The organism is Mesorhizobium sp. M8A.F.Ca.ET.181.01.1.1 (assembly GCF_004792025.1).
Taxonomy (GTDB): domain Bacteria; phylum Pseudomonadota; class Alphaproteobacteria; order Rhizobiales; family Rhizobiaceae; genus Mesorhizobium.
The window spans coordinates 331,413-389,083 of sequence record NZ_SRTV01000003.1 but is presented as its reverse complement, the minus strand read 5'-3'; the positions used below and the strand labels follow the sequence as shown (position 1 = coordinate 389,083).

Below are 57,671 nucleotides of genomic sequence, written 5' to 3'. Positions count from 1 at the left end.
CCGAATATTCCATGCGCGTCGGCGAGATCATGGTGCTGCTCGGTAACCGCGACATACCCGAAATCCCCGGCGAGGAGATTCGCGAGCCCGCCTTCGGCATGCGCGCCTATTCCGTCATGGAAACCTTCGCCGAGGATCTGAAGCGCGAGAACTTCACCTTCGCCGACAATATGTCGGTGCTGCTCACCCATCTCTCGGAAGTCATCCGCAACAACCTGCCGCAGCTGCTCTCCTACAAGGACATGAAGGCGTTGCTCGAACGCCAGGACCAGGAATACCGCAAGCTCGCCGACGAGATCTGCACCACCCACATCTCCTATCCCGGCCTTCAGGCGGTGCTGAAGCTTTTGCTGGCCGAACGCGTCTCGATCCGCAATCTGCATCTGATCATCGAGGCCATCGCCGAGATCGCGCCGCATGTGCGCCGCACCGAGCAGATCGTCGAACATGTGCGCATCCGAATGGCCCAGCAGATCTGCGGCGACCTCTCGGAAGGCGGCGTGCTCAAGGTGCTGCGCCTCGGCAACCGCTGGGATCTTGCCTTCCACCAGAGCCTCAAGCGCGACGCCAAGGGCGAGGTGCGCGAGTTCGACATCGATCCGCGCCAGTTGGAGGAGTTCGGGCAGGACGCCACCAAGGCGATCAAGAAACATCTGGAAGCCGGCGAGCGCTTCGTGCTGGTCACCGCGCCCGACGCTCGCCCCTATGTACGCATGATCATCGAACGCCTGTTCACCACGCTGCCGGTGCTCTCCCACGTCGAAATCGCCAAGGGCGTCGAGATCAGGGTGCTCGGGACCATATCGTGAGCGTTCTCTCGCAGGCCGTCGTCATCGCGGCGTTCCTCGCCTTCTGCCGCATCGGCGCCTGCTTCATGCTGATGCCGGGCCTGTCCAGCGCCCGCGTGCCCGTTCAGGTCAGGCTGTTCGTGGCGGTCGCCGCCACCGGCGGTCTGCTTGCCTTCCTGTGGGACAAGATCTTTCCCTTCGTCGATCCGCGTCCGCAGATCCTGGTGCCGATGATCATTTCGGAACTGCTGGTCGGCGGGCTGATCGGCGCCATGACCAGGCTCTACATGGAAGCGCTTCGCTTCATGGGCTCGGCCATCGCCATGCTGATCGGCTATGGCGGCTCCGGCGGGCCGGCGATCGAGGAGCCGGAGCCGCAGGCGGCGCTCGCCGCCATCATTTCGTTCTCGGCGCTGCTGATGCTGTTTGTCTTCGACTTCGACCACGAGATCGTCCGCGCCCTGGTGGCGTCCTACACGGTCGCACCGGTCAACGTCTTCTTCAACCCGCAGGCAGCGCTGGTCGACATCACCGACACCGTGTCGGACACGTTCTTCCTGGTCATCCGCCTCGGCAGCCCGTTCGTCGCCTACGCCATTCTCGTCAACCTGACCATCGGCTTCGTCAACAAGCTGACCCCGCAGATCCCTATCTATTTCATCTCCCAGCCCTTCGTCATCGCCGGCGGCATGCTGATCTTCTATTTCGCCGTCGGCACCATGCTGTCGCTGTTCGTCGACGGCTTCGTCGACCTCACACTGGCGAGGTGAAATGAGCACGCGCAAGGATCGTCTGAGGAAACTCGTCAAGGTGCAGGAACAGCTGAAAGCCCTGCACGAGACCCGCCACGCCACCTTCGTGGCCGCGGCAAACGCCGCCGAGACCGAGGCCCGAGAATTGATCGGCCATTTCGACCAGGACAATTCCCTGTCCGGCCTGTTTCCCGATCTCTATCATCGCCGCATCGCCCAGGCCGTCGTGCGTCAGGAAGAGAGCCTGGAAAGCGCCAGGCAGGAAGCCGGCCTCATCGCCGCGGCAAGCGCCCGCACCAACATGGTGGAGCGCGCCTACAAGGACGTGCGCAACCGCGACGAGCGCGAGAGATCAGACCGCGAGCGGCTGGACCTAATCGCGCAGAAGCGTGGCGAGGAGTAGCGTCGAACATCATGCTGGCCTACTCCAAGTTGACTGATTGATGGCACGACGTGAATGACCGTTTGCGCCGATGTCAGTAGCAGAGGGCGACTCCGCGATCGACCATAAACAGACCTACGGCGTCCGGACGCATAAGTTGCACAGAAATGGCTGCTGGGAACCCTAATGCTACCGGAACCAGGAGGGAACTGGCTGGTAGCCAAAAGACTCTCAATTTGCAGCTGCTTTACTTCCCGAGGCCACCCCTTTGAACACGGACAACGAATCTACTTGATCAAGCATTGAGCACATCTTGTTAGGAGAATCGAAATCAAAGCCCATACACTTCACATCAGCAGCACATGCCAATACGCAGTCAGCATATGTGCTGGTGATGTTCGAGTATGAATTGCCTACTACGACAGTGTTTTTGTAGAAAACGAGACTAGAGTATTGAACTTTGTTCGCCACGGCCTGCTTGACGGCCACAGCAGCATCGGGAGCTCTCACTAAGACCGATGCGTCTCCTTTCATGAAACATGCGGAGTGTTTCTTGTCATAGGTGATTGCCTGACACCGGTTGTCGCCCTCGCATTGGATTTGGCATTGCTCGAATGAGACATTCCAAACAGGCATGCTCGGGAGGTCGAAGCCCATTGCATCCCAGCCATCCTGAACAACGAGCTTCTGGGCTTCCTCGGCACGGCCAGGGGGCATATTATAGTCATTGCCGCTGAACGTCCTGTTGTCGAGCCACGCACATTTCGATGCGAGTTCCAGAGCCGATGCATCATTCAGGCCGATGGATGCAAGTGTAGCCAAGGGCGCCGCGGGCGCTTGGGGGCGATCAGTAGGGGAGGGTCGGTTTGCTAAGTCTACGTTTACATCGACGCCATTTACTATGCGACGTGTGTAGCACCATGCACGATCCCATGTCGGGTCGTTCTCGTCGCTAAAATGGTGGCCAGAAACCAATGACCAGTGCGAACCTCCCCAGTCTATTTCCCGCGTGAGGAACTTGTTGAAGTCTTCAGTCACGATGTCAGGTTTAGGAGCCGGCGGGGGCGAGGCAACCTCCGACCTAGGGGCTGGTTCAGGGATGGGAATCGTTGTCCGTTCCGTCTTGCCCTCCGAGACTGTCTCTTTGGGCGCAATGTTATCGGTTCCCTTATGATTCCGAATGGTATCTACGGTTGGTGAAAGTCTGAACTCACGCCCGAAAAATAACGCCGCTCCATAGCCGATGCCGACGGCGGCGACCGCTACTGCAGCCCCCGTCATCATCCTGCGGAAGGCATTTGCCCGTGCTATCTTGTCATAGGCAGCTGCCTCAGCCTGCAGAGTCGGGATAGCCGCCTGCTTCACGACTAAGTCAACGGCTCGCTCGAGAAGCTCCGTATTATGCCTGACCAGCACTGTTGCGACCACCTTTAGCGGCCACTTTGACGAGATCGACGACCTCTGGTGGCAAATCCTCGTTTAGCGCCTTTCGCAGGGCATCCGGATCGTCGGTGAGGATGGGTACATAGAGAATTTCCTTCACCACCTTTTCAACAGGAACCTCAACGCGTTTCTCGACCTCCCTGTCGACGGAAACTTCAAAGGGCACTTTGATCGTACGAACCCGGCGCCATCGCCACCGTAAGAGCAATCGTCGAACCAGACGCGACAGCGGGCTCTCAGTACGACTTTCGGCTTGTGCAGCGATACGCTGCAAACCAAGAGCCACCATGGCAGTGATTGGGCCGGCCAATCCTGCAATCACGGCGAGGGAGCCGAACCAGATTGCAGAGACTCTCCCCGCTTGAGGCTCACTCACTTCTTCCGGCTTTTCGCCGTACCAGCGGGCTGCGATTCGTCGAATCTGGTCTGTCCTGGCGAGCGGGATGCGCTTCTTCTCAAGTTCGCTCAACTGCTTTGCTATCTCGTCTCGCCGCGCTTGATTGGCAGCTAGGGTACTAGCTTTCGAAGCTTCCGCCGTCTGTGCTGCTGACAGTGTCTCCCTCGCCTGATCGAGCCGGCGCTCCCAATCTGCAGTTATTGCATCAAGCGTCTTCTCAAGGTCGCTTCGTCGGCTCTGGAGCACCTGTCTCTGGTCTGCCGTCATCTTTGGGCTTTCAAGCCTCAAACGGTCGAAATCGCTTCGAGTACCCGCGATCTCTTGATCGACAGCCGCGATTTGCGATTCATACTTTGCCTCGATCTTAGCGCGAGGATTGGCAAGTTTCCCAATCTCGTCCTCCCAGCGCTTTGCCGAAGCTGTGTCGCCAGTTTCTCGGGCGTCTCTAATCCGCTCCACGTAACTGTCTCGTTGCCTTTCAAACTCCTCTACTGCTTGCTGAACTCGACCATCTCGCTCGGCAACTAGGTCCACTCGTCTTTGCTCTTTCTCCCGGACCTGTTCTCGTGCTCTGGACGCTTCTGGCGTTAGAGCAGTCGTCGCTAGAAGTTCGGTGTCGACGTCTGCGATACGGCTTTGAATTTCCTTCCGAGCCTTATCGGCAAGCGCGCTGATCTCTTCCAGATCCGCTCTGGCTTTGGCGGCCTGATCTGCTTGCTTTGCGAACTCGTCTGCAGCGTCAAGCTTCGCATTCTCTCTGGTGAGCGAATCGATGCCGTCGGCGAGTTCTTCATATTGCAATTCGCGGAGCGTGCCAGCGCGCTCCAGCCCCAACAAAACTGTCTCAAAAGTGATGCCTGCTAGAAGTAGGAGAAACACCAAGATCACAGGCTTCCACAGCCAGGACACGCTATATAAAAGTGTGGCGATTGGAATCTTCGTTAGCTCAGCGATGGAAACGATAAAAAACGGGGCACTGGCGAGAATAAGGTCCATCGCCGTGGCAGATTGACTTGCTTCGAAAGCTTGAAAGCCCAAAACAAGGCCTGTGGCTAATCCAATAATCGACGCTATGATCTCTAATGCCCATGCGCCACGATATGTCCACTGGCCATAGCTGGCCAGCTTTTGGCTCATACTTGCGTGCATCAGGCGCCCCGTCTCCCCAATATCCCCAAGCCATATTGTCATCTTGAATGAGCAATTGCATCAAAAAACACCGTCGACGCGGCTAATATCCGTGAAATCGAGAAACACCGTTACTTTCCGAGATAGCTATCGGATGTGCAACCCGACAGCCGCAGGTGCAAGTACATGCCACGGGATCTGCCAAAGACAATCGAGTATACCCGTCCCGTGAAAATTCGGTTTGACATGCAATCGTTTAGCAAAGCGTTTCGCTTGCAACTCGGCCGCCATCCTGATCCAACCTGCCGTTTCATCAGCAGTCGCCGAGACCATTGGGCCTCGTCGCAGGAGCATTTGCGCCGAGGCTCACAGAATAGCCTTGTGACTGAACTTGATGGCCAATGATGCCGATGGCCTGGTTGGTGGTAGGCTGAGTACCCTCCGCGTGCTCGGCGTGCTAAACTGATGCGCGAAAGATGGCCATAAACAAAGCGCACTTCTGGCGGCCAAGCTTACCGATGTTCCGAACGCGGCCTAGCGGACACCGCAATGGCACCTTCTGGACAGATCGTTCTAGAAACTGGACCGCGTGCTTTCAGCCTAAAGGCGACACCAGAACGTCTGCTCGGGAAGCGCCACTCGTAGCGCGAAGCAAACAACCGAACCACACTCCAGCATCTCCTCACCCTCCGCAAGCCTGCCACAAGCTTGTTGAGGCATGGTCCTGGCTAAGGAAACCCGGCAAAAGGCGGACTTTCTTGGCGATTTCTCCACCCAGCGACATCGTGATGGATGTCGCCCGAGCTGCCGATCCGATGGATATCGAGGCTGCCCGCGCCGCGCTGACCAAGCGCGCCGGCGGCGTCGCCGGCACGTTTTCGGTCGACACCGCGGCTTCTGTCGATGCCGGATCGATCCTGTCACGCGCGACGGCCGACAAGGCCGCCGCCACGGCCGATCCTGCCAAGAAGTTCAAGAAGTTCGAGGCGATGGTCTTGCAGACCTTCATCCAGAACATGCTGCCCAAGGACACCGAGGGCGTCTACGGCACGGGTCTCGCCGGCGACATGTGGAAATCGCAGCTCGCCGAGCGCGTCGCCGACGTCATGGCCGATCGCGGCGGCATCGGCATCGCCAAGTCGCTGCTCGCCGACCACTACATGGACGGCAAGCGCAAGGTGCCGATCGGCCCGGTCTCGAATGGACCGGAAAAGACCGAAATCGACACGCAAACCCGTCTGTCCACCTCGCTCGTCCAGGAATTGCAGCGCAAGGCCGCCAGGTCGATGACCGGCGACGAGACAACCATAAAAACAGACATCAAGATCTAGACTGGGAAACACCATGGCCGACTCTTCCGAATTCACCGCCAACCTGCCAGCACGAGCGACCGCGCCGGACACACCGGCCCCGTTCGCTCGGCCTGGAAACCTTGCCGCCATCATCGGCCGCATCGAGGAGGTGGTCGAGGAAGAGACCGCCGGCATCCGCAGCGATACAAGCTATGACCTCAAGGCGTCGAACGCCCGCAAGAGCCGTTATCTCTACGAGCTCACCCGCGCCATGAAGGGCGGTAGCGAGGCCGAATTCCTCGAGCAGCATCGCGAGGGCCTGACCCGGCTGCGCCAGAAGCTGGCGAAGAACGAGGCCGCCATCCTGGCCCATCTGAGCGCCGTCAACGAGGTCGCCGGCCTGCTGCGCAGCGCCATCCAGCGCGCCGAGACCGACGGCACCTACTCCGCCGGCGAATTCGGCAGGCCGAAAGGGTAGAGCGCGGCGATGCCGGGCCCGGGTTCAAAATGATCAAGGTCATCGCCATAGCGGTCTGGATCTGCGCCGCCACGCTCGGCGCGGTGTTCTATTCGTTCCAGGCCGCCGGCGAACGCGGCGTCGGCGAGAAACCCAAGCCGATGCTGGGTGGGCTGGACTACGTCAAGACCGACGTCATTTCGGTGCCGCTGATCCACAATTCAAAGATCGACGGCTACTTCCTGGCCAAGCTCGTCTATACCGTCGAGCCGGAGCAGATAAAGAAGCTGTCGATCCCGGCCGAGGCGCTGATTACAGACGAGGTCTACAGCTATCTCTACGCCCATCCCCAGATCGACTTCACCAAGAAGGCGACGGTCGACCTCGATGCCTTTCGCGCCGCCATCCGCGACACGATCAACACACGTGTCGGCGCAACCCTGGTGCATGAGGTCCTGATCGATCAGGTCAATTTCCTGAGCAAGGATGAGATCCGCGACAACTGGCTGCGCCGGCGGCAGGATGCCAGCACCCCCGCGACCGAGACGCCTAAGCCGGTCAGCGCGCATTGAGCCATCGGCCGTCGGGCCGGCGCCAGCGGTCCCGATAGCAGTCGGCGCCGGGGCCGATGCCCGCAATTTGCGTTGACGTAAACGTCAATCCAAAGCTATATGCGGCAGCGATTGTAATCGCCTCAGAGGCATGGGCTTCGGCCGGACCGAAATGCCCTGCGCGACAGAATGCAACCAGACAGGAGAACAGCGTGAGCGTTCAGGAGATTGCCGAGAAGATCAAGTCGCGCGTGGCCAGCAGCGGGTTCGATCGTTCCGTGAAATTCGACACCGGCAGCGACGGCGTCATCGTCATCGACGGCGCAACCGTCTCGACCACGGACGCCCCTGCCGACTGCACCATCAAGCTCTCGCTCGACGATCTGGATTCGCTGATCGCGGGAGACCTGAATCCGACCATGGCCTTCATGACCGGCAAGATAAAGGTCGAAGGCGACATGACCGTCGCCATGGCGCTGAGCCAGTTGATCGGCTGAACGGACGTAGCCGCCAGAGGCGGCTTTGAGATGACAAAACGCCGCCTTTTCAGGCGGCGTTTTGTTTTGAAGGGCAGTCGCGCTTAAGCCTCGCGCGCCAGGATCGGCGCCTGTGCCTTAAGCTTGCGGCCGGACGCCTTCAGCGTGCCCTCGGCGCCATCAAGCCCGCCCTCCACCAGTTCCAGCGCCAGCAGGCGGTGCCGCTCGTAAGGTCCCGGCATGGCGAGCGCGCCCGTCCTGGCGGCCGAAAAGCCGAAGCGGCCATAGTAGGGCTCGTCGCCGACCAGCAGGATCGCCGCATGGCCGAGGCGCGCGGCTTCCGCGATGGCATGCCGCATCAGCGCCGAACCGATGCCGGCACTCTTGAGCGAGGGGTCGACGGCGAGCGGGCCAAGCAGCAGCGCCGACGAACCGCCCTCGCCCAAGGTGACATCCCATAGCCGCACCGTGCCGGCCACGCCGCCCGAGGCATCGCGCGCGACGAAGGCAAGACCCTCCGAGGGCCGACGGCCACGCCGCAGCTTTTCCGACGATTTGGTCTTGCGCTTCGGCCCCATGGCGCGATCGAGCAAGGCTTCGCGCGCCGCCACGTCGGCAACGGTTTCGGCGACCACGGCGAAGGCCGGCGCATGAGCTACGATTTCAACTGACATTTCCATTTCCGCGATCCCTTCACGAGCGGAGATCTGTTCCACAGGCGAGCCCAAGCGGGCGACGGGCGCCCACCTGGGATGATCTGATCGGTTCTTTCGAACCGTCAGATCACGTAGGATCGGAGAGGCTCGAAGCCGTTGAAGGCGACCGCCGAATAGGTGGTCGTGTAGGCGCCGGTGCCTTCGATCAGCACCTCGTCGCCGATGGTCAGCGACAAAGGCAGCGGATACGGCGTCTTCTCGTACATCACGTCGGCCGAATCGCAGGTCGGGCCGGCGAGCACGCAAGGCGCGGTCTCGGTGCCGTCATGCGCGGTGACGATCGGGTAGCGGATCGCCTCGTCCATCGTCTCGGCTAGGCCGCCGAACTTGCCAATGTCGAGGAACACCCAGCGTACATTGTCGTTGTCGGCCTTCTTCGAGATCAGCACGACTTCCGACTTGATGACGCCGGCATTGCCGACCATGCCGCGGCCCGGCTCGATGATCGTCTCGGGAATGGCGTTGCCGAAATGCTTGCGCAGCGCCGAGAAGATCGCCTGGCCATAGGCCTGCGCCGCCGGCACGTCACGCAAATAGCGGGTCGGGAAGCCGCCGCCCATATTGACCATCTTGAGCACGATGCCTTCCTCGGCGAGCGTCGCGAACACCTTCTTGGCGTCGGCCAGCGCACGGTCCCATGCGGTCAGGTCGGTCTGCTGCGAGCCGACATGGAACGACACGCCATAGGCGTCGAGGCCGAGGCCCTTGGCATGGCGCAGCACATCGACGGCCATGGCCGGCACGCAGCCGAACTTGCGCGACAGCGGCCATTCGGCGCCTTCGCCATCGGTCAAAACGCGGCAGAAGACGCGTGCGCCGGGAGCGACGCGGGCGATCTTCTCGACCTCCTCGACGCAATCGACCGCGAACAGCTTGATGCCGAGCTGGTAGGCGCGTGCGATGTCACGCTCCTTCTTGATGGTGTTGCCGAAGGAGATGCGGTCCGCCGGCGCACCGGCGTCCATCGCCATCTCGACTTCGGCAACGGAAGCGGTGTCGAAGGACGAGCCCATCGCAGCAAGCAGGCGCAGGATTTCCGGCGCCGGGTTTGCTTTCACCGCATAGTAGATCTTGGAATCGGGCAGCGCCTTCTCGAAGGCGCGGAAATTGTCGCGCACGACATCGAGGTCGACGACGAGGCAGGGGCCGGACGGACGTCGGGTGGCGAGGAAGTCGAGAATGCGCTGGGTGGCCATCGGGTTTCTCCATCGCGCCTTTCGGCGCGCACAAGGGTGCGGGCGCGGGCTGTCGGCCTCGCGAACACGCGGTCAAACAAAGGCGGGACGGAAAATCCATGGAACCAGCCGGTGGAGACCCCGGAACCATGAAACGCCGTCTCGCGGCGATGAACCTTGGCCTTGCCCGGCTTCGGTTCGCTTTGTCTGCCTTGGCTTGGATTGGGAGAACCCCGTTCCGCACTGCCGGCAATGAAGGTGTGCCTCTTCAGTAACCCCGGTCTTTGGACAACCGGCAGAGAACCAGAAAGGCCCGCACCGTCGTTGCTTCAAGGTGTCCTCGGTCTGGCGGTTGGCCGCTAAACCGACTGGAGGGGTTGGCTCCAGTTACCTTACCGATTTCCCTCACCATTCGAGGATCGGCGGACACCCACAGGCACGTGCGACTTTGGGCAAGCGCGATATAAGAGCGAAGTATTTCACAATCAATAAAAATCGTATCCCAGGTTGTAAAATTTCTGGCATCGAACAATGTTGGCGCAACCGTATCCGGATATCGAACGATGACAGGCACACACGGCCCCTTCAACGCCTTTCTCGATCTCCGCCAGATGCCGGTGGCGCATGCCGAGCTTGGGCCGCTGGCCGGGCTGCGGCTGGCGGTCAAGGACATTTACGACGTCGCCGGCTACCGCACCGGTTGCGGCAATTTGCAGAAATTCGCCGGAGGCCACGCCGCTTCGCGCACGGCAGGCGCCGTGCAGATGATTCTCGACGCGGGCGCGCGTTTCGTCGGCAAGACCCAGACCGACGAACTCGCCTTCGCTCTGTTCGGCCAGAACGCGCATTTTCCGTTTCCGGTGAACCCGGCGGCTCTCGACCGCGTCACCGGCGGTTCGTCTTCGGGGTCGGCCGCGGCGGTGGCGGGCAGGCTGGCCGACATCGCAACGGGGTCCGACACAGGTGGTTCGATCCGCGCGCCGGCGAGTTTCTGCGGGCTGATTGGCCTCCGCACCACGCATGGCCGCATTTCCCTCGACGGCACCATGCAGTTGGCGCCGAGTTTCGACACGTTCGGCTGGTTCGCCGACGACATCGAAACCTACGAGACCGTCGGCAAGCTGCTGCTTGGCCGCGATCCGCATCAACATTCCCTGGATCGGCCGCTGACGCTCGGCTGGCTGGACGAAATGATCGCCCGGCCGGCGCTCGCCGAATTTGCAGGAATGAAGGCGCTGGCGAGCGCGGTGTTCGGTACGCCGGCGACGCCGATGTCGCGCTTCAGCTCTTCTCCGGATGAACTCTACTGGTGCTTTCGCCGGCTGCAGGCCAGGGAGGCCTGGACGGTGCATGGCGAATGGATCACCAGCGGCGAGCGCGACCTTGGGCCTGGGGTCGAGGAGCGGTTCGGCTTCGGCCGTGCCGTGGACGACCGGACGGCACAGGCCGAAAAAGTGCGCCGGCTGACCTTTCGCGGTGAATTGAGCGCCCTGCTCGGCAAGGACGGTTTTCTTATTCTGCCGACGGTGCCGGGTCCGGCGCCTTATGTCGACAGCACACCCGAGCAGTTCCAGGCCTATCGCGAGCGCGCCTTGCACCTTCTGTGCCTGGCCGGGCTCTCCGGCTTTCCCCAAATCACCTTGCCGATCGGCTCGGTTGCCGGCGCACCGTTTGGACTTTCGCTGCTTGGCCCTTCCGGCAGCGACATTGCCCTGATACGGCTCGGCCGAAAACTTCTAATGCATGTCGCGCAAAAGTGACCTCGGTTTTGCGACGACGACATGCATCAAACAACACTCAAAGCGCGTCGCGTGAATTCGTTTCGACGCGACGCGCTTTGGACGCAGCACAAAGGGCCTGAATAATGGACACACTGACCCGCATGCGCGCCTTCATCGACGTCGTCGAGGCCGAGGGCTTTTCGGCGGCGGCGCGCAAGATCGGCCGCTCCAAGGCGCTGCTGTCGAAATATGTGCGCGAGCTGGAGGACGAACTCGGCGCGCTGCTCTTGAACCGCACGACGCGCCAGTTCTCGATGACGGAGGCCGGCCACACCTACTACCGTCGCGCCTCCGAGATCGTGCGCGAAGTCGACAGCCTGGCCGACGCCGTGCGCGAGTCCTCCGGCGATGTGCGCGGCCGCATCAAGCTGTCGGCGCCACGCACCTTCGCCGACGCGCCGATCGGCCAGTCGCTGATCGACTTTGCCAAGCAGTATCCCGACATCGTGCTCGACATCCAGCTCGACGACCGCTTCGTCGATCTCGTCGAGGAAGGCTTCGACCTCGCGGTGCGCATCTCGCGGCTGGAGAATTCGTCGCTGATCGCAAGGCGCCTGGCGCCGTTCTCGATCAAGCTCTGCGGTTCTCCCGAACTGATCGCCAAGCATGGCATGCCGACACGGCCGCAGGATCTCAGCCACATGCCCTGCATCGTCGACACCAATGGCCGCGGACTGAACAACTGGCCGTTCAAGGGCGACAATGGCGATCCGGTGAGCATTGCCGTGTCGGGCCCGATCGAGGTCAACAGCCCGATGGCGGCGCGCGCCGCGGCCCTGTCGGGTCTTGGATTTTGCATCCTGCCGGATTTCATCGCCGCGCCTGACCTCAAGAGCGGCCAATTGGTGGCGGTGCTCGACGACCGCATCCTATCGGGCGGCGGCATCTTCGCCGTCTACCCGCATCGCCGCTATCTGCCGGCGAAGGTGCGCGTTTTCGTCGACTTCCTGGTGCAGTGGTTCAGGACGCGTGAGAGCGCCTGACCTGCCTCAGGCCTCGAGGCGCGTCGCGCCGCGATGCGCTTTGAGTTCTCGTTGCGTGCGTGCCGTTGTCCCTGAACCGCCGCGCACTTTTGGGTGACATGCGCCGACAGTCCCAATTTCGCCCCCTTTCTGGTAACCTTCGGCAACTCTTTCCGAAAGCCAAAGGAATCGCGACCGCGAATGTATTTGAAACGGCACGCAATCACGCTGGCTTCGGCCTTGGCGGCGACTTTCGCCGCGACGGGACCGGCCGAGGTGCATCCGCACGTCTTCGCCGAGGCACGCCTCGACGTGATCCTGGCCCCGGATCACCAAAGTGTGAAAGCGCTGCGCCATCTCTGGCGCTTCGACGATCTGTTTTCGAGTACGGTGATGATGGAGTTCGACAAGAACTCCGACCTGAAGCTTGACGACAAGGAGCTGAAGGAGGTCGCCGACACGGTCCACGCCTCGCTAGCCGAGTTCAATTACTTCCAGCTCGTCACGCAGGACGGCAAGGACGTGGCGATGACGCCGCCGCCCCACCTGATGGCCAATTTCGACAACGACCAGTTGATCATCCTGTTCGAGTCCGAGCCGAAGGCGCCGATCAAGCTGACCGGCAAGATCGACATCGGCGTCTATGATCCGACGTTCTACACCGCGATCGACTTCACCGAGGATTCCAACATCACGGTCGAGGGCCTGCCCTCGAACTGTGCCAGCAAGGTGGTCCGTCCTGATCCGGACGAAGCGATCAAGGAAAACCAGAAGACCCTGACGGATGCCTTCTTCAACGATCCGACAGGCACCGACATGAGCAAGATCTTCGCCACCAAGCTCGAACTGACCTGTCAGCCAGAAGGATGAACCCGGTGACGAAACCGTCCCTGCGTTTGGCATTCGGCCTGTTGGCCATCGCTTTTGCCACGATGCATTTCGCCAATGCCGCGCACGCCCAGAGTTCGCTCGGCATCGGCGTCAATGATGGCATGGCGCCCAGCACCGGTCCGTTCGCCCACATCCTGATGTGGATCAACCTCAGGCAGCAGGAATTCTATCGCGCGCTGGCGACGGCCATGAAGGCGATGCGCCAGGACAATAGCAAGCTCTGGGTGCTCATCGGCCTGTCCTTCGCCTATGGCATTTTCCACGCCGCCGGCCCCGGTCACGGCAAGGCGGTGATCTCCTCCTACATGGTGGCCAACGAAGTGGCGCTGAAGCGCGGCATCCTGTTGTCCTTCGTCTCGGCGCTGCTGCAGGGCCTGACGGCGATCCTGGTGATGCTGCTTGCCTATTTCGTCCTGCGCGGCACCACCATCTCGATGACCGATGCGGCCTGGTTCATGGAGATCACGAGCTTTGCCCTGGTCACACTCTTTGGCGCCTGGCTTCTGTGGCGCAAGCTCGGCCCCGCCGTCCTGCGCCTGTTTGGCAAGGGGCCGGCCTACAGCCTGTCGGCGGCCCATGCCGGGCATTCTCATGGGGCTCATGCCCGTGCTGGCCACTCGCATGCAGGCCATTCGCACGCCCCCGGCCATTCCCATGCTGCTCATTCGCACGCACTGCACGCGCATGACCATCACGACCATGCGCATGGCCATACGCACGACCATCACGACCACGGCGCGCATGACCATCATCACGACCATGGCGCGCACCATCATGCGCATCACGATCACGTAGCCGGCGAGGTCTGCGAAACCTGCGGCCACTCCCATGCGCCCGATCCGGCAATGCTGTCCGGCGACCGCTTCGACTGGCGCACCGCGTGGTCGGCGGTGGCGGCCGTCGGCATCCGCCCCTGCTCCGGTGCGTTGATCGTACTCAGCTTCGCGCTGCTCAACGGGCTATGGCTCGGCGGCTTGCTGTCGGTGCTGGCGATGTCGATCGGCACCGCCATTACTGTCTCGGCCCTGGCCACGATGGCCGTGACCGCCAAGAACTGGGCGGTCTATTTCGCCGGCGACGGCCGCATGGGCAACCGTATTCACTCGATCGTCGAGATCGGCGGCGCGGCCTTCGTGTTCCTGTTCGGATTGCTGCTGCTGTCGGCGAGCCTGACGGGCAGCGTCTAGACCCCAACCATTCCGTTGGAATGGGATGATCGGCACCGCGCGCTACTAACCGGGAATTTTGCCGCCGAGCTCATCCTCGATATGAGCACGGATGATCTCGTCGAAGCTCGCCTCGGCGACAAAGCCAAGCTCGCGTGAACGGCGCGCCTCGAACCGGGTCGGCCAGCCCTTGACGATCGCCCAGATCGTCTCGTCGGGCACCTCGCGGATCAGGCTTGCCGTCTTCGATCCGGCGATGCGTTCCAGCGCCTCGATCTGCTCGCCGACGCTGACGGCGACGCCCGGCATCGTCAGGTTGCGGCGCAGCCCGACGGCGGCACCGTCGATGCCAGCCGCATGGATCAGGAAATTCACCGCCGAGCGCGGGCTGGCATGGGTATGCACGACCGAGCGCGGCACCGGCAGGATCGCCTCCTGCCCGCTCAGCGGCTCGCGGATGATACCGGAGAAGAAGCCCGAGGCCGCCTTGTTCGGCTTGCCCGGCCGCACGCAGATCGTCGGCAGCCGGATGCCGATCCCGTCGAAGAAGCCGCGCCTGGAGTAGTCGGCGAGCAGCGCTTCGCTCATCTGCTTCTGGGTGCCGTAGGAGGTCAGCGGCGTCGGGTGGAATTCATCGGGTATGACATCCGGGAACGGCGCGCCGAACACCGCGATCGACGAGGTGAAGACGACGCGCGGCGCGAAGCCGCCCAGGCGGATGGCGTCGAACAGCGCGCGCGTGCCGTCGAGGTTGACGCGGTAGCCGAGGTCGAAATTCGCTTCCGCCTCACCCGACACGACGCCGGCGAGATGGAAGACGACATCGGGACGCGACGCAACCAGCCTTTCCGCGGCACCTGCTTCGGCGAGGTCGCCCGTGTGCAGTGCGACGCTGACGCCGTCCATGGCCGACGCCTGGGGCGGAACGATGTCGTGCAGATCGAGCGCGGTGATCTTCTCGCCCCGCAGCGTGCCGTCCTTGGCCAGCCGGGCGATGAGCTTGCGGCCGACCATGCCCGCGGCGCCAGTGATCAGAATGCGCATGTCCGATATCCCTTACTTGTCCCGATTTTTGCGCTGGGTGCGCGCGCGCAGCCAGAACACCAAGAAAAACGCCAGCACGAAGACGGTGCCGAAGATACCTGCCAGCACGGTCGAAAACCTGCCGAGCGCCAACATCATGGTCGGCAGGTAGAAGGCTGCGATGCCGAACACAAGCATGATCCAGACCGCCGCGATGGCCGCATTGCGCGTGTCACGGTCCATCATGCCGCACCGGAGCGGGGGGCGTTCATCGGGCTGAGTTTCAAAGCTGGAGAACTCCTGAGGCAGGTCCGATCGAAGGTCATCGATCGGACCTAGTGATAGTGACCGTGATGCGCAGCCGCATCGTGCCCATGCTGATGCTCATGATCGTGGTCGTCACCATCGTCGGCGCACTGGCCGAATTCCGGTTCCACGGTGGCATGGCTGATGCCGTGTTCGCTGGCAAGGCGCTTCTTGATGGCGCTGACGGCCTGATGCGCATCGACGCCCTCGTTGAGGCACGCATGCAGCGTCGCCATGCTGCTTGTCCCGTCGATCGACCAGATATGCATATGGTGCACTTCGCGCACGCCCTGGACCGTTGCCTGGATGTCCCCGGCGATCAGGTCGCGGTCGAGGCGTGGCGGTACGCCTTCGAGCAGGACGTGGGCGGCGGCACGCATCAGCGACCAGGCGGTGGACAGGATCAGCAACGAGACCAGCACGGACAGGATCGGGTCGATCGGCGTCCAGCCGGTCGCCAGGATGACCAGTGCCGCCACGATCGCGGCGGCCGAGCCGAGCAGATCGCCAAGCACATGCAGGATGGCACCGCGCATGTTGAGGTTGTCTCGATCGCCGCCATGCAGCACCAGGAAGGAGCCTATGTTGACCAACAGGCCAAGGATCGCCACCACCAGCATCGGTCCACCCAGCACCGGCGCCGGTGTCTGCAGGCGATCCCAAGCCTCGTAGACGATCCACAGCGCGATGACGAAGATGGCGATGCCGTTGGTGTAGGCCACCAGCGTCTTGACCCGGCCGAAACCGTAGGTGAGCTGGCCGGTCGCCGGGCGGCTTGCCAGATGAAAGGCATACCAGGCCAGGCCGAGCGCGATGGCGTCGGCGAGCATGTGGCCGGCATCGGCCAGCAGCGCCAGTGACCCCGTAAACAGACCGCCGAGCGCCTCGGCGACCATGAAGCCGGCGGTAAGGCAGGCCGCGATCAGGACGCGCTTCTTGTCGGTCGAGCCATGCACATGGCCGGCGCCATGGTCATGCCCGCCGTGATCCTGCCCGCCGTGATCGTGGGTATGCGACAAATGGCAAACTCCCGTTAGGCGCCGAATTCCGCGCGAAAATCCTCGAGCCGCCTCTTCTGCTGGCCGTCGCCATCGAAATTGGCCGGATCGAGCCAAGCTTCATAAGCCTTGCGCAGAGCCGGCCATTCCTTGTCGATGACCGAATACCACGCGGTGTCGCGGTTTTCACCCTTGACGATGAGATGCTGGCGGAAAATGCCCTCGAACTTGAAGCCGAACCGTTCCGCCGCTCGCTTCGACGGCTCGTTGCGGTTGTTGCACTTCCATTCGTAACGGCGATAGCCGAGTTCGTCGAAGATGTATTTCATGAACAGGAACTGGGCTTCCGTCGCCGCCGGCTTGCGCGAGATGAGCGGTCCCCAATAGATATTGCCGATCTCGATGACGCCATAGGTCGGATCGATGCGCATCAGCGTCTGGCGTCCCGCGATCTTGCCGCTGGCCTTGTCGATGACGGCGAAGAACAGCGGATCCTCGCTCGCCTCCACCTTATCCAGCCATGGCTGGAAGGCAGCGCGGGTTTCCGGCGGATAGTCGGGCAACCAGGCAAAGCGGCCACCGACGTCGGATACGGACGAGGCTTCGTAGAGACCGTCGCCGTGCTTCGCGGCGTTCAGCGGCTCGAGCCTGACGGTCCGTCCCTCCAGCACCTTGCGCTCGGGCCGAGGACGTGGCTGCCAGTTTTCAAGATTTTCCGTCACCAGAATCTCCAATCCGTTGACTTTTGCGAGCGGACGCTCACAAAAACGCTGCCGCAGTGTAAGAACCACAGGGACGGGAAAAATGCTCCACACGATTTCGGCCTTCGACCGTCTCGGCGAGGAAAATGCATTCGCGGTGCTGGCGCGAGCAACGGCACTTGCCCAACAGGGCCGCGACATCGTCAACCTCGGCATCGGCCAGCCAGATTTCAAGACGCCGCAGCACATCGTCGAGGCGGCGATCAAGGCACTGCGTGACGGTCACCATGGCTACACGCCGGCCAACGGCCTCTTGGCAACGCGCGAGGCGGTGGTGCGCCGCACGCTGACCACCACCGGCGTCGAGGTCTCGCCCGAGGCGGTGATGATCATGCCCGGCGGCAAGCCGACCATGTTCGCCGCCATCCTGATGTTTGGCGAACCGGGCGCCGAGATCCTCTATCCCGACCCCGGCTTTCCCATCTACCGCTCGATGATCGAATTCACCGGTGCGACCCCCATTCCCGTGCCGATGCGCGAGGAGAACGGCTTCGCCTTCTCGGCGCAAGAGACGCTGGCGCTGATCACCTCGAAGACCAGGCTGTTGATCCTCAACTCGCCGGCCAATCCGACCGGTGGCGTCACGCCCCGGGCCGAGATCGAAAAACTGGTAAAGGGGCTGGAGAAGCACCCCGGTGTCGCGATCCTCTCCGACGAGATCTACGACGTCATGACCTATGACGGCGAGACGCATTGTTCGTTGCTCGGCTTTCCCGAGATCCGCGACAGGCTGATCGTGCTCAACGGCTGGTCGAAGACCTGGGCGATGACCGGCTGGCGCATGGGCTGGTCGATCTGGCCGAACGGCGACAAGGGCGCCCATCTCTACGACAAGGTGCGCAAGCTGGCGGTCAACTGCTGGTCCTGCGTCAACGCGCCGAGCCAGTTCGCCGGCATCGCGGCCATTGACGGTCCGCAGGACGATGTCGACAAGATGATGCGCGCCTTCGACAACCGCCGGAAGATCGTGGTCGAAGGCCTGAATGCCTTGCCAAACATCTCCTGCATCACGCCCAAGGGCGCCTTCTATGCCTTCCCCAACGTCTCGAAGACCGGCTGGAAGGCCAAGAAGCTCGCCTCGGCCCTGCTCGACGAGGCCGGTGTGGCGCTGATCGGCGGCCCCGATTTCGGCATTCTGGGCGAAGGCTATATCAGGCTGTCCTACGCCAACTCCGAGGAGAACATCCTGCGCGCGCTGGAGCGGATCGGGGCGTTCCTCGCCAAGTGAGCTTCAAAGCGGCCCGCTGCCCTTCCGGATTATTTGCGGCTGGCCGCCATGGCGGTGTCATGAGCCGTCGGGAGACGCGCGGTCAAGGCTGGGCGCAAATGCCGAGAACAGCTACGGTTTTGGCATCAAGATCCAACCGAGGTGCCCCTCAATGTTCTATGCAATCCTTGCCTATCACGTGGAAGAAGCGATCAAGGCGCTGACGCCGCAAGAGGATGCGGCACTGATGGCTGAGTTGCTGAAGATCAACACCCGGCTTCGTGACGAGGGCATCCTTGGACCGTCCGCGCGTTTGGGGGCGACACGGGATGCCTGCACCTTACGCGGCCCGGGCGACGGCGTGATCATCGACGGCCCTTTCGCCGAGACCAAGGAACAGTTGCTCGGCCTCTATGTCGTCGACTGCGCCACGAGGGACGCGGCCATCGCGATCGCCCGTGACCTTCGCAGTGTCAATCCCACCGCCGTCTACGAGATCAGGCCGATTCTACTCTTCAAGCCCGGCGTGCCGTTGGCGGGCAAATGAGCCGGCGGCGAAAGCCATGCCGGTGCCCGTCGTTCACCCACGCCCAACGAATGGCATCTTGGTCGCCATCACAGTCATGAACAGCACGTTGGCGTCGAGCGGCAGGCTGGCCATGTGCACCACCGCATCGGCGACGCGCTGGACATCCATCACCGCTTCGGCTGATATCGAGCCATTGGCCTGCGGCACGCCGACGGTCATCGGCTGTGCCATGTCGGTCAGCGCATTGCCGATGTCGATCTGGCCGCAGGCGATGTCATAGGGGCGGCCATCCAACGCCAGCGTCTTGGTCAACCCCGTAATCGCATGCTTGGTCGCCGTATAGGGCACGGAGCCCGGACGGGGCGCATAGGCCGATACCGAGCCGTTGTTGATGATGCGGCCGCCCATCGGCTTCTGCTTGCGCATGGCGCCGAAGGCGGCGCGCGCGCACAGGAACGAACCGGTGAGATTGACGCCGACAATATCGTTCCACACCTCGACCGGGATCTCGTCGATCGGTGTCGACTTGTATCCCATGCCGGCATTGTTGAAGAGCAGGTCGACACGGCCGAAAGCCTCCACCACCGTCTCGAACAGATCGTCGACTTCACCGGCCTTGCTGATGTCGCAGGCAACCGCCAATGCCTTGGCCTCGGTCGGGCCGATCTCGGCGATCGCGGCATCCAGCACCGGCTTGCGGCGCCCGCAGAACACCGTGTTCCAGCCAGCCTTGAGCAATGCCGTGGCGACGCTCTTGCCGATCCCGGTGCCAGCGCCGGTGACGATGGCGGTTTTTTGCTCGGTCATGGCAGATGTCCTCCGGCAGCGCCGCGCGTGCCTGTCTGATTGTCAGTGTTTTGGCTCAAGACAGGAAGGCATCGCAAATGACGGCGGCGATGGCAAGCGCGGCCACCGGGCGACGCGCTCGAAAGGTACGACCTGTTTTTCGGAGAAATCCCGGCAAGGGCCGACAAAAAGGGCGGTCATTGGCGACCGCCCTGATCTGAACCGGGCTTGGGAGGAGGAAAGCCGATCCGACTGTGTAAAATCATGCGCTTCCTGAGTTAACGAAAAGTTAACGTCGGAAAGGCCCCGCCTGTCCGTTTTGGCCTACCAGCGCGGGTTGGGCGAGGTCCCAGCCTTTGCCGCCGGCACCTTGGCCGCCGAAACCGTCGCCTCGACATGGTCGACCAGCGCGTCCGGCAGGCCAAGCCGGCCGGCGAGCAGGTCGAGATAACCGCGCTCGGCGCGCGTGTCGGGATCGATGGTGAGGCGCGACGCGGTATAGAGCTCGAGCTTCTGCGCGTCGGTGTGGGCGCCCGCCACCAGCGCGTCGAGGTCGAGCGGGCGCTCCAGCTCCGCCATCAGGAATTTTTCCGCATCGGTGCCGATGCCGGCGAGGCTGAGCTTGCCGGCGATCTTCTGGCGCTCCTCGTCGTCGACATGGCCGTCGGCCTTGGCCGCCGAGATCATCGCCCGCACCAGGGTCAGTGTGAACTCATCCTCGCCTTGCGGCGCCTGCGACGGGTGGAAGGCGGTGTCCTTGGGGGGCGGCAGCAATTCCGGCTCGCTGGCGGCGGGCGCCTGCTCCGGTGCGTTGCCGGCCTTGTAGTTCTGATAGGCCTTGTAGGCGAGGCCACCGATGGCGGCCAGGCCACCGAGCTTCACTGCGGCACCCGTCACCTGCCGGCCGGCACCCGTTCCAAGCAGCACGGCGGCCAGCGCACCGGCGGCCAGCGGATTGTCCTTGGCCATCTGCACGGCTTGCCCGGCCTTGTCGCGGACGGTGCCGCTGGTGCCGGGAACCTGCGAGCCGAGCAGATCGTCGAGAAGCTTCTTGGGATCGAACATCAATGCCTCCAGGATTTGCCCGGCCGAACGGGCGGGTTTCGAACGCCGAAGACGTAGGTCCCGAAGCTTGACATTGCAATGACAGGTGGCCGCTTTGCCCGGCCCGGCCCCTCATCAGGATCCGATGTGCGGTCCCCTGCCCCGGGCTTGCGCGAGCTCGACCTGCCGCTGGCGCTCCGCGTAACGCTTGCGGTCTTCATCCGAGCGGGCATCGAAGCAGTGCGGGCACGAAACCCCGGCGGCATGTTTCGGCGACATCAGGTCGCTCTCCGTCAGCGGATGGCGGCAAGCGCGGCACAATTCAGCACCGCCCTCCGCGAGGCCGTGCGACACCGAAACCCGCTCGTCGAAGACGAAGCATTCGCCCTGCCACAGGCTCTGTTCCGCCGGCACCTGCTCGAGATATTTGAGGATGCCGCCCTTGAGATGGAACACATCCTCGAAGCCGAGCGACTTCACATAGGCGGTCGCCTTTTCGCAGCGTATGCCGCCGGTGCAAAACATCGCCACCTTGCGGCCTGCGAGATCCGCCCGGTGCGCTTCCACCCAAGCCGGAAATTCGCGGAAGCTCGCCGTCGCCGGATCGACGGCGCCCTTGAAGGTGCCGATCGAGACTTCATAGGCGTTGCGCGTATCGATGACGATCGTGTCGGGCTGCGAGATCAGCGCATTCCAGTCGCCCGGCTCCACATAGGTGCCCGCGCTTGTCGCCGGGTCGATGGTCTCGACACCCATGGTGACGATCTCGCGCTTCAGCCGCACCTTCATGCGGTGGAACGGCATGGCCGCGGCGCTGCTGAACTTGACCTCGAGGCCCGACAGGCCGTCGATCGTTTCGATGTGCTCGATCAGCGCGGCGATCGCTTCATCGCTGCCGGCGACGGTACCGTTGATGCCCTCATGCGCCAGGAGCAGCGTGCCCTTGATGCCGCGTCCGCAGCAGAAGGCCGCAAGCGGCGCGCGCAACGCCTCGAAAGCGTCGAGCCGGGCAAAGCGGTAGAGCGCGGCGACGCGGACTGGCTGGGATGGCGCGGGCAGTGTTGTCATTGCCAGAGCAACTAGACGCTCGCGGAAGCCGATTCAAGGTGAAACGGGTTCGGGCCGCCTGTCATGGCCTTGTCGGGAAAGAACCTCTAAGCTCGGCGGCAACGCGTGACATCGCGCCGCGACCGGTTCCGTGGACAGGGCAATACCCGTCTGCTAATCGGTTGAAATTCGCCTCGATGCGGCCCTCGACAAGGAAAGACAGATGCCCAGCAAGACCGAGAAACTCCTGTCGCTCCTCAATGGCCAGCCGGTCATTCCGGTGTTGAAGATCGCCAATGTGGCGGATGCGGTGCCGCTGGCCCGTGCTCTGGCGCGTGGCGGCTTGCCGGCGATCGAGATCACGCTCAGGACCGCGGATGCGCTCGAAGCGATCCGTCGCGTGGCGGGCGAGGTCGAGGAAGCCATAGTCGGCGCCGGCACCATTCTGGACAGCAAGCAGTTCGACGAGGCGGCCGGTGCCGGTTCGCGCTTCATCGTCAGCCCAGGCATCACCCGCGAGCTTCTGGCGGCCGCCGCCGACAGCCAGGTTCCGTTGCTGCCCGGCGCCATCACGCCGGGCGAGATCATGGCGGCGCGCGAAGCTGGCCTGCGCTTCCTGAAATTCTTCCCGGCCGAACAGTCCGGCGGCATCGCTTCGCTCAAGGCTTTTGCCTCGCCGCTGGCCGACGTCAAATTCTGCCCGACCGGCGGCATCACCGGCAAGAACGCGGCCGACTATCTCAGCCTGTCCAATGTCATCTGCGTCGGCGGTTCGTGGGTGGCGCCCGACGACATGGTCAAGGCCGGCAAGTGGGACGAGATCGAAGCTCTCGCACGCGCTGCCAGCAAACTCGCGAAATAGCCTTTCCGGACGGCACGAAAAAACCCGGATGACTCGCGTCGACCGGGCTCTTTGACTGGCTGGAGCAATTCCAGGAAAAGTGCGTAGCCGTTTTCCCGGGAGAAGCGCGTAGCGCTTCCCCTTGGGAATTGCGTAAAAACAAAAAGTTAGAGCGGGTCAGAGATTCTATCAAACTCAGGGCCGCTCTAGACGCGGTTAGTTGCAGACCTTGACCGTCTCGGTCACCTTGCGATGGTGCCGCCAGTGCGTCACCATCCTGGTCCGGCAGTGCTTCTTCATGTGCATATGATTGTCGGCCTGACGACAACTGTCTCCGCCTGTGACGGAGCGAGCGCGGCCAATGCCGCCGCCAGTGCCAGAACTGACGCCAGTAGAATTTTTTTCATGAAGATCCCCAGGTTGGAACGGACCCACCTCAACCCGGAAACGGCTGGGCTGTTCCGGCTTCACGAGAAGTTCAGCCGATCCTGCAGGATCAAGGCGCCGCGCGTGTCGTGCCTAGCAAAAAGCCGCGCGGGTTGCCCGGCGCGGCTTCGGCAATATTGTGGCCTGTTCGCTACTTCGTCTGGAAGCGCGCGACCGACATGAACTTGACGGCATTGCCGGTAAAGCGGCTGGCGTCGGCCATCTGGTTGCTCGGCTGGAAGCCGGCCGTATAGACCTCGCTCGGCGGCGTATGCACGATGCTGTAGGCGTAGCCCGGCGCGGTCGTCGCGCTCGAAACGGTGGCGACGTTCTCGCCGCTGGTCAGCGCCCAGCGGGCGGCCTGCGGCGCCGCGGCCACAACCACGGCCCTGGGGCCAGGCTTCTGATCGCGGGCGGTGGCCCTGGCTTCCTTGCGGGTCGTCTTCACGCCGGCGCCGATCGCGGCGGCCGGGTCGGAACCGGCAGGTCGGGCGGCAACAGCCTGGCGCGGCGACGCCGCATCGACACCAGACGGATCGTTGAACGCCGAACGCGGTTCTTCGGACAACGAGGCCACCTGATATTCGTCGGCGGTGCCGACCTGGGCGTTGGCCTCGTCGAGCACGGCCTTGACGGCATCCGGCTTGGTCGGCTCGGGACGCGCTGTCGGCACCACGGAGAAGGCGTCCGTCGCGGTCTTGCCCTGGTCAGCCGTTTCGGCCAGCGCCATCAGCACATCCTTGCTGGGCGGCGGTGCGAGATCGGCCGGCAGCGAGCGCTCGGGGCGCCATGTCGGCAGTGGGATGTTGTTGAGGGCAACCTGCGCTGGATCGGCAGCCGCGGCTTCCGCGATCGCTGCCGGATCGGACTTGCCGAAAGGCATGTTCGCCGGTGCCTGCGCGGTCGCCACTGCCTGTTCGGTGGTGGCCGTGGCGTCCGCCATGGCGAAGGGAACATTCTCAGGTGGCTGTGCGCCCACATCGGCCTTCGGCCGCGGCGCGAAATCGGGCAGCGGGATTTCCTTGGCCGGCAGCGCCGCGATAATCGTCTCCGGCGTGTTCTTCTCCGGTTCCGGAGCCTGCTCGTCGGCAACCTGCGGAATCTCGGCGCGCTGGGCATTCTCGGGGGCGACGATGGCGATACCGGGCAGGTCGCTGCTCTTGGCGGTCGCGGCCGGCTTCAGATTTCCAGCCTTGGGCGCAGGCGCGGCCGAGGCGGTCTCCACGTCGGCACTGTCGTCGGCCTCGTCGGCGCCACCGCCGCCGAAGAAGGCCGCGAGGAATCCGCCGGATTTCTTGCCGCTGCCGCCAGCGCTGGCCATTTCGATATTCGGTGTGCCGGAACCCTTGCGCGACTTGTAGGAGGCGAGCGCCTGTTCATAGCCGGGCAGCGGCCGGCCGTCGCTCGGCACATGCAGCGTCTTGCCATTGGGGAACAGGCTGACCAGTTCCTGGCGGCTGATGCCGGGCCAGTGGCGCACATTGCCGACATCCATGTGGACGAATGGCGACCCGGAGGTCGGGTAATAGCCGACGCCGCCGCCCTGCATCTTGAGGCCGATGTTGCGCAGCTTCTTCAGCGGCACGCCGGGAATATAGAAATCCATCGCCTTGCCGAGCATATGCTGGCTCTTCTCGGCGACACCACGGCTGCGGCTGCGCAGCATCGAATTGGTCGACGGCGAACGGTAGCCGCAGACGACCTGGATATAGTCGGTGGCGCCGCTTTCGCGATACGCCTCCCAGACCAGATCCAGCAGACGCGGGTCCATCTTGGTCGGCTCGTTGCGGCGCCAATCGCGCAGGATGATGTTGATCTTCCTCAGGCCCTCGGGAACGTAGCGGCCATTGCGCTTGTAGACGATCTCGGCCTTCTCGTGCGTGTGGAGGTGGTAGAGCTTCAGCGAACGAACTTCGGCCTGGGCGCCCGTGGCGGCCGCGGCAACAAAACCAAATGCGACAATCACCGCCGCCAACCATCTCGGCCAGACGCTCAAATGATAGTGCCGCCCGTTTGTGAGTCGTTCGATTCTGTTCAAATCAAAAGGCCTTGCAGGCTGCCGTTTGTCCCCGGATTTGCCCAAACGGACGTGTCGTTTTCACATCCGAATATCGATCCTAATGGTTAATCATCGCTTATTGAAGCCAAAATGCGGTAACACCGTGGCGATATCCCGTCAAAAATTGTCCGCACGGTTTCTTGGTAAACCGCTGGTTTAGATCAGGATTCCGGCTTTGGCCGAACACGATCTGTTACCATTGGCCTCAATGCGTGAACAACACCCCATCGAGTGCCGCCTCCGACTCGCCATAGTCCGGGGAAGGCACTCTGTCAGCCCCTATAATGACGAGGGAAACTGGTCCCGGCCTTGCGGTTCAGGAAGCAAGCCTGTCGACGCGGCCGGTTTCCGGGTCGATGCCGTATTCCTTGAGCTTGCGGTAAAGCGTCGAGCGGCCGATGCCGAGCCGGCGGGCGACCTCGCTCATCTGGCCGTTGTAGTGATCGATGGCGAGCTTGATCATTTCGAGTTCGACATCGGCCAGCGCACGCACATTGCCGCGCTCGTCGAGCGCCCGCAGCGTGCCGAAGCGGGGCTGCGCCCCGGCCGGATGCACAGGTGCCGGAGCGGCCTCGTCGGGGACAACGTCTTCATCGCGCGGCGCCAGCGCGGGGGCAGCCCCGCTTGCTTCTAACGTGTCGTCCGCTTCGAGTTTGACGGTGCCTTCCACCTGCGCCCGGATCTGCGGAAAGTCATCCGCGCTCAACACATCGCCTTCGCACAGCACCGAGGCGCGGAAGACGGCGTTTTCGAGCTGCCGGATGTTGCCGGGCCAGTCATAGGCTTGCAGCACGCCAAGCGCCGCCGCCGAAATGCCCTTCAGCCGATGGCGCGGGTCGGCCGGCGCCACCTTTTCCATGAAATGCGTGACCAGATGGGGAATGTCGTCGCGGCGGTCGCGCAACGGCGGCACGAAAATCGGGTAGACGTTCAGCCGGTAGAACAGGTCCTCGCGGAACTTGCCGTCCTTGACCTGCTGCAGGAGGTTGCGGTGCGTCGCCGAAATCAGCCGGATGTCGACCTTGACGGTCGAGCGGCCGCCGACCGGATCGACCTCGCCCTCCTGGACGGCGCGCAGCAGCTTGACCTGCACGTCGAGCGGCAGGTCGCCGATCTCGTCGAGGAACAGCGTGCCCGTATGCGCCTCGACGAATTTGCCGGTGTGCTTGTCGGTGGCGCCGGTGAACGAGCCTTTCTCGTGTCCGAACAGGATGGATTCCACCAGATTGTCGGGAATGGCGCCGCAATTGACCGTAACGAAGGGTTTCGAGCGGCGGTCGCCGCTGCCCTGGATCGCACGCGCCACCAGCTCCTTGCCGACGCCGGATTCGCCCTCGATCAGGATCGGAATGTGGGAAGCCGCCGCTTTCTGGCCAAGGCGTATCACCCTGTCCATGGCCGGACTATGGGTGATCATGTCCCTGAAGGTCAGCAGCCCGCCGCGTTTGCGCGACGTGCGCTTGACCTCGCCCTCGATCGCTTCGACCTTGAGCGCATTGGAGATCGAGGCCTGCAGCCTGTCGGGCGAAGCCGGCTTGACGACGAAATCGAAAGCGCCGTGGCGCATCGCCGAAACCACGGTTTCGATGCCGCCCTGCGCTGTCTGCACGATGACCGGTACGCTGATGTCGCGCTCGCGCATCGCCTTCAGCACGCCGATGCCGTCGAGACCGGGCATGACAAGGTCGAGGATCACAACCGAGACATCGCGGGCGCCAGGCCCGTCGAGAACTTCGAGGCCGGCGGCACCGCCATCGGCGACGATCGCGGTATGGCCGAACCGCGTCACCGCCGCCTCGAGCAGCCGGCGCTGCACGGGATCGTCATCGACTATGAGTATGGAACCTGTCATGACTGTCTTGGTCTGCCCGCGCCCGAATTCCCCATGGATCATCTTGGCACAGGGTTCTAAATAAGGTTTCAAAAAACCCGGTGAACGAATTCCTTAGGATTTGACCGGCTTCTCCATTCCCGTTGAGTCTGGCTCCCTAATTCCGGCCACTTGATTCAAAGCGGCCAGTCGATTCAAACAAGGCCGGTTGATTCAAAGAAGGCCAGTTGATTCAAAGAAGGTATGTCGATGCGCATGATGTTTGATCGGCGGATTGCGGCGCCAGCGTCTGGTCAGGGCGCGGCCGGGCTTGGCGATCTGCCGGAATGGAATCTCGCCGACCTTTATGCCGGCATGGAGGCGCCGGAACTGAAGCGCGACATTGCCGAAGCGGCCGCCGACGCCATCGCATTCGAGGCCCGCTGGAAAGGCACGCTCGCCGCCGAGGCCGGGCGCGGCAGTGCCGGCCGACTGGGCGAGGCGCTGGTCGCCTACGAGACGCTCGAGGAACTGATCGGCCGCATCGTCTCCTATGCCGGCCTCGTCTATGCCGGCAACACCGCCGATCCGCAGCGCGCCAAGCTCTATGGCGACATCCAGGAGAAGATGACCGACGCCAGCGCGCATCTGCTGTTCTTCGCGCTCGAGCTGAACCTGATCGACGATGCGGCGATCGAAGGCGCGCTGGCCAGCGACCCCGCCTTTGCGCATTACCGCCCGTGGGTGCTCGATCTGCGCATGGACAAGCCCTATCAGCTCGAGGATCGCGTCGAGCAGCTTTTCCACGAAAAATCGATCACCGGACGCGGCGCCTGGAATCGCCTGTTCGACGAGACGATGACCGATCTTCGCTTCGATATCGACGGCGAGGAACTAACGCTGGAGCCGGCCCTCAACCGCCTGCAGGATGCCGACGGCGAGGTCCGTCGGCGCGCCTCGGAGGCGCTAGCCACCACCTTCCGCAAGAACCTGCGTACCTTCACGCTGATCACCAACACGCTTGCCAAGGACAAGGAAATTTCCGATCGCTGGCGGGGCTTCGAGGACATCGCCGATTCACGCCACCTCGCCAATCGCGTCGAACGCGGCGTGGTCGATGCGCTGGCCACCGCCGTGCGCGAGGCCTATCCGCGCCTGTCGCACCGCTACTACGCCATGAAGGCGCGCTGGCTCGGCATGGAGGTCATGAACCACTGGGACCGCAACGCGCCGCTGCCGGAGACGCCGCAGGCGGTGATCGGCTGGGACGAGGCCAGGAACACGGTGCTGTCGGCCTTGGCCGAGATCGCGCGCACCTTTTTCGACCGCAACTGGATCGACGCGCCGGTGCGCCCGGGCAAGTCACCCGGCGCCTTTGCCCACCCGACCGTGCCATCGGCTCACCCCTATGTGCTGCTCAACTACATGGGCAAGCCGCGCGACGTGATGACGCTGGCGCATGAACTCGGGCACGGCGTGCATCAGGTGCTGGCCGCCGGCCAAGGCGCGCTGATGGCCTCGACGCCGCTGACGCTGGCGGAGACGGCATCTGTCTTCGGCGAGATGCTGACCTTCCGTTCGCTGCTCGAGCGGACCACCGACCGGCGCGAGCGCAAGGCCATGCTCGCCCAGAAGGTCGAGGACATGATCAACACGGTGGTGCGCCAGATCGCCTTCTATGAATTCGAGCGCAAGGTGCATGCCGAGCGCCGCAACGGCGAACTGACATCCGACAGGCTCGGCCAGTTCTGGCTGGAGGTTCAGGCCGAAAGCCTGGGACCGGCGATCAAATTGCGCGAGGGCTACGAGGTATTCTGGACCTACATCCCTCATTTCATCCACTCGCCCTTCTACGTCTATGCCTATGCGTTCGGCGACTGCCTGGTGAACTCGCTCTATGCGGTCTACCAGAATGCCGAGCGCGGCTTTCAGGACAAGTATTTCGAGATGCTGCGTGCCGGCGGCACCAAGCATCATTCGCAGCTTCTGGCGCCATTCGGCCTCGACGCAACCGACCCCGCCTTCTGGCAGATCGGGCTCGGCGTGATCAGCGGCCTGATCGACGAACTGGAAACGCTGGACGATTGAGACGCCTCTGGCCGGCCAAGAACAGTTTAGCCGGAATGCATGTTTGGGCCTCGCTATTCTTGCCTTAAATATTTGTTCTTTAAGAACTCTCCACGGACGTTTTCCCATAGCTTTCCGCAAGCTCTATGGTAGCTTTCCTTTAAGCTCAGCCGGAGCGCATGCGGATCGGCGAGGGAAAGTCTCCGCCAGCCGTGCGCTCAGGCGAACGCGACAAGGCCGTTGGCCATGGGCAAGCAAAGCCGATCGCCGACAGCTCGAACCGAAGCCGGCTGTTCCGTGTATCAGCGGAACCATCATCGAGTAGTCCCTCGCCGAAGGTCATGACCCCGCGGCAGACGGATCTGACTGGAGAGAGACAATGGGCACTTTTTTCTACGTGGTCCTGGCGTTCCTGGTAGGCGTGTTGGTCGGCTGGTTCATCTGGGGGCGTCTGCGCGGAGAACTCGACAGCCTGCGCGGCGACCTCGATCGCACCCGCAGCGAGCGCGACAAGCTGCGCGCCGACAGCGACCGCCTGACCGGCGAACTCAATGCATGCGGCAACACCCGCTCCGACCTCGAGCGCCAGCTGCGCGAAGCACAGGCCTCGTCGGGCGCCGGCGGAGCAAAGGCGTCAAGTCAGCCACCGGCAGCCCTGATGTCGACGCCTGCCGTTGGTAAATCCGCTCCGGCGACAGCCAAGCCAGCCGCGGCGAAGGCCGCGCCGGCAAAAGCGGCGCCGAAGCCCGCCGCGGCCAAATCCGCAACCGCTTCGGCACCGGCGGCCAAGGCACCGGCGGCCAAAGCTCCGGCGGCCAAGGCTCCGGCGAAGACCTCGGCCGCGCCCAAGGCAGCGCCCGCCGCCAAAAAAACGGCACCGGCAGCTGCCAAGCCGGCGTCGGGCAAGCCCGACAATCTGCGCCGGCTGATCGGCATTGGCCCGGTCAACGAAAAGCTGCTCAAGGCGCAAGGCGTCACCACCTTCGCCCAGATCGCCGCCTGGACATCCGCCGACATCAAGCGGATCGAGGACGTGATGAACTTCGACGGCCGCATCGCGCGCGAACGCTGGATCGAGCAGGCCAAGCTGCTTGCCGCCGGCAACGAGGCCGAATTCGCCAAGCAGTTTCCGACGGCCGGAACCGCCAGCAACACCTGAGCGGTGGATCCAGGGATCATGTGAGCGGCGGCGCCAAGGGCGCCGCCGCTTTCTTTTTTGCCGGCAAGGTTCGATCCGGCAAAGGTCGGCTTTGAGGGACAGGGTGCCGTTCCCTCGATTGCGCGCGCACGCCCCCCCATATAGAGCGATCGTCGGCTACATCGATCCCGGTTCCCATGTCCCTGCCCGCCGCAATTTTCCGCAACGACGAAAGCGCGCGCCAGCTCGTTTTCGAGCGGCCGGCCGATATCATCGTCGCGCATCAGGCCAAGGACTTTACGGCGGCGTTGCAAGCGGCGCAGGCCGCGCACCACGCCGGCAAATGGCTGGCCGGCTATTTCTCCTATGAGGCCGGTTACCTGCTCGAGCCGAAACTCGTTCCCCTGCTGCCGGGCCGGCGCCGAGCCCCGCTGGTCTGCCTCGGGGTCTTCGATGCTCCTGATGAAGAAGCCGTGCCGCCGCCAAGCCCGCCCACCAATGGCCCGATCTTCGATGCAAGGGCGACGTGGTCGTTCGAGGATTACGAGAAGCGGTTCTCGCGGCTGCACCGGCACATCAGGCAAGGCGATTGCTACCAGGGCAACCTCACCTTTCCGGTGCACGCGCAATGGTCGGGCGATCCGCTCGCCGCCTTCGACGCGCTGACCGAACGCCAGCCTGTGAAATATGGCGCGCTGATCGCGCTCGGCGATCCCATCGTTCTGTCGCGCTCGCCCGAACTGTTCTTCGAGATCGATGCGGCGGGGAGGATCGAGACGCATCCGATGAAAGGTACCGCACCGCGCGGCGCAACCAGGGACGAGGACGAGCGGCAGAAGAATTTCCTGCGTAACGACGAGAAGAACCAGGCCGAAAACCGGATGATCGTCGACCTGCTGCGCAACGACATATCGCTGATCAGCGAGGTCGGCACGCTGGAGGTGCCGGAATTGTTCCGCATCGAGACCTACCCGACCGTCCACCAGATGGTGAGCGACGTCAGGGCCAAGCTGCTGCCCGGCCTCGGCATACGCCAGATCTTCGCGGCGCTGTTTCCCTGCGGCTCGATCACCGGCGCACCGAAGATCCGCGCCATGGAGATCCTGCACGATCTGGAGGGCACGCCCCGCGACGTCTATTGCGGCGCCATCGGCTGGATCGCACCTGGCGGCACGATGCGCTTTTCCGTGGCGATCCGTACCATCTCGCTCTTTGCCAGCGGCGAGGCCATCTACAATGTCGGCGGCGGCATCGTCTTCGATTCGGTCGCGGAAGAGGAGTACCAGGAGTGTCTGCTCAAAGCCCGCTTCGCGACGGGGACACCGCCGGTTTCGAGCTGATCGAGACCATGCGCTGGGAACCCGCCTCGGGTTTCCTGCGCCTCGATCGCCATCTTGCGCGCCTTTATGGCTCGGCGGTGGAGCTGGGCTTCAGCTATGATCCGCAAAAGGTCGGCGAGGCCCTGAGCGGCGCGGTCAACCGATCGCCCATCGCCATGCGCACGCGGCTCGCTCTGTCGCGCAATGGCGAGACCAACGCCTCTGCGCAACCCTATGAACCCCTTGCCGCCGACAAGGTGTGGACGCTGCGGCTGGCACGGACGAGGCTCGATTCGAGCAACATGCTGCTGCGCCACAAAACCAGCCGGCGGCAGCTCTACACCAATGCCCGCTCCGAATATCTCATCACCCAGGCCGATGAGGTGCTGCTCGCCAATGAGCGCGGCGAGATCTGCGAAGGCACGATCACCAATGTCTTCGCCGATTTCGGCGACGGCATCCTGGCGACGCCCCGACTCGATTGCGGCCTGCTGCCTGGCGTATTGCGAGCCGTGCTTCTGGATGAAGGCCGCGCCAGTGAAGCGATCTACAGCTTGGATGACCTGAAATCCGCCAAGGCGCTGTTCGTCGGCAATTCGCTGCGCGGACTGATCCCGGCAAGACTGATCTGAGGCATGACGTCCCTACCCGCCCACACGCCCTATGATGGCTCGTCGAAACTCTTCACCATCGGGCTGAAGCCGCTCGACCCCGCGAACTGGATCGAGGTCGACGGTCACCTGCTACCCTATCTCGCCGAGAAGCGCCGGCTCTATGCCGAGATCCCCGAGCGGGTTTTCGTCGAGGAGGACGGCACGCGCGCCGCCCAGCAGGAGGTGCTCGAATTGCTCGGCGCCTACCTGCCGGAAAGATTCCCCGATATCCACCGGCGCGGCGACGCGGGCGTTGCGGTCGTGGGCGTGACGAGCCATCCCGCCATCTCTTCCAGCCTCGCCGGCGCGCCCTTGGTCGCGGCCTCGCTGCTTGTCCAGGAAGACCTCATCCTCATGCGCCGCGACGACAGCGGCTGGCGTCTGGCCGCGGGTTCGCTGTGCTTCCCCTCGTCCTGGGCGCTCACCGAAAAATTCGGTAAGCCGCTGCAGCAGATCCACGAGCCGGTGCCGGGCTTCGGCCCGGGCACAAGGCCGGCCGACCTCATCAACCGGATGTTCGATGGCCTGCAGGGCCAGGCGGTCGAGCGTTACAATTGGTCGATCCAGTCAGGGGACGCGCTCTACCATCCGCTGTCCAATGTCGAGCGCATCGACCGCGCTACCAGCCGGCCGACACGTTTCCCCGACGGTGACGTCAAGGCGCACGCCTTCATTCGGGTGGAGCGCCAGACGCTGCGCAAACTGCCCGCCTCGCGCGATATCCTGTTCACCATCCGCATCCATCTCGACCCGCTCGCCGTGCTGGCGCGGCACCCGGACCGGGCGACGCTGGCGGCGTCCTTCGCCGCCCAACTCGAAGCGCTCGATATCGCCCAGCTCGACTACAAGGGCCTGACATCGGATCGCGATCGGCTGATCGCTGTCCTTAACCACATGGCCAAGGACGCGTAGTCGCGGGTTGGCGCTTTTCGCTGGTTTATGACAATGATCTGTGATGTAGCGCATGGCCGTTGGGCGAAAATGCCCGGCTTTTGCACGGGGTTGCTCGGCTTTTGCACGGAGTTGCCCGGCTTTGCACGCAGTTGAAGGAGTGCTCGATAAAATGGCGAATGAAAACTGGCCCGTTTACGGTGAGATTACCGGCCCCGTGGTGATGATCGGCTTTGGCTCGATCGGACGCGGAACGCTGCCGCTCATCGAACGCCATTTCAAGTTCGACAAGTCGCGCATGACGGTCCTCGACCCGCGCGATACCGATCGCAAGCTGCTCGACGAGCGCGGCATCGCCTTCGTCCAGGAAGCGGTAACCGAGAAGAACTACAGGAAGCTTTTGACGCCGCTTCTGACGAATGGCGCAGGCCAAGGCTTTTGCGTCAACCTGTCGGTCGACACCGGCTCGGTGGACCTGATGCGGCTCTGCCGCAAGCTCGGCGTGCTTTACATCGACACCGTCGTCGAGCCCTGGCTTGGCTTCTATTTCGACGCCAAGGCCGACAATGCCAGCCGCACCAACTATGCGCTGCGCGAAGCTCTGATCAAGGAAAAGCACGACAAGCCCGGCGGCGCGACGGCAATCTCCACCTGCGGCGCCAACCCCGGCATGGTGTCCTGGTTCGTCAAGCAGGCGCTGGTCAATTTGGCCACCGATCTCGGCATGGAATTCTCCGAGCCCGCGCAGGACGACCGGGAGGGCTGGGCGAAACTCATGAAGAAGGCCGGCGTCAAGGGCATCCACATCGCCGAGCGCGACACCCAGCGCACCAAGAAGCCCAAGCCGATGGATGTGTTCTGGAACACCTGGTCTGTCGAGGGCTTCATCTCCGAAGGATTGCAGCCGGCCGAGCTCGGCTGGGGCACGCACGAGACCTGGATGCCGAAGAACGGCAAGAAGCACAAGCACGGCTCCAAGGCCGCGATCTACCTGGAGCAACCGGGCGCCAACACGCGCGTGCGCTCCTGGTGCCCGACGCCGGGCCCGCAGTATGGCCTGCTGGTGACGCACAATGAGGCGATCTCGATCGCCGATTTCTTCACCGTGCGCTCCAAGAAGGGCAAGGTTCAATACCGCCCGACCTGCCACTACGCCTACCATCCCTGCAACGATGCGATGCTGTCGCTGGACGAGATGTTCGGTGCCGCCGGCAAGCCGCAGCCGGTGCACCATGTGCTGGACGAGAACGAACTGGTCGACGGTGTCGACGAACTCGGCGTCCTGCTCTACGGCCACGACAAGAATGCCTACTGGTACGGTTCGCAGCTGTCGCTCGCCGAGGCGCGCAAGCTGGCCCCCTATCAGAACGCCACCGGCATGCAGGTCACCTCGGCGGTTCTGGCCGGCATGGTCTGGGCGCTGGAAAATCCGGCCGCCGGCATCGTCGAGGCCGACGAGATGGACTACAAGCGCTGCCTCGACGTGCAGTCGCCCTATCTCGGACCGGTCAAGGGCTATTATACCGACTGGACGCCGCTCGACAGGCGCCCGGGCCTCTTCCCGGAGGACCTCGACCGCAGCGACCCGTGGCAATTCCGCAACATCCTCGTCCGATAGCATCGCGCGGACCCTATGCCATTGCCTTGCAATCGCCCGGAAATCGGGCGATTGAAGGGATGCGGCCTGGAGTGGCGAGTGCGTCCCGTTGGACGCATAAGCACACCCCAGCACTTTGGACGTTCGCGTCGCGCTTTCCAGAAATCGGCCCGATTTTTGGACCCGACGCGTTTGGAGAGGATTTTATATGACTATTGCGCGCAAAGTTCTTTCTATGGGCGTGGCGGGCGCCGTTGTCTCGATGCTCGCTGCCTGTACCACCAGCGGCCCCGGCGAGCCGCCGATGGCAACCACGCCGAAAGGCGTCGAGGGGTCCTGGATCGATGCCAAGGGCACCGGCCTGTCGACCTTCAACGGCGGCAAGTTCACGACCGTCGCTACCGACACCGGCCAGAAGCTGGCCGATGGCAGCTACACGATGACCGGCGCCACTTCGGTGCAGATCAACGGCACCTCGCTGATCCGCCAGACCGGCGTCAGCTTCAACTGCCTGCTGGTGTCGACCAGCCAGCTCAACTGCACCAGTTCGGGCGGCCAGAATTTCGTGCTGACGCGACGCACCTGAACCCCGCGAACATCCGCTTGCTCAAGGACGGCGGCCATTGGCCGCCGTTCTTTTTATGCCGGCAAAGCTCACCTGGATTTCTGCTTGCGTCGGCCAGAACGCGATGGGAACATGATCGAAACGCTGGCTGTTATATCCAGTCAAGCAAGGGCGTTAGACGCCTCGGATCAGCCTGCCGGGAGACGAAGATGAAGAAGCTTGCCGCCATTGCCGCCCTTTCCGCGTCGACGCTTGGCCTGTCGGCCGGCGTATCCTTTGCCGACTACACACTGAACATCCTGCACATCAATGACTGGCACAGCCGCATCGAAGGCAACAACAAATATGAATCGACCTGCTCGGCCGAGGAGGAGACCAAGGGTGAGTGCATCGGCGGCGCCGGTCGGCTGATCACCGCGATCGCCCAGGAACGCAAGAAGCTGGAAGGCCAGAACGTGCTGTTGCTCAGCGCCGGCGACAATTTCCAGGGTTCGCTGTTCTACACCACCTACAAGGGCAAGGTCGAAGGCGAGTTCCTCAACGACATGAAGTTCGACGCCATGGCGCTCGGCAACCATGAATTCGACGATGGCGAAACGGCGTTGGCGCCGTTCCTCGACATGATCAAGTTCCCCGTGCTCGGCGCCAACGTCAAGGCCAACGCCCAGTCCAAGCTCGGCGACCGCGTCAAGCCGTCGATCGTCGTCGAGGTCGGCGGCCAGAAGATCGGCATCATCGGCGCCGTCACCAACGACACGCCCGAACTCGCCTCCCCCGGCCCCAACATCACCATCGAGGACGACGTGAAGTCGATCACGGCGGAGGTCGACAAGCTCAAGGGCGAAGGCGTCAACAAGATCATCGCCGTGACCCATATCGGCTATAACAGGGAGCGCGACGTCATTGCCAAGATTCCCGGCATCGATGTCGTCGTCGGCGGCCACAGCCACACGCTTCTTTCCAACACCGACCCGAAGGCGGCTGGACCCTACCCGACGATGGTCGACAACCCCGGCGGCTACAAGGTGCCTGTGGTGCAGGCGGCGTCCTATTCGAAATATCTCGGCGAGTTCAAGGTCGTGTTTGACGACAATGGCGTCGTCAAATCGGCGAGCGGCGACCCGATCCATCTCGACAAGTCGATCACGCCCGATCCCGCGGTGCTCGCCCGCATCAAGGAGCTGGGCGCGCCGATCGAGGCCTTGAAGAACAAGGAAGTGGCCGAGACCACCGACGTGATCGACGGCAGCCGTGAGAACTGCCGCGCCAAGGAATGCGCGATGGGCAACCTCGTCTCCGACGCCATCCTCGACCGCGTCAAGGGACAGGGCGTCGAGATCGTCATCTCCAACGGTGGCGGCCTGCGCGCCTCGATCGACAAGGGCACCGTCACCATGGGTGAGGTGCTGACCGTGCTGCCGTTCCAGAACACGCTGGCGACCTTCCAGATTTCCGGCAAGGACCTGGTCGCCGGGCTCGAAGGCGGGCTCAGCCAGATCGAGGACGGCGCCGGCCGCTTCCCGCAGGTGGCGGGCCTCAAATATTCCTTCGACAGGTCGGTCGCGCCCAATGCCGGCCGCGTCAAGTCGGTGGAAGTGATGGAAAACGGCGCCTGGACGCCGATCAATCCCGACAAGGATTATCTGGTCGCCACCAACAACTATGTCCGCCAGGGCGGCGACGGCTACAAGGTCTTCGCCGAAAAGGCCAAGAACGCTTATGATTACGGCCCCGGTCTCGAACAGGTGGTTGCCGACTATCTCGGCGCCCACCGGCCCTATACGCCGAAGCTCGACGGCCGCATCACCGAGATCGCGGCGACGGTCGCGGCGGCGCCTGCCGCCGAGCCGGCAAAGCCTGCCGAACCAGCAAAGCCCGCGACGCCGGCACCGGCCGCGCCCGCCAAACCGGCTGAACCGGCAAAGCCCGCCGATGTCGCACCGGCGATGCCTGAACTGCCCGCCAACTCAGGCGATATCGCCAACACGCCGCCAGCCATATCGACGGAAAACGCGCCTCCCCCGCCGGCCCCGCCGACACCTGCCGAACCGGCAAAGCCTGCCGAGGCCGCCCCAGCCCCGGCGGCACCCGCGCCCGCCGAGCCGGCAAAGCCCGCTGAAGCCGCGCCGGCCACCGGCAGCCATGTCATCGTTACGGGCGACACCTACTGGGAGCTGGCGAAGAAGGCCTATGGCGACGCGACCAAATGGAAACTCATCTATGAGGCGAACAAGGGGCAGAAGCCTCACCGGCTTCCGATTGGCGACACGCTGACCATCCCGCCGAAATAGCCTTCGCTTCGAAGCCTGGAATACACCACCCGCCCGGGAAACCGGGCGGGTGTCGCTTTTTAAGGCTAAGGTGCGGCCAGACGCAGCATTGAAAGCCTGCGCAAGATGGTTAGGTTCGCGCCATCCGGAGAACCCTTATGACGCTTTCTTCCTCGATAGATGCCGACGCCGCAAAGGCGGTTGGCCCGCTGCCGCCAGGCCATCCACCGGTCAGGACGGGCAAGGTTGGCGTCATGCTGGTCAATCTCGGTACGCCCGACGGCACCGATTTCAAGCCGATGTGGCGTTATCTCAGGGAATTCCTGTCCGATCCGCGCGTCATCGAGCTCAACAAGGCGATCTGGTATCCAATCCTCTACGGCCTGGTGCTGACGTCGCGGCCGAAAAAGTCCGGCGCCAACTACGCCAGGATCTGGAACCGGGAGAAAAACGAGTCGCCGCTGCGCACCTATACCCGCGCGCAAGGCGAAAAACTGGCCGCGGCGCTGCGCGACCTGCCCAACGTCACCGTCGACTGGGCGATGCGCTACGGCAATCCGTCGACGGCAAGCGTGGCTGAGCGGCTGGTCGCGCAAGGTTGCGACCGCATCCTGTCGCTTCCGCTCTACCCGCAATATTCGGCCACCACCACCGCAACCGCCAACGACCAGCTGTTTCGCGCGCTGATGAAGATGCGCCGCGCGCCGGCGATCCGTAGCGTGCCGCCCTACTATGACGAGCCGGTCTACATCGAGGCGCTGGCAGCTTCTATAGAGCAACATCTGGCAACGCTGGATTTCGAGCCGGAGGTGGTCATCACCTCCTATCACGGCATCCCGAAACCCTATTTCGAGAAGGGCGATCCCTATCATTGCCACTGCCTCAAGACGACGCGGCTGCTGCGCGAACGGCTGGGCTGGGGCGAGAACAAGCTGATCACCACCTTCCAGTCGCGCTTCGGCGCGCAGGAATGGCTGCAGCCCTACACCGACAAGACGGTGGAGAAACTGGCCAAGGACGGCGTCAAGTCGATCGCCATCGTCAATCCCGGCTTTTCCGTCGACTGCATCGAGACGCTGGACGAGATCGGCCGCGAAGCTGCCGAGACCTTCCATCATGCGGGTGGCGAAAAATTCGCCCATATTCCTTGCCTCAACGACAGTCCGGAAGGCATGGCGGTGATCGAAGCGATGGTACGGCGCGAGCTGTCCGGCTGGGCCTGAAGCCGGAACCACCGCCACTCCGGGGCGTTGAGGCGCACCTTCCGGAGACGTGGATGCCGCGCAAACTCGACCTCAGAACCGGCCAGCCCGTCTGGTCGGCCTATCGCGCGCCCACGGTGCCGACCGACAGTCTGACCCGGGACGTCAAGACCGATGTGCTGATCATCGGCATGGGGATCAGCGGCGCCATGATGGCCGAGGCGCTGACAGCAGACGGTCACTCCGTGGCGTGCATCGACCGCCGCGGACCGCTGAAAGGCTCGACGGCGGCAACCACGGCGCTGGTGCAGTTCGAAATCGACCAGCCGCTTTCAATTCTGTCGAGAATGATTGGCAAGGCCGAGGCACGGCAGGCCTGGCGACGCTCGCGGCTGGCCGTTTCCAATCTCGCCGCCCGCGTCACCGAACTCGGCATCACCTGCGGCATGAGCCGAACCCAATCGCTCTATCTGGCCGGCACCGCGCTCGGCCCCTCGGAACTGCGTGAGGAGGCCGAAGCGCGCCGGCAAGCTGGCATCGCCGCGACCTACTTGACCCCTCGGCCGCTCGCCGAGGCGTTCGGCATCGACCGCGATGGCGCCATCCTCAGCCATGGCAACATCGCGCTCGACCCGCGCAAGCTGACAGCAGGACTGCTGCTCGAGGCGCTCGGGCGCAAGGCTCGTCTCTACATGCCCGTCGAAGCGACGGCGATCAAGGACAGTGCCGACGAGGTGGTCGTGGCAACCAGGGACGGCCCCACCATTACGGCGCGGCATGTCGTCCTGGCCACCGGTTACGAACTGGTCGACATCGTGCCGGCGGCGGCCCACCAGATCATCTCGACCTGGGCGATCGCGACGCGCCCACAGCCACGAAAGCTCTGGCCGGGTGCGACGTTCATCTGGGAGGCGTCGGATCCCTACCTCTATGTCAGGGCGACCACCGACGGCCGGGTCGTATGCGGCGGTGAGGACGAGGATTTCGTCGACGAGACACAGCGAGACGAACTCATCCCCGACAAGAGCGAACGGATTGCCGAAAAGCTTGGCAGGCTGTTGCCGCATCTCGACACCAGGCCCGAATTTGCCTGGACCGGCTCCTTCGGCACGACGACCACTGGCCTCCCTTGCATCGGCGCCATTCCCAGGCATCCGCGCATCCATGCCGTGATGGGTTATGGCGGCAACGGCATCACCTTCTCGCGCATCGCTGCCGAGATCGTTCCGGCCTCGATCCGCGGGCTTGAAGACACGGATGCAAGCCTGTTTGCCTTCAACCGCTGAGTGTATACTCGCAAACAATCCCTCATCACCTAATTGTAACGTTGCTGAAACACACTTAAGTCTTTGGTGAAGTCGGCTGCGTGGGAATGGCTCGCGCGGCCTGCCTCTGAGGGAGAACCAAATGGATTTCAGTGGTTTCGATATTGCGGTCGTTGTTCTGGTCGCGCTTGTCGTGCTGGTGCTGTTCAAGGGCATCAAAACAATTCCGCAGGGATACAACTATACCGTCGAACGCTTTGGTCGTTACACCAAGACACTGAGCCCCGGCCTCAACCTCATCACACCATTCGTTGACCGCATCGGCGCCAAGATGAACATGATGGAACAGGTGCTCGACGTTCCGAGCCAGGAGATCATCACCCGCGACAACGCCATCGTCGGCGTCGACGGCATCGCTTTCTACCAGATCCTCAACGCGGCACAGGCCGCCTATCAGGTTGCCGGCCTGCAGAACGCCATCCTCAACCTGACGATGACCAACATCCGTACTGTAATGGGCTCGATGGACCTCGATGAGCTGTTGTCCAACCGCGACGCCATCAACGAGCGCCTGCTGCGCGTCGTCGACGAAGCGGCGCATCCGTGGGGCATCAAGATCACCCGCGTCGAGATCAAGGACATCAACCCGCCGGCGAACCTGATCGAATCGATGGGCCGCCAGATGACCGCCGAGCGCAACAAGCGCGCGCAAATCCTGGCCGCCGAAGGCCTCAAACAGTCGCAGATCCTCGAAGCCGAGGGCCGCAAGGAAGCCGCCTTCCGCGACGCCGAGGCGCGCGAACGCTCCGCCGAAGCCGAAGCCCGCGCCACCCAGGTGGTGTCGGAAGCGATTTCCAAGGGCGACGTGCAAGCGCTGAACTACTTCGTCGCCCAGAAATACACCGAGGCCTTGACCAGGATCGGTTCGGCCACCAACAGCAAGGTCGTGCTGATGCCCCTGGAAGCCTCCTCGCTGATCGGCACGCTCGGCGGTATCGGCGAGATCGCCAAGGAAGTCTTCCGCAGCGAAGGCACGACCGGTGCGCAAAGGCAGGCAGCGCGTCCGCCTGTCGTCAGGCCCTCCGAAAACTGAGATAGGCCACGCTCATGATCGACCGCATCGTTTCTGAACTCGGCCCGTGGAACTGGATGGTTCTGGGCTTCGTGCTGCTGGTTGTAGAGGTCATCGCGCCGGGTTTCTTCATGCTTTGGATCGGCATCGCCGCCCTGATCGTCGGCGCGGTGTCGCTGCTGATCTGGGATGCCGCCATCTGGACATGGCAGGTCCAGGTGCTGCTGTTCCTCGTGCTGTCGCTGGTTTCAGCCTTTGTCGGCAAGAAACTCATGGGCGGACGCGACCAGCCGACCGACCAGCCCCTGCTCAACCGCCGTGGTGCGCAGATGATCGGCAGGATGGCGACACTTGCCGAACCGATCCGCGACGGCCGTGGCCGCATCAAGCTCGGCGACACGCTGTGGCGCGTTTCCGGCCCGGACCTGCCCGCCGGCACCCAAGTCCGCGTCACCGCCGCCGCCGACACCGATCTGGAATTGACGGTGGAGCAGGTCTGAATTTCAGCTCGCCATTACCTGAATGCCGCCGACGCGCAGGTGTGCTGAGATTCAGGTCAGGGCGAGTCGAAAATGGCTGATGCCGAGAACCGGAGCGGAGCGTACTTTTCGTACGCGAGCTCAGTTCTACTGCGACGCAGTAGAACGGGGAAGCCCAGGAATCAGCCATTTGCAGGCCGACCTCACCTGAATATCAGCGCACCTCAGGCTGCGCCGATGCGCAGCAGGTCGTGAAAATGCACCACGCCCAGCGGCATGTTGTTCCTGGTCACCACCAGTGCGCCGATATTGTGCTCGTTGAGCAGCGCGATGGCCGTACCTGCTAGCGTCTGCGGGTCGACCGTCTTGGGTGTGCGGGTCATCACCTCGTCGACGATGACATCGGCCAGGTTACGGTGCAGGTTGCGCGCCACATCGCCGTCGGTGATGATCCCGGCCAATTCGCCATTCGCGTCGACGATCAGGACGCAGCCGACCTTCTTCTGCGACAACGTCATCACCGCTTCCGGCATCTTGGTGCCGACGACGGCCAGCGGCATCTGGTCGCCGACCCGCATGATCTCGGAGACCATGGTCAGGTTGGCGCCAAGCTGGCCGCCGGGATGGAAGGTGCGAAAATGGTCCGGCGTGAAGCCGCGCGCCTCGAGCAGCGCGATCGCCAGCGCGTCGCCGACGACCAGCTGCAGCAGCGTCGATGTTGTCGGCGCCAGGCCATGCGGGCAGGCCTCGGGGGTGCGTGGCAACAAAAGCACGACGTCGGCCGCGCGCGCCAGCGCCGACGTCTCGCCAGAGGTGACGGCGATGAGCGGAATGGAAAACCGCCGGGAATAGGCGACGATACCCATCATCTCCTTGCTCTCGCCCGACCACGAGATTGCGATGATGGCATCGTCCTTGGCGATCATGCCGAGATCACCATGATTGGCCTCGGCGGGATGGACGAAGAAGGCAGGCGTGCCGGTGGAGGCCAGCGTCGCCGCGATCTTCGAACCGATATGGCCGCTTTTGCCGACACCGGTGACGATGAGCCGGCCCTCGATCTTCGAGATCATGTCGACGGCATGGGCAAAGGGTGCCGCCAGTCCGTTCTCGAGCGCCTCGGCAAGGGCCGCGATCCCGGCCTGCTCGGTTGCCACCGTTCTCAGCGCCGATTCGATCGACGCTTGCCTGTCCAGGGGCTTCTTATCGAGAGGTCTCGCATGCATGGCTGATGCGATTAGCGCTTTGCCGCCCGCCTGTCCAACAGAAATGGCCTTCCGCATGACGGCCGAATGTGCGCGGTAATTTGGGACAACGACAAGGATCAAAACGGAAGGCACGACGCGGACCCGCATTGTCGCCCGCGGAAATCGCGTTTGAACCGGGGACGCGCGCGGCCTCAACCCTCCGTTAACCATCCCCATTTACGGTTCGGTAAGTATGGCGCGCATGCGCCGCGCGAGCAGTGGTGGCGATGTCCGGGGTCCAGCCAGAAAAATCGAGAGGACGACGGGGCAACGCGGTCTGCGCCTTGCTGCTGGCGACCAGCGTCCTTGCCTTGCTGCGTCCTGCGCCACTCCAGGCCCAGGAAACGGAACTGCGTGGAGAAGTGTCGGAATCGGCGATCCTGTCCGACCAGCAGCGCAAGGCAAGAAACCTTGTTCTTGCCCAGCAAGCGGCGGCCAATGCTGCCGCGCAGGACGATACGTCGGCGCGCACCTATCTGCCGGCCAGCGCCGGTGCCGTGCCTGACGATACCGACGCCGCGAACTCGACCACGAGCGTCTTCGACCCGCCCCAGGCCAGCGACGATATCTCCGCCGACACACCGACGCCGCCCAAGCCGCGCCGCACTTCGGCCGCCAGGCAGAACGCGGCCGACAAGGCAAAGGACAAGGCTGCCGACAAGTCCAAGAAGAAAAAGGGCACCACGGCGGCTACGGATCCAACCACCACCGCCACGGCGACCACCACGGCGAGGACCGACGATACTGACAACACCGCGACGGACCAGGAAGCGGCCAACCGCCGTGCACTCACCATCGACAGTGTGGATAGGCAGAAACTCGACGCCGGCGCCGAGCGCACCGCTGCGATCGAAGGCCAGAACAAGAAGCCCGAGGACGATCCGTTCGCCGCCACCGGTGTCAAATGGGGCTCCTTCGTCATCCGGCCGACCATCGAACAGGGGCTGACGGCGACGACGAACGGCGATTCGAGCAGTGCCGGCACGTCGGCGCTGCTGTCCGAGACGGCGCTGCGCTTTACCGCCGCTTCCGACTGGCGCGAAAACTCCGCGACCATCGACGGCTATGGCAATTTCCGCGAAACCGTGTCGGGCTACCCGGTTCACGATGCGCAGGGCCGCATCGAAGGCCAACTCAATGTCGACCTCGACAAGGAATTGCGCGCCATCGCCAAGCTCGGCTACGAAGCCGTGCCGGAATCGGCGTCTTCGCCCGATGCCATTGCCGGCGTCAGCACCCAGCCGCTGCGGCAGACGATCGATGGCAGCATCGGCGTCGAGAAGGCCGTCGGCAAGATGCAGTACACGTTGACCGGGGCGGTCTCACACGACTTCTACGGTGACGCCAAGCTCGCCGACGGCACCTCGCTGTCGCAGAAGGATCAAGACAACACGCTCTACACGGCAACCTTGCGCACCGGCTACGAGATTTCCCCGGCGCTCACGCCCTTCACCGAAATCGAGGTCGGCCGCCGGGCCTATGACCAGCGCATCGACGATGAAGGCTTCGAGCGCTCCTCGACGCGCCTCGGCGCCCGCGCGGGCCTGCAAGTCGACATGGGCGAGAAGCTGTCGGGTGAATTCTCGGCCGGCTGGCTCAGGGAAGCGATCGACGACAAAAGCCTTGAAGCGATTTCGGGTGCCACCGTCGATGCCGATCTAAAATGGTCGCCCGAACGCGGCAGCACGATCGGCCTGACTGGCAAGACCACTGTCGAGACCACGACCACATCAGGCGAAAGCGGCGATATCCTCTACTCCGGACGCCTGACGGGCGAACGCGTGATCCGATCCAATCTCACCGCGAATGCGGCACTGGGCCTGGACTGGCGCGACTATGTCGGCATCGACGGCCATGACAGGATCTTGAGCGCCGAGGCCGGCCTGACCTGGTGGCTGAACCGCTATGCCGGCCTCACCACCCGCGTAAGAACCGAAAAGCTGACCAGCAACCTGCCCGGCCGCGACTACACCGCCAACAGCATCTACCTCGGCATGAAAGTGCAGCGCTGAACGCGTATGCACTTCGTCATCCTGGGGCGTAGCAAGGAGCGAAGCGACCCGGCGCAGACCCCAGGATCCATGCAGCGACTTATGGGTCGCCTCTGCGGTGATAGGCCTGGAGCATCTCTCTGGCTCCTGCTTCGCCGAGGATGACGAAAGTATGGGGCTTAAAACGCTGCTCCGCGCCGTTCTGATGGCTTCATCTCGTCGAGAAGCGTGCGGATCACGCCGGCCATGCTCTGGTTCATGTCGTTGCGCCACAGCGCGAAGGCGACATTGGCCTCGACAAAACCTTCCGGCGAGCCGCAATCGAAGGTGCGGCCCTGATAATGATAGCCGTAGAAGGCTTGCTGCTTTTCCAGCTTCAGCATCGCGTCGGTGAGCTGGATTTCGTTGCCGGCGCCCTTCTCCTGGCCTTCGAGAATTTTGAAGATCTCCGGCTGCAGGATGTAGCGGCCGTTGATGTAGAGGTTGGAGGGCGCTGTGCCGGTCTTCGGCTTTTCCACCATCTCGGTGATGCGGAAGCCGTGATGGGTGTCTTCGCCGCGGCCGACAATGCCGTATTTGTGAGCCTCCGCCGGGTCGCATTCCTGCACGGCGATGATGTTGTTGCCGGTTTCCTCGTAGAGTTCGACCATCGCCTTCGTGCAGCTCTTCTCCGACTGCATGATCATGTCGGGCAACAACAGCGCGAACGGCTCGTCGCCGACCAGTTCGCGCGCGCACCAGACAGCATGGCCGAGACCCATCGGCACCTGCTGGCGGGTGAAGCTGGTCTGGCCCGGCGCCGGCTGCAGCCGCTGCAGGCGGGCAAGCTGCTCGTCCTTGCCGCGCTGTGCCAGCGTGTCATAGAGCTCGAACTGGATATCGAAATGGTCCTCGATGACCGCCTTGTTGCGGCCGGTGACGAAGATGAAATGCTCGATGCCCGCCTCGCGCGCCTCATCGACGACATACTGGATGACCGGCCTGTCGACGACGGTCAGCATTTCCTTGGGAACGGCCTTGGTGGCCGGGAGAAACCGGGTGCCGAGGCCGGCGACCGGGAAAACTGCCTTGCGAACTCTCTTCATGCTTCCAATTATCCGTTTGCTGGCCGGCTCCGCAATCCCGTCTCGCGACATTTTCACGCCGGAATTGAAGATTACTGGAGCGGCTGAGGGAAACTTCCACCGGTTAAAGCATCGAGGTGTCTTTTCGTTCCAGGCGACGCCTATGGTAAACTAATTCCTAACCCGGTTCGGCGATGAATGGTCTTTCCTGAGACAAAGAAGGAGGAAAAGATGTCCGTTCGCAATGCCGCAAAACGTTTCAGCAGCGTCATGACGGCCGCAAGCCTCTCGCTCGCTTTGCTCATTCCCACCGGGCCGGCCTTCGCCGACGCCGGGTTCCGGCAATGGGTCGCCGGCTTCCGCGCCACCGCCGTGGCCGGCGGCGTTTCCGCCGCCGTCTACGACCAGGCCTTCCGGGGGATCAACGAGCCCGATCCGGTGGTGCTGGAAAAGGCCCGCACCCAGCCCGAATTCACCGCACCCGCCTGGGATTATTTCGACAACCGCGTCCATGACCAGTCCGTCGCCGTCGGGCAGCAGATGGCGAAAAAGTGGAAACCTTGGCTGGACAGGATCGAGGCGAGGTTCGGTGTCGACCGCTACGTGCTGTTGGCCATCTGGTCGATGGAATCGAACTATGGCGAGATCCTCAAGCGCGACGACATCATGCGCAATGTCGTCCGTTCGCTGGCGACTTTGGGATATGGCGACCCGAAACGTTCGAAATACGCCCGCACCCAGTTGGTCGCGGCGCTGAAGATCCTGCAGAGCGGCGACATCGACGAAAGCCACCTGATGGGCTCCTGGGCGGGTGCCATGGGCCAGACCCAGTTCATCCCGACCAGCTACCAGCATTATGCCGTCGACATGGACGGTAACGGCAAGCGCGACATCTGGAATTCCATTCCCGATGCGTTGGCGACATCGGCTAACCTGCTCAAGAAGAATGGCTGGCAGGCTGGCAAGACCTGGGGCTACGAAGTCACCTTGCCGGCAGGCAAATTGCCGGGCGGATCGAAGACGCTGGCGCAATGGCAGGCGCTCGGCGTCGCCAGGGCCAGCGGCAAACCGTTCAAGACCCTTACCGACAAGGCGACGCTGAAAGTGCCGGACGGCCGCGGCGGACCGGCCTTCCTGATGATCAGGAATTTCTCGGTCATCAAGGCCTACAACAATGCCGACAAATACGCGCTCGCTGTCGGTCTGCTTGCCGATGAGATCGCTGGCGGCAACGGCCTGGTGCAGGACTGGCAGCGACCTTTCACCAAGCTCAGCTTCGAGGAAAGGCAGGAGTTGCAGAAGCGACTTTCCCAGCATGGCCTTTATGATGGCAAATTCGACGGCAAGATCGGTGACGGCTCGAAGACGGCCATCATGGCTTATCAGGCGAAGGTTGGCTTGGCCCAGGATGGCTATCCGAGCTTGGAAGTGCTGAAATGGCTCAGGCAAAAATAAAACCTGGCGTAGTTGAGTAGGGAGGGGGCGATTGGTTTGGCCTGCGCGCATCGGGACGGTCGTTCGTCGCACGCCGGTGCTGATTCTGGCCTTCGCCGTGCTCGCCATCGCTGTGGCCGGCGCCGTCCACGCCCCAGCCATGGCGCAGGAGCAGCCGCAGCAGAGCCGCGGCTGGTCGTTGCGCGACCTTCTGTTTCCGCGCCGCAGCGAGCGGGTAGAGCCGCCACTGGACATCCAGAAGGCGATACCCAAGCCGAAGAAGAAACCTCGTGCGCCTCGCCCACCCGAGGAGCCTGCAACGCCCGTGGCCGAAAAAGCGCCGGACGCCCGCACCGTCCTTGTGGTCGGCGACTTCATGGCGGCGGGTCTGGCCGAGGGTCTGGACGAAGCCTTCGCCGAGAATACCGGCGTCAGGATCGTTGACCGCAGCAATGGCTCGTCAGGCTTCGTGCGCGATGATTTCTACAACTGGCCCGAACAGATCAAATCGCTGATCGAAACCGAAAAGCCCGCCGCGGTGGTCGTCATGCTAGGGTCTAACGACCGCCAGCAGATGAAGGTCGGGGACGTACGCGAGCAGCCTCGTTCCGAAAACTGGACCAAGGAGTACGAACACCGTACCGATGAGTTCGGCAAGGCAATCGCCACCGCCAAGGTGCCTTTCCTATGGGTGGGCATGCCGGCCTTCCGGGTGCCGAAGATGACCTCGGACATGCTGGCCTTCAACGACATCTACCACAAGGCGGCCGAAAGCCACGGCGGCGAATTCGTCGATGTCTGGGACGGTTTCGTCGACGAGAACGGGGCCTTCATTACCAGCGGCCCCGACATGAATGGCCAGCCCGTGCGGCTGCGCGCCGATGACGGCATCAACGTGTCCAAGGCAGGCAAGCGCAAACTCGCCTTCTACACCGAAAAGTCGCTGGTGAAGATCCTTGGACTGGCCGCGCCGGGAAGCGTGGCACCGACGGCGGCGCCGGCGGGCGCACCGGTCGAGGCGCCCGGTTCGGCCGCCGCCCCCATCGTCATCGATCGCACCCAACCCATGCTGCTCAGCGATCCCGCGCTCGACGGCGGCACCGAATTGCTCGGCGCCGCCCCACTGCCGAAGGCCGATCCAGCTCTTCCCGGGGAAAGGTTGGTGATCGAGGGCAAGGCGCCGGAAGCTTCGCCCGGACGCGCCGACGACTTTTCCTGGCCGCCGAAGGCAAGTCCGGCAGCCGCGGCCGCGGCCGCCGATACCACGACGGCGATTACCCCTTAACGCGGCAGGACGGTCGTCCCCATCAGCGCCTCGTCGATCGAGCGTGCCGCCTGGCGGCCTTCGCGGATCGCCCAGACGACCAGCGACTGGCCACGGCGCACGTCGCCCGCCGCGTAGAGCCGGTCGACGCTGGTCCTGTAGTCGCGGTCATTGGCCTCGACATTCCTGGAACGGCGGCTGTCGGTGGTGATCTTCATCTCACCCTCCAGTTCCGCCGCAACGCCTGCCGTCGCCGGTCCGGCAAAGCCGATGGCGATGAAGGCGAGATCGGCGCGGATGACGAATTCGGTGCCGGCGATCGGCTTGCGCTTCTCGTCGACCTCGCAGCATTTGACGCCCGTAAGCTGGCCTTCCTCGCCGATGAATTCGAGCGTCGCCACCTGGAATTCGCGCTCCGCGCCCTCGGCCTGCGAGGACGAGGTGCGCATCTTGGTTGCCCAGTAGGGCCAGACGGCGAGCTTGTCTTCCTTCTCGGGCGGCTGCGGGCGGATGTCGAGCTGGGTGACGCGCACGGCGCCCTGGCGGAAGGCGGTGCCGACGCAGTCGGAGGCGGTATCGCCACCACCGACGACAACGACATGCTGGCCACCGGCGATGATCGGATGCGACGGCCATGCCACGGACTGGATCGGCTCACCGCCGACGCGGCGGTTCTGCTGCACCAGATAGGGCATCGCGTCATGCACACCGCCGAGATCATCGCCGGGTATCCCGGCGGCGCGCGGCGTTTCCGAACCGCCGCAATAGAGCACGGCATCATGTTCTGCGAGGAGTTCAGCCACGGGCTTGTCGACGCCGACATTGACGCCACAGTGGAAGGTCACCCCCTCGCCCTGCATCTGTTCGATGCGCCGGTCGATATAGTGCTTCTCGATCTTGAAGTCGGGAATGCCGTAACGCATCAGCCCGCCTGGCCGGCTCTCTCGCTCATAGACATGCACGTCGTGGCCGGCGCGGCCGAGTTGCTGGGCGGCCGCCATGCCGGCCGGGCCGGACCCGATGATGGCGACCCGCTTGCCGGTCTTCCTTTCCGGCGGATAGGGCCTGATGTGGCCGGTCTCATAAGCCTTGTCCGCGATCGCCTGCTCCACCGTCTTGATGGCGACAGGAATGTCCTCGAGGTTCAGCGTGCAGGCTTCCTCGCAAGGTGCCGGACAGATGCGGCCGGTGAACTCCGGGAAGTTGTTGGTCGAGTGCAGGTTGCGGATCGCGTTGTCCCAGTCCCTGTTGTAGACGAGGTCGTTCCAGTCGGGGATCTGGTTGTGGATCGGGCAGCCGGTCGGCCCGTGGCAGAACGGAATGCCGCAATCCATGCAGCGCGCGGCCTGTTTCTCGACCTCCTTGTCCGACATCGGCAGCGTGAATTCGCGGAAATGCCGGATGCGGTCGGAGGCCGGCTGGTACTTGTGCACCTGCCGGTCGATTTCGAGAAAGCCTGTTACCTTGCCCATAGTCCAGTTCCTGCTGTCCAGATGGTGCGGTTTTCGCCGCACCCGTTAACCTCTTGAGGCAGCCATGGCAACCTTGAGCCCGAGGTCAAACTGTCGATGAAGGGGCCGGGAAGCCTGGGCTCCCCGGCAATTCTCAATAATCTATTCGGCCGCGACGCCCATGCGCATGCGTTCCATCTCGATCAGCGCGCGGCGGTATTCGACCGGCATGATCTTGCGGAATTTCGGCCGGAACGTCGCCCAGTCGTCGAGGATCTCGCGGCCGCGCACCGAACCCGTATAGTGCACGTGGTTCGAGATCAGCTGGTAGAGCCGTTCCTCGTCATGGCTGGTCATGTCGCCGGAGACGTCGACGCGGCCCTTGTGGTCGAGGTCGCCGCCATGGTGCAGCAGCTTTTCCATCAGGTCGTCTTCTTCCGGAACCGGCTCCAGCTCGACCATGGCCATGTTGCAGCGCTCGGCGAAATCGCCCGCCTCGTCCAGCACGTAGGCGACGCCGCCCGACATGCCGGCGGCGAAGTTGCGGCCGGTCTTGCCGATGACGACGACGACGCCGCCCGTCATGTATTCGCAGCCATGATCGCCGACGCCTTCGACGACGGCCGCCACGCCCGAATTGCGCACCGCGAAGCGCTCGCCGGCGACCCCGGCGAAATAGGCCTCGCCCTCGGTCGCGCCATAGAGCACCGTATTGCCGACGATGATGGAGTCGGCCGCGACGATCCTGGCTTCTTGCGGCGGCCGGATGACGATGCGGCCGCCCGACAGGCCCTTGCCGACATAGTCGTTGCCGGCACCGACCAACTCGAAGGAAACGCCGCGTGCCAGGAAGGCGCCGAAGGACTGGCCGGCGGTTCCGGTGAGCTTGACCTGGATCGTGTCCTCGCGCAGCCCCTTGTGCTTGAAGCGCTTGGCCACCTCACCCGACAGCATGGCGCCCGTGGAACGGTCGACATTGCGGATGTCCACCTCGATCTTGACCGGTTGCTTGGCCTCCAATGCGGGCTTGGCCAGTTCGATCAGCTTGCGGTCGAGCACATCGTCGATCGGGTGCTTCTGCCGTTCCGTCCAATGCACTGCTTCATGCGGCGCATCCGGCTTGTAGAACATCTTCGAGAAGTCGAGCCCGCGCGCCTTCCAGTGCTGGATCACGTCGCGCTTTTCCAGAAGGTCGGCGTCGCCGATGATCTGGTCGATATGGGTAAAGCCCATTTCGGCGAGCAGCGCCCGCACCTCTTCCGCCACGTAGAAGAAGAAGTTGATGACGTGCTCGGGCGTGCCCTTGAAGCGCTTGCGCAGCACCGGGTCCTGCGTCGCCACACCGACCGGACAGGTGTTGAGATGGCACTTGCGCATCATGATGCAGCCGGCCGCGATCAGCGGCGCGGTCGAGAAGCCGAACTCGTCGGCGCCGAGCAGCGCGCCGATGATGACGTCGCGCCCGGTGCGCAGGCCGCCGTCGACCTGCAGCGCCACGCGTGAACGCAGGCCGTTCAACACCAGCGTCTGATGCGTCTCGGCAAGACCCATCTCCCACGGGCTGCCGGCATGCTTGAGCGAGGTCAGCGGCGAGGCGCCGGTGCCGCCATCATAACCCGAGATGGTGATGTGGTCGGCGCGCGCCTTGGCGACGCCGGCGGCAACCGTGCCGACACCGACTTCCGACACCAGCTTGACCGACACGTCGGCCGCCGGATTGACGTTCTTCAGATCGTAGATCAGCTGCGCCAAATCCTCGATCGAATAGATGTCGTGATGCGGCGGCGGCGAGATCAGGCCGACGCCCGGCGTCGAGTGCCTCACCTTGGCAATGGTCGCGTCGACCTTGTGGCCGGGCAATTGGCCGCCCTCGCCGGGCTTGGCGCCCTGCGCCACCTTGATCTGCATGACATCGGAATTGACGAGATACTCGGCCGTCACGCCGAACCGTCCCGAGGCGACCTGCTTGATCGCCGAGCGTTCCGGGTTCTTGCCGCCGCCAGGCAGCGGCAGATAGCGGTCGGCCTCTTCGCCGCCCTCGCCGGTGTTCGACTTGCCGCCGATCTGGTTCATGGCGCGCGCCAGCGTGGTGTGCGCTTCCCTGGAGATCGAACCGAACGACATCGCCCCGGTCGAGAAGCGCTTGACGATCTCGGCTGCCGGCATGACGTCGTCGAGCGCGACCTTCTTGCGCCCGCTCTCATCCGCCAGCTTGATCTTGAACAGGCCGCGGATGGTCTGGGCGCGGGCCGTCTGGCTGTCGATCTGCGTCGAATACTCCTTGAACGTGTCCCACGAACCCTGGCGCACGGCGTGCTGCAAGGTGGCGACCGCGTCGGGCGACCACATATGCGCCTCGCCGCGCATGCGGAACAGATACTCGCCGCCGACCTCCAGGCTGTTGCGCAGCACCGGATCGCTGCCGAAACCGTCCGTGTGGCGGCTGACGGTTTCGCCTGCGACCTCATCAAGTCCGACGCCTTCGATCAGCGTCGCGGTGCCGGTGAAGTACTGCTGCACGAAATCGGTCTTCAGCCCGATGGCATCGAAGATCTGCGCGCCGCAATAGGACTGATAGGTCGAGATGCCCATCTTGGACATCACCTTGAGGATGCCCTTGCCGATCGACTTGATGTAGCGCGACACCACTTCATAGGCGTCGACCTCTTCCGGCAGCTCGCCGCGCTTGTGCATGTCGAGCAGCGTGTCGAAGGCCAGATAGGGATTAATCGCTTCCGCGCCATAGCCGGCAAGGCAGCAGAAATGATGCACCTCGCGCGGCTCGCCGGATTCCACGACCAGGCCGACCGCGGTGCGCAGGCCCTTGCGGATCAGATGGTGGTGCACGGCGGCCGTCGCCAGCAGTGCCGGAATGGCGATGCGGTCCGGCCCAAGCTGGCGGTCGGACAGGATGATGATGTTGTAGCCGCCGGCGACCGCTGCTTCGGCCCGCTCGCACAGACGTTCGACGGCGCCCTGCATGCCGGCAGCACCCTCGCTCGACCCATAGGTGATGTCGATCGTCTTGGTGTCGAAACGGTCCTCGGTATGGCCGATGGAGCGGATCTTTTCGAGATCGCCGTTGGTCAGGATCGGCTGGCGCACCTCGAGCCGCTTGCGGCGCGAATTGCCGACCAGGTCGAAGATGTTCGGCCGCGGTCCGATGAAGGACACCAGGCTCATCACCAGCTCCTCGCGGATCGGGTCGATCGGCGGGTTGGTGACCTGGGCGAAATTCTGCTTGAAATAGGTGTAGAGCAGCTTCGACTTGTCCGACATCGCCGAGATCGGCGTGTCGGTGCCCATCGAGCCCACTGCTTCCTGGCCCGTGGTCGCCATCGGCGACATCAACAGCTTGGTGTCTTCCTGGGTGTAGCCGAATGCCTGCTGGCGATCGAGCAGGCTGACGTCCTTGCGCAGCGCGCGCGGCTCCACCGGCTTCAAATCTTCCAGGATGAGCTGCGTGTTGGAGAGCCAGGTCTTGTAGGGGTGCCTGGTCGCGATCTCCGACTTGATCTCCTCGTCGGGGACGATGCGGCCCTTGGCCAGGTCGATCAGAAGCATGCGGCCGGGCTGCAGCCGCCACTTCTGCACGATCTTCTCCTCCGGCACCGGCAGCACGCCGGCTTCCGAAGCCATGATGACGCGGTCGTCATCGGTGACGATGTAGCGTGCCGGACGCAATCCGTTGCGGTCGAGTGTAGCGCCAATCTGGCGGCCATCGGTGAAGGCGACCGCCGCTGGCCCATCCCACGGCTCCATCAACGCCGCATGATACTCGTAGAAAGCTTTGCGGTCGGCATCCATGAGCTTGTTGCCGGCCCAGGCTTCCGGGATCAGCATCATCATGGCGTGGCTGAGGCTGTAGCCGCCCTGGAACAGGAACTCGAGTGCATTGTCGAAGCACGCCGTATCCGACTGGCCATCGTAGGAGATCGGCCAAAGCTTCGAGATGTTGTTGCCGAACAGTTCGGAATCGACCGACGCCTGGCGCGCCGCCATCCAGTTGTTGTTGCCGCGCACCGTGTTGATCTCGCCATTGTGGGCGACCATGCGATAGGGATGCGCCAGCTTCCACGACGGGAAGGTGTTGGTCGAGAAGCGCTGGTGGACGAGGATCAGCGCGGTTTCGAAACGCGGGTCCTTGAGGTCCTTGTAGTAGGCGCCGACCTGATAGGCCAGGAACATGCCCTTGTAGACGATGGTGCGCGCCGACAGCGACACGCAATAGGCGCCGATGTCCTTGTTGTCGTTCTCGGCGTAGATGCGGCCCGAGATGACCTTGCGTAGCAGATAGAGCCTGGCCTCGTATTCCTCGTCATCGATGATATCGGCCGTGCGGCCGATGAAGACCTGGCGGTGGAACGGCTCGGACGCGACGATGTCAGGCGCCTTCGACAGCGACGAATTGTCGACCGGCACGTCACGGAATCCGAGCAGCGGCAGCCCCTCGGACTGCGCCGATTCGGCGATGATCTCTTCGATATGGGCACGAAGGATGGCATCCTGCGGCATGAACCAGTGTCCGACGCCATACTGACCGACCGGTGGCAGTTCGATACCTTGGGCCGCCATCTCCTCACGGAAAAAAAGATCCGGAAGCTGTACCAGCACGCCGGCGCCATCGCCGACCAGCGGATCGGCGCCGACGGCGCCGCGATGCGTCAGGTTCTCGAGCACGGCAAGCCCGTCCTTGACGATCTGATGCGACTTCACGCCCTTCATGTTGACGATGAAGCCGACGCCGCAGGCGTCATGCTCGTTGCGCGGATCGTAGAGCCCCTGAGCGGTGAGGCCGCCGGTAGTCGCGCGATTTTTGATGGAGGTATTTTTGACGGCGGCCGCTTTCGTCTGCGCGGCCTGGCCGTTCGTCGCAGAGAGCGTCAATTCCGTCATCGTTCTATCCTCCGTTCCGCGCCACGTGGCATTGGCCTGCGGGCGCTGGTTTGCCTTGGCGAGCACTTGGGCTCGCCCTTCATTCTTGCGGCACGTCTTGCGAAATCGCCGAACCAGGCGGCGCGCCGCTGGTTCCTATCCGGTATCGTACAGGCCAGAGCTGGTCCGTCCACCTGTCGCTCGCGGCAAAAGCCGGAGTGGCCTAAACGATACGCCAATCCAGCCAGTTTTGTGCGACAAAATAAGACAGCACTACTGTCCTAAATTTTTATGACAGAAATCCAGAACCCATACAAGACCGATTCACAAAAAACTTGGCCGCGTCGCGACACAAAATTTCGTGAGGTGGCTGCAAAACGTAAGCTTCGGTCTGTGAGGGCGCCGCCGGCCCGACACTGGCTTTACCCGTTTTCTGGTGGCTGGCTCTTGCGGGCGGACCATGAAACCGGTCAAGGTCCCGGCGATTTTCCCAACACAGGCAGACGCATGTTCTTCGCTTCCGACAATTGGGCAGGCGCCCACCCAAGCATTGCAGCCGGCCTCTCGGCCCATACCGCCGGCTTTTCGACCGCCTATGGCGACGGTGCGCTCGACCAGGCCGTCTACCGGCGCTTCAGCGAGATTTTCGAACGCGAGGTGGCCGTGTTCTTCGTGGCGACCGGCACCGCCGCCAATTCGCTGTCGCTGACGACCTATAACAAGCCAGGCGGCATTTCCTTCGCGCACCGCGAATCGCATGTTATCGAGGACGAGTGCGGCGCGCCGGAATATTTTTCCGGCGGTGCGCGGCTACACGCGGTCGACGGCGCCCTGGGCAAGATCGAACCACACAATCTGGACAGGGCTATCGGCCGTTTCGCCGGCGAGGTGGTCCATTGGGGCCGGCCGATGGCCGTTTCGATCACCCAGTCGACCGAGGTCGGCACAATCTATGGCCTGGCCGAGATCGAAGCGATCTCGGCGATCGCCAAGCGCCATTCTGTGCCGCTGCACATGGACGGCGCCCGCTTTGCCAATGCGCTGGCCGCGCTCGACACCACGCCAGCCGAAATGACGTGGAAACGCGGCGTCGACATCCTGTCCTTCGGCGGCACCAAGAACGGCTGCTGGTGCGCCGAGGCGATCGTGCTGTTCGATCTCGACCGCGCTGGGGAATTGGCCTTTCTGCGCAAGCGAGCGGCACAGCTGTTTTCGAAGTCGCGTTTCGTCGCGGCGCAGTTCGAAGCCTATTTCAAAGACGGGCTGTGGCTCGACACCGCAAGGCATGCCAACGCCATGGCAGCGCGCCTCGCGGCGGCGATCGAGGATTCGGCCTCGGCCAAGCTGGCGTGGCTGCCGCAGGCCAACGAAGTCTTCGCTGTGATCAAGAAAACGCAAGCCGAGAAACTGCAAGCGGCCGGCGCGGCCTTCTACGACTGGCACAGGCCGCACGGCTTCGACGGTCATATCGGCGAGGACGAGCTGCTCTATCGCTTCGTCACCAGTTTTGCGACGACCTCGGAGGAAGTCGACCGCTTCGGCCAGTTGATCGCCGGCTAACCGGTGTCCCGGGCAACAAAAAAGCGGCGCCTTTCGGCGCCGCTTTCCGTCTCGGGAGGAGACTTTAGACTTTAGGCAGCGGTCTTGGCCTCGATCTGCTTGGCCTTGGCCGGAGCCGAGGTGATCGCGATCTTGCGCGGCTTCAGCTCTTCGGGAATGTTGCGCTTGAGGTCGACGAAGAGCAGGCCGTTCTTCAGCGCGGCGCCGACGACTTCAACGTGATCGGCAAGCTGGAAGCGGCGCTCGAAGGCCCTGGAGGCAATGCCGCGATAGAGCAGCTCGGAGCCTTCGCCGGTGCCCTCGTCCTTGCGCTCACCCTTTACGGTCAGCACGTTGCGGTGGGCTTCGATCGAGATCTCGTCATCCGAGAAGCCGGCAACCGCCATCGAGATGCGGTAGGAATCCTCACCAGTGCGCTCGATGTTGTAGGGCGGATAGGTCTGCGCGCCATCGGGCTGGGCGAGCGAATCAAGCATCGTGAAGAGACGGTCGAAGCCGACGGTCGAACGATAAAGCGGGGAAAAATCAACGTGACGCATGAGGTGTTCTCCTGTTGAGCAACATGGTTTGCGTATGGCCGGTGCGAAACCCGTGAGCGGCGTTTCGGGAGGACCAGCGGCCCCGACATTGGCGGCCGCAATCCACATCTGGGGAGCGCTTGAAAGCATTTCAAGTTTCGTTTGACCGGAAAAGAATGAGGCGGCCAGCCTTTGATGAACGGCAGATGAACCGGCGCTTCGGCGCCCGTTCAGACAGCCGCCGCTAAAGTGGCTCTCAAGATCAAGGATTGGCGGCGCCGGTTTTCCAGAGGTGCCGCAACGAGGCCGAACCGGGTGTTAACGTCCCTTCCTCCCGGATCGACAGGGGCCGGAAGCGCGCTCAAAGCCGCTTCCGGCCTTCCCCGTTGCGGTCCTCCACAAGCCGGATTTGCTTTGCTTTTGACGTATTGGCGTCTATCACCTTGACGAGGCCAGCCGCGACAGGCTGGCGCGCAAAGACGCCGAGCACAAAGCGCCGAATGACGGATCTTTTCCACGACGCCCCTCTTTTTCACGAAGTTGAAGGCAATCCGC

Annotated in this window: 49 protein-coding genes (2 of these 49 cut by a window edge); 31 read left to right on the top strand and 18 right to left on the bottom strand. The window is 63.3% G+C overall.

The features are described from left to right. The 3 genes in view from flhA to EN824_RS14545 are tightly spaced (at most 1 nt apart) and all read left to right on the top strand, a layout consistent with a single transcriptional unit that may run on beyond the window. Positions 1–809, top strand: partial view of a flagellar biosynthesis protein FlhA gene (flhA, locus tag EN824_RS14555; RefSeq protein ID WP_127869888.1) — the end only. It extends 1,279 nt beyond the left edge of the window; only the last 809 of its 2,088 coding nucleotides appear in the window; the start codon falls outside the window, past its left edge; it ends in the stop codon at positions 807–809. Beyond that, positions 806–1,558, top strand: a complete 753-nt coding sequence (gene fliR, locus EN824_RS14550; protein WP_127275865.1) for a flagellar biosynthetic protein FliR — start codon at positions 806–808, stop codon at positions 1,556–1,558. The genes flhA and fliR overlap by 4 nt, the downstream gene beginning before the upstream one ends. A 1-nt stretch (position 1,559) precedes the next feature. Beyond that, positions 1,560–1,943 (top strand): hypothetical protein, encoded by a 384-nt coding sequence (locus EN824_RS14545; protein WP_127275864.1) that lies wholly within the window; start codon positions 1,560–1,562, stop codon positions 1,941–1,943. 210 nt (positions 1,944–2,153) lie between these two features. On the opposite strand, the gene EN824_RS14540 is transcribed toward EN824_RS14545, so the two are convergent. Beyond that, on the bottom strand, positions 2,154–3,287 hold the full coding sequence (locus EN824_RS14540; RefSeq protein WP_135932415.1) for a PAN domain-containing protein: 1,134 nt from the start codon (positions 3,285–3,287) through the stop codon (positions 2,154–2,156). A 34-nt stretch (positions 3,288–3,321) separates the two neighbouring features. Further along, on the bottom strand, positions 3,322–4,911 hold the full coding sequence (locus EN824_RS14535) for a hypothetical protein (protein ID WP_127869891.1): 1,590 nt from the start codon (positions 4,909–4,911) through the stop codon (positions 3,322–3,324). Positions 4,912–5,648: 737 nt separating this feature from the next. On the opposite strand from EN824_RS14535, the gene EN824_RS14530 reads away from it, so the two are divergent. The 4 genes from EN824_RS14530 (at position 5,649) to EN824_RS14515 (ending at position 7,687) form a co-directional block, all read left to right on the top strand. After that, complete coding sequence (locus EN824_RS14530) at positions 5,649–6,221, top strand: rod-binding protein (RefSeq protein WP_189343702.1); 573 nt, start codon at positions 5,649–5,651, stop codon at positions 6,219–6,221. 13 nt (positions 6,222–6,234) lie between these two features. Then, positions 6,235–6,660 carry a hypothetical protein gene (locus tag EN824_RS14525; protein ID WP_127275861.1) on the top strand — a complete coding sequence of 142 codons (426 nt, stop codon included), beginning with the start codon at positions 6,235–6,237 and terminating at the stop codon, positions 6,658–6,660. A 29-nt stretch (positions 6,661–6,689) separates the two neighbouring features. Then, positions 6,690–7,211 carry a hypothetical protein gene (locus EN824_RS14520; protein WP_127275860.1) on the top strand — a complete coding sequence of 174 codons (522 nt, stop codon included), beginning with the start codon at positions 6,690–6,692 and terminating at the stop codon, positions 7,209–7,211. Between the two features lie 191 nt (positions 7,212–7,402). Further along, positions 7,403–7,687, top strand: a complete 285-nt coding sequence (locus tag EN824_RS14515; protein WP_027144782.1) for an SCP2 sterol-binding domain-containing protein — start codon at positions 7,403–7,405, stop codon at positions 7,685–7,687. 83 nt (positions 7,688–7,770) lie between these two features. On the opposite strand, the gene EN824_RS14510 is transcribed toward EN824_RS14515, so the two are convergent. Both EN824_RS14510 and odc2 read right to left on the bottom strand, forming a co-directional pair. After that, on the bottom strand, positions 7,771–8,346 hold the full coding sequence (locus EN824_RS14510; RefSeq protein WP_127275859.1) for an N-acetyltransferase: 576 nt from the start codon (positions 8,344–8,346) through the stop codon (positions 7,771–7,773). Positions 8,347–8,444: 98 nt separating this feature from the next. Beyond that, a complete protein-coding gene (odc2, locus tag EN824_RS14505; RefSeq protein ID WP_127275858.1) occupies positions 8,445–9,578 on the bottom strand; it encodes an ornithine/lysine decarboxylase in 1,134 nt (377 codons plus the stop codon). Positions 9,579–10,120: 542 nt separating this feature from the next. Between odc2 and EN824_RS14500 the strand changes: the two genes are divergently transcribed. From EN824_RS14500 to EN824_RS14485, 4 genes are all read left to right on the top strand, one after another. After that, the gene (locus EN824_RS14500; RefSeq protein WP_127275857.1) at positions 10,121–11,317 is read left to right on the top strand and encodes an amidase; all 1,197 of its coding nucleotides are present in this window, start codon (positions 10,121–10,123) and stop codon (positions 11,315–11,317) included. Between the two features lie 104 nt (positions 11,318–11,421). Beyond that, on the top strand, positions 11,422–12,321 hold the full coding sequence (locus EN824_RS14495; RefSeq protein ID WP_127275856.1) for a LysR family transcriptional regulator: 900 nt from the start codon (positions 11,422–11,424) through the stop codon (positions 12,319–12,321). A gap of 180 nt (positions 12,322–12,501) precedes the next feature. Further along, a complete protein-coding gene (locus EN824_RS14490) occupies positions 12,502–13,170 on the top strand; it encodes a DUF1007 family protein (protein ID WP_127275855.1) in 669 nt (222 codons plus the stop codon). Beyond that, positions 13,167–14,378, top strand: coding sequence for a nickel/cobalt transporter (locus EN824_RS14485; RefSeq protein WP_135932414.1), 1,212 nt, complete (start codon positions 13,167–13,169; stop codon positions 14,376–14,378). The genes EN824_RS14490 and EN824_RS14485 overlap by 4 nt, the downstream gene beginning before the upstream one ends. Before the next feature lie 45 nt (positions 14,379–14,423). On the opposite strand, the gene denD is transcribed toward EN824_RS14485, so the two are convergent. The 4 genes from denD to EN824_RS14465 all read right to left on the bottom strand — a co-directional run bounded on the left by denD (position 14,424) and on the right by EN824_RS14465 (position 17,406). After that, complete coding sequence (denD, locus tag EN824_RS14480) at positions 14,424–15,401, bottom strand: D-erythronate dehydrogenase (RefSeq protein ID WP_135932413.1); 978 nt, start codon at positions 15,399–15,401, stop codon at positions 14,424–14,426. A 12-nt stretch (positions 15,402–15,413) separates the two neighbouring features. Beyond that, the gene (locus EN824_RS14475) at positions 15,414–15,626 is read right to left on the bottom strand and encodes a hypothetical protein (RefSeq protein ID WP_135932412.1); all 213 of its coding nucleotides are present in this window, start codon (positions 15,624–15,626) and stop codon (positions 15,414–15,416) included. 89 nt (positions 15,627–15,715) lie between these two features. Next, positions 15,716–16,705 (bottom strand): cation diffusion facilitator family transporter, encoded by a 990-nt coding sequence (locus tag EN824_RS14470; RefSeq protein ID WP_127275852.1) that lies wholly within the window; start codon positions 16,703–16,705, stop codon positions 15,716–15,718. A 14-nt stretch (positions 16,706–16,719) separates the two neighbouring features. Then, complete coding sequence (locus EN824_RS14465; RefSeq protein ID WP_127275851.1) at positions 16,720–17,406, bottom strand: GNAT family protein; 687 nt, start codon at positions 17,404–17,406, stop codon at positions 16,720–16,722. A gap of 82 nt (positions 17,407–17,488) precedes the next feature. Between EN824_RS14465 and EN824_RS14460 the strand changes: the two genes are divergently transcribed. Beyond that, positions 17,489–18,673, top strand: a complete 1,185-nt coding sequence (locus EN824_RS14460) for a pyridoxal phosphate-dependent aminotransferase (protein WP_127275850.1) — start codon at positions 17,489–17,491, stop codon at positions 18,671–18,673. Positions 18,674–18,824: 151 nt separating this feature from the next. Further along, a complete protein-coding gene (locus EN824_RS14455) occupies positions 18,825–19,199 on the top strand; it encodes a YciI family protein (protein ID WP_127275849.1) in 375 nt (124 codons plus the stop codon). 33 nt (positions 19,200–19,232) lie between these two features. Here the strand turns inward: EN824_RS14455 and EN824_RS14450 are convergent, their stop codons facing one another. The 3 genes from EN824_RS14450 to EN824_RS14440 form a co-directional block, all read right to left on the bottom strand. Beyond that, positions 19,233–19,988, bottom strand: coding sequence for an SDR family oxidoreductase (locus tag EN824_RS14450; RefSeq protein ID WP_127275848.1), 756 nt, complete (start codon positions 19,986–19,988; stop codon positions 19,233–19,235). A gap of 303 nt (positions 19,989–20,291) precedes the next feature. After that, a complete protein-coding gene (locus EN824_RS14445) occupies positions 20,292–21,032 on the bottom strand; it encodes a tellurite resistance TerB family protein (protein ID WP_127869901.1) in 741 nt (246 codons plus the stop codon). Between the two features lie 114 nt (positions 21,033–21,146). Continuing rightward, a complete protein-coding gene (locus EN824_RS14440) occupies positions 21,147–22,079 on the bottom strand; it encodes a rhodanese-related sulfurtransferase (RefSeq protein WP_127276950.1) in 933 nt (310 codons plus the stop codon). A 202-nt stretch (positions 22,080–22,281) separates the two neighbouring features. On the opposite strand from EN824_RS14440, the gene EN824_RS14435 reads away from it, so the two are divergent. Further along, positions 22,282–22,920 carry a 2-dehydro-3-deoxy-phosphogluconate aldolase gene (locus EN824_RS14435; protein ID WP_127276952.1) on the top strand — a complete coding sequence of 213 codons (639 nt, stop codon included), beginning with the start codon at positions 22,282–22,284 and terminating at the stop codon, positions 22,918–22,920. A 556-nt stretch (positions 22,921–23,476) separates the two neighbouring features. Here the strand turns inward: EN824_RS14435 and EN824_RS14425 are convergent. Beyond that, the gene (locus EN824_RS14425; RefSeq protein WP_245464298.1) at positions 23,477–25,291 is read right to left on the bottom strand and encodes a DUF882 domain-containing protein; all 1,815 of its coding nucleotides are present in this window, start codon (positions 25,289–25,291) and stop codon (positions 23,477–23,479) included. 409 nt (positions 25,292–25,700) lie between these two features. After that, entirely contained in the window at positions 25,701–27,236 is a 1,536-nt protein-coding gene (locus EN824_RS14420) for a sigma-54 dependent transcriptional regulator (protein ID WP_127276956.1), read from the bottom strand. 228 nt (positions 27,237–27,464) lie between these two features. Here EN824_RS14420 and EN824_RS14415 point away from each other — a divergent pair, with 228 nt between their 5' ends. From EN824_RS14415 to EN824_RS14360, 12 genes are all read left to right on the top strand, one after another. Then, positions 27,465–29,282, top strand: coding sequence for a M3 family oligoendopeptidase (locus tag EN824_RS14415; protein ID WP_189522177.1), 1,818 nt, complete (start codon positions 27,465–27,467; stop codon positions 29,280–29,282). 358 nt (positions 29,283–29,640) lie between these two features. Beyond that, a complete protein-coding gene (locus EN824_RS14410; RefSeq protein ID WP_135932411.1) occupies positions 29,641–30,420 on the top strand; it encodes a proton-conducting membrane transporter in 780 nt (259 codons plus the stop codon). A gap of 176 nt (positions 30,421–30,596) precedes the next feature. Then, positions 30,597–31,739, top strand: coding sequence for an aminodeoxychorismate synthase component I (locus EN824_RS14405; RefSeq protein ID WP_135932410.1), 1,143 nt, complete (start codon positions 30,597–30,599; stop codon positions 31,737–31,739). Continuing rightward, the gene (locus EN824_RS14400; protein WP_135929300.1) at positions 31,688–32,350 is read left to right on the top strand and encodes an aminotransferase class IV family protein; all 663 of its coding nucleotides are present in this window, start codon (positions 31,688–31,690) and stop codon (positions 32,348–32,350) included. The genes EN824_RS14405 and EN824_RS14400 overlap by 52 nt, the downstream gene beginning before the upstream one ends. A gap of 3 nt (positions 32,351–32,353) precedes the next feature. Beyond that, the gene (locus EN824_RS14395; RefSeq protein ID WP_135915035.1) at positions 32,354–33,283 is read left to right on the top strand and encodes a DUF3445 domain-containing protein; all 930 of its coding nucleotides are present in this window, start codon (positions 32,354–32,356) and stop codon (positions 33,281–33,283) included. A 151-nt stretch (positions 33,284–33,434) separates the two neighbouring features. Next, positions 33,435–34,880, top strand: a complete 1,446-nt coding sequence (locus EN824_RS14390; RefSeq protein WP_127276966.1) for a homospermidine synthase — start codon at positions 33,435–33,437, stop codon at positions 34,878–34,880. A gap of 187 nt (positions 34,881–35,067) precedes the next feature. Then, entirely contained in the window at positions 35,068–35,445 is a 378-nt protein-coding gene (locus EN824_RS14385; protein WP_127276968.1) for a hypothetical protein, read from the top strand. A 188-nt stretch (positions 35,446–35,633) separates the two neighbouring features. Beyond that, complete coding sequence (locus EN824_RS14380) at positions 35,634–37,715, top strand: bifunctional UDP-sugar hydrolase/5'-nucleotidase (RefSeq protein ID WP_135932409.1); 2,082 nt, start codon at positions 35,634–35,636, stop codon at positions 37,713–37,715. A 137-nt stretch (positions 37,716–37,852) separates the two neighbouring features. Continuing rightward, the gene (gene hemH / locus EN824_RS14375; protein WP_135915033.1) at positions 37,853–38,917 is read left to right on the top strand and encodes a ferrochelatase; all 1,065 of its coding nucleotides are present in this window, start codon (positions 37,853–37,855) and stop codon (positions 38,915–38,917) included. A gap of 53 nt (positions 38,918–38,970) precedes the next feature. Further along, positions 38,971–40,182: an FAD-dependent oxidoreductase gene (locus EN824_RS14370; RefSeq protein WP_135915032.1), complete on the top strand. Its 1,212-nt coding sequence runs from the start codon at positions 38,971–38,973 to the stop codon at positions 40,180–40,182. 121 nt (positions 40,183–40,303) lie between these two features. Beyond that, positions 40,304–41,254 (top strand): SPFH domain-containing protein, encoded by a 951-nt coding sequence (locus EN824_RS14365; protein WP_127278883.1) that lies wholly within the window; start codon positions 40,304–40,306, stop codon positions 41,252–41,254. 14 nt (positions 41,255–41,268) lie between these two features. Beyond that, positions 41,269–41,733: an NfeD family protein gene (locus EN824_RS14360; protein ID WP_127278884.1), complete on the top strand. Its 465-nt coding sequence runs from the start codon at positions 41,269–41,271 to the stop codon at positions 41,731–41,733. 203 nt (positions 41,734–41,936) lie between these two features. Here EN824_RS14360 and EN824_RS14355 read toward each other — a convergent pair whose 3' ends face one another. Further along, the gene (locus EN824_RS14355) at positions 41,937–42,938 is read right to left on the bottom strand and encodes a KpsF/GutQ family sugar-phosphate isomerase (RefSeq protein ID WP_127278885.1); all 1,002 of its coding nucleotides are present in this window, start codon (positions 42,936–42,938) and stop codon (positions 41,937–41,939) included. A 248-nt stretch (positions 42,939–43,186) separates the two neighbouring features. On the opposite strand from EN824_RS14355, the gene EN824_RS14350 reads away from it, so the two are divergent. After that, on the top strand, positions 43,187–44,971 hold the full coding sequence (locus tag EN824_RS14350; RefSeq protein WP_189522176.1) for an outer membrane beta-barrel protein: 1,785 nt from the start codon (positions 43,187–43,189) through the stop codon (positions 44,969–44,971). A 158-nt stretch (positions 44,972–45,129) separates the two neighbouring features. Here the strand turns inward: EN824_RS14350 and galU are convergent, their stop codons facing one another. Continuing rightward, on the bottom strand, positions 45,130–46,044 hold the full coding sequence (galU, locus tag EN824_RS14345; protein ID WP_189343710.1) for a UTP--glucose-1-phosphate uridylyltransferase GalU: 915 nt from the start codon (positions 46,042–46,044) through the stop codon (positions 45,130–45,132). Between the two features lie 201 nt (positions 46,045–46,245). On the opposite strand from galU, the gene EN824_RS14340 reads away from it, so the two are divergent. Both EN824_RS14340 and EN824_RS14335 read left to right on the top strand, forming a co-directional pair. Continuing rightward, positions 46,246–47,469 carry a lytic murein transglycosylase gene (locus tag EN824_RS14340; protein WP_127869905.1) on the top strand — a complete coding sequence of 408 codons (1,224 nt, stop codon included), beginning with the start codon at positions 46,246–46,248 and terminating at the stop codon, positions 47,467–47,469. A 31-nt stretch (positions 47,470–47,500) separates the two neighbouring features. Next, entirely contained in the window at positions 47,501–48,733 is a 1,233-nt protein-coding gene (locus tag EN824_RS14335; RefSeq protein WP_127869906.1) for a DUF459 domain-containing protein, read from the top strand. On the opposite strand, the gene EN824_RS14330 is transcribed toward EN824_RS14335, so the two are convergent. Both EN824_RS14330 and gltB read right to left on the bottom strand, forming a co-directional pair. Further along, complete coding sequence (locus EN824_RS14330) at positions 48,730–50,184, bottom strand: glutamate synthase subunit beta (RefSeq protein WP_127869907.1); 1,455 nt, start codon at positions 50,182–50,184, stop codon at positions 48,730–48,732. The genes EN824_RS14335 and EN824_RS14330 overlap by 4 nt on opposite strands. A 141-nt stretch (positions 50,185–50,325) precedes the next feature. Beyond that, on the bottom strand, positions 50,326–55,059 hold the full coding sequence (gene gltB / locus EN824_RS14325; RefSeq protein ID WP_127869908.1) for a glutamate synthase large subunit: 4,734 nt from the start codon (positions 55,057–55,059) through the stop codon (positions 50,326–50,328). A gap of 486 nt (positions 55,060–55,545) precedes the next feature. Between gltB and EN824_RS14320 the strand changes: the two genes are divergently transcribed. Next, a complete protein-coding gene (locus EN824_RS14320) occupies positions 55,546–56,598 on the top strand; it encodes a low specificity L-threonine aldolase (RefSeq protein WP_127278509.1) in 1,053 nt (350 codons plus the stop codon). A gap of 71 nt (positions 56,599–56,669) precedes the next feature. Here EN824_RS14320 and EN824_RS14315 read toward each other — a convergent pair whose 3' ends face one another. Next, on the bottom strand, positions 56,670–57,137 hold the full coding sequence (locus EN824_RS14315; RefSeq protein ID WP_027142918.1) for an Hsp20 family protein: 468 nt from the start codon (positions 57,135–57,137) through the stop codon (positions 56,670–56,672). 479 nt (positions 57,138–57,616) lie between these two features. Between EN824_RS14315 and EN824_RS14310 the strand changes: the two genes are divergently transcribed. Next, a protein-coding gene (locus EN824_RS14310) for an alpha/beta hydrolase (protein ID WP_127278508.1) crosses the window boundary here: on the top strand, positions 57,617–57,671 show its 5' portion. Its footprint extends 923 nt past the window's final position; the window shows 55 of its 978 coding nt (coding positions 1–55); its start codon is at positions 57,617–57,619; its stop codon lies beyond the right edge, outside the window.

Excerpts from the sequence above, each read along its gene's own strand:
- EN824_RS14545 (WP_127275864.1), top strand. The coding sequence starts at position 1,560 with ATGAGCACGCGCAAGGATCGTCTGAGGAAACTCGTCAAGGTGCAGGAA.
- EN824_RS14535 (WP_127869891.1), bottom strand. The coding sequence starts at position 4,911 with ATGCACGCAAGTATGAGCCAAAAGCTGGCCAGCTATGGCCAGTGGACA.
- EN824_RS14525 (WP_127275861.1), top strand. The coding sequence starts at position 6,235 with ATGGCCGACTCTTCCGAATTCACCGCCAACCTGCCAGCACGAGCGACC.
- EN824_RS14520 (WP_127275860.1), top strand. The coding sequence starts at position 6,690 with ATGATCAAGGTCATCGCCATAGCGGTCTGGATCTGCGCCGCCACGCTC.
- EN824_RS14510 (WP_127275859.1), bottom strand. The coding sequence starts at position 8,346 with ATGGAAATGTCAGTTGAAATCGTAGCTCATGCGCCGGCCTTCGCCGTG.
- odc2 (WP_127275858.1), bottom strand. The coding sequence starts at position 9,578 with ATGGCCACCCAGCGCATTCTCGACTTCCTCGCCACCCGACGTCCGTCC.
- EN824_RS14500 (WP_127275857.1), top strand. The coding sequence starts at position 10,121 with ATGACAGGCACACACGGCCCCTTCAACGCCTTTCTCGATCTCCGCCAG.
- EN824_RS14495 (WP_127275856.1), top strand. The coding sequence starts at position 11,422 with ATGGACACACTGACCCGCATGCGCGCCTTCATCGACGTCGTCGAGGCC.
- EN824_RS14490 (WP_127275855.1), top strand. The coding sequence starts at position 12,502 with ATGTATTTGAAACGGCACGCAATCACGCTGGCTTCGGCCTTGGCGGCG.
- EN824_RS14485 (WP_135932414.1), top strand. The coding sequence starts at position 13,167 with ATGAACCCGGTGACGAAACCGTCCCTGCGTTTGGCATTCGGCCTGTTG.
- denD (WP_135932413.1), bottom strand. The coding sequence starts at position 15,401 with ATGCGCATTCTGATCACTGGCGCCGCGGGCATGGTCGGCCGCAAGCTC.
- EN824_RS14475 (WP_135932412.1), bottom strand. The coding sequence starts at position 15,626 with ATGATGGACCGTGACACGCGCAATGCGGCCATCGCGGCGGTCTGGATC.
- EN824_RS14460 (WP_127275850.1), top strand. The coding sequence starts at position 17,489 with ATGCTCCACACGATTTCGGCCTTCGACCGTCTCGGCGAGGAAAATGCA.
- EN824_RS14455 (WP_127275849.1), top strand. The coding sequence starts at position 18,825 with ATGTTCTATGCAATCCTTGCCTATCACGTGGAAGAAGCGATCAAGGCG.
- EN824_RS14450 (WP_127275848.1), bottom strand. The coding sequence starts at position 19,988 with ATGACCGAGCAAAAAACCGCCATCGTCACCGGCGCTGGCACCGGGATC.
- EN824_RS14445 (WP_127869901.1), bottom strand. The coding sequence starts at position 21,032 with ATGTTCGATCCCAAGAAGCTTCTCGACGATCTGCTCGGCTCGCAGGTT.
- EN824_RS14440 (WP_127276950.1), bottom strand. The coding sequence starts at position 22,079 with ATGACAACACTGCCCGCGCCATCCCAGCCAGTCCGCGTCGCCGCGCTC.
- EN824_RS14435 (WP_127276952.1), top strand. The coding sequence starts at position 22,282 with ATGCCCAGCAAGACCGAGAAACTCCTGTCGCTCCTCAATGGCCAGCCG.
- EN824_RS14420 (WP_127276956.1), bottom strand. The coding sequence starts at position 27,236 with ATGACAGGTTCCATACTCATAGTCGATGACGATCCCGTGCAGCGCCGG.
- EN824_RS14415 (WP_189522177.1), top strand. The coding sequence starts at position 27,465 with ATGCGCATGATGTTTGATCGGCGGATTGCGGCGCCAGCGTCTGGTCAG.
- EN824_RS14410 (WP_135932411.1), top strand. The coding sequence starts at position 29,641 with ATGGGCACTTTTTTCTACGTGGTCCTGGCGTTCCTGGTAGGCGTGTTG.
- EN824_RS14405 (WP_135932410.1), top strand. The coding sequence starts at position 30,597 with ATGTCCCTGCCCGCCGCAATTTTCCGCAACGACGAAAGCGCGCGCCAG.
- EN824_RS14395 (WP_135915035.1), top strand. The coding sequence starts at position 32,354 with ATGACGTCCCTACCCGCCCACACGCCCTATGATGGCTCGTCGAAACTC.
- EN824_RS14390 (WP_127276966.1), top strand. The coding sequence starts at position 33,435 with ATGGCGAATGAAAACTGGCCCGTTTACGGTGAGATTACCGGCCCCGTG.
- EN824_RS14385 (WP_127276968.1), top strand. The coding sequence starts at position 35,068 with ATGACTATTGCGCGCAAAGTTCTTTCTATGGGCGTGGCGGGCGCCGTT.
- EN824_RS14380 (WP_135932409.1), top strand. The coding sequence starts at position 35,634 with ATGAAGAAGCTTGCCGCCATTGCCGCCCTTTCCGCGTCGACGCTTGGC.
- hemH (WP_135915033.1), top strand. The coding sequence starts at position 37,853 with ATGACGCTTTCTTCCTCGATAGATGCCGACGCCGCAAAGGCGGTTGGC.
- EN824_RS14370 (WP_135915032.1), top strand. The coding sequence starts at position 38,971 with ATGCCGCGCAAACTCGACCTCAGAACCGGCCAGCCCGTCTGGTCGGCC.
- EN824_RS14365 (WP_127278883.1), top strand. The coding sequence starts at position 40,304 with ATGGATTTCAGTGGTTTCGATATTGCGGTCGTTGTTCTGGTCGCGCTT.
- EN824_RS14360 (WP_127278884.1), top strand. The coding sequence starts at position 41,269 with ATGATCGACCGCATCGTTTCTGAACTCGGCCCGTGGAACTGGATGGTT.
- EN824_RS14355 (WP_127278885.1), bottom strand. The coding sequence starts at position 42,938 with ATGCATGCGAGACCTCTCGATAAGAAGCCCCTGGACAGGCAAGCGTCG.
- EN824_RS14350 (WP_189522176.1), top strand. The coding sequence starts at position 43,187 with ATGTCCGGGGTCCAGCCAGAAAAATCGAGAGGACGACGGGGCAACGCG.
- EN824_RS14340 (WP_127869905.1), top strand. The coding sequence starts at position 46,246 with ATGTCCGTTCGCAATGCCGCAAAACGTTTCAGCAGCGTCATGACGGCC.
- EN824_RS14330 (WP_127869907.1), bottom strand. The coding sequence starts at position 50,184 with ATGGGCAAGGTAACAGGCTTTCTCGAAATCGACCGGCAGGTGCACAAG.
- gltB (WP_127869908.1), bottom strand. The coding sequence starts at position 55,059 with ATGACGGAATTGACGCTCTCTGCGACGAACGGCCAGGCCGCGCAGACG.
- EN824_RS14320 (WP_127278509.1), top strand. The coding sequence starts at position 55,546 with ATGTTCTTCGCTTCCGACAATTGGGCAGGCGCCCACCCAAGCATTGCA.
- EN824_RS14315 (WP_027142918.1), bottom strand. The coding sequence starts at position 57,137 with ATGCGTCACGTTGATTTTTCCCCGCTTTATCGTTCGACCGTCGGCTTC.